Genomic DNA, 43,054 nt, shown 5'->3' with positions numbered 1-43,054 from the left:
TGTAATGATTTGCGAAGTCATCGGAGAGCCTCGTTCAGCCGGTGGTCAGCCCTGGGCTGCGAAAAGTGCGTCCAGGCGGAAACGGGCAATCTTGCCGATTTCCTTCAGGCAGGTGCGGAATTCGGTGTCGCGGTCGTTGGCCAGGCGGGCTTCGACGCCGTCCATGATCTGGTAGCGGGTCAGGCCCTTGACCGCGATCACGAAGGGAAAGCCGAAGCGTTCGCGGTAGGCCTTGTTCAGGTCGCGCAGGCGCTGCAGCTCTTCCTTGCTGCACTGGTCCAGGCCGGCGCCGCGCTGCTCGCCGGTCGAAGCGGTGGTCAGCGTGCCTTCCTCGGCTTCCTTGCCCGCCAGCTCCGGGTGGGCGCAGATCAGGGCGAGCTGTTCGGACGGGGCGGCGGTGTCCACCACCAGGCACATCGCGGCGTGCAGCGCATCGACGCTGGTGAAGGGGCCGGTGCTCCAGGCGCGCTCGGCGATCCAGGGCGAGTGTTCGAAGATGCCGTCGAGGCGGGCGACGAAGGCGTCCTGCGGCAGGCGGGACAGTTCGGCCAGTGCGGTGGCCGGGGCGGTCGCTGGAGAGGCGGCGGTGTGGGTAGTCATTTGTCTCTTCCCTCGTGGGATTCAGTATGGAATGCCGGTCCTGGCGCGCGCGGGCGGCGGCCCGCGGCGCCGGGCGTTCTCAGTCGGTGGTGGAAGCGCCCTGGGCGTGCCAGATGGCGACGGCTTCGCGCTCCTGGTCGGTGATCCCGGTCAGGTTGCCGAGGGGCATGTAGCCGCTGGCGATCGTCTCGGCGATCTTGGCCGCGTGCTGGCGGATCTGCTCCGGTGTCTCCAGCGCGATACCTTTGGGCGCCTGCACGAAACCGTCGTAGGTGGGCTTCTCGGCGTGACAGCTCACGCAGCGCTGGTTCATCACGTCGCGGATGGTGGAAAAGCTCACCCTCTCGCCGCTCGCATCGACCGGCTTCGGTGCCATCAGCACGATCAGCAGCAGGATCAGCGCGGTGCCGGCGGCCGGCAGCCACCACTTGACCTGGCCGCGGTGGCGCAGCACGAAGAACTGGCGGATCAGCACGCCGGCCATCATCAGCACGCCGAGGATCAGCCAGCCGTTCGGGTTGGCATAGGTCATCGGGTAGTGGTTGCTGATCATGATGAACAGCACCGGCAGCGTGAAGTAGGTGTTATGCACCGAGCGCTGCTTGCCGACGATGCCGGGCTTGGGGTCGACCGGTTCGCCGTTGCGGATCTGCTCGACCATCTTCTTCTGTCCCGGAATGATGTGGAAGAAGACGTTGGCCGCCATCATCGTGCCGATCATCGCGCCGACGTGGATGTAGGCACCGCGGGCCGAGAACACCTGGTGCAGCACGTAGTTGGCGACCATCACGAAGACGAACACGATCGCCACCAGCAGGCCGTCCTTGCCGACCATGTTGCGGCACAGGACGTCGTAGAAGACCCAGCCGGCGACGAGGAAGGCGATCGAGATGCCGATGGCGGCAGCAGGAGAAAGCGCCATCACGTTGCTGTCGATCAGGTAGCTGGATGCGCCGATCCAGTACACGATGGCCAGCATGCCCATGCCGGACAGCCAGGTGGAGTAGGCCTCCCACTTCGACCAGTGCAGGTCGTTGCTGAGCGGTTCGTGCTTGGGGCCGGTGAGGTATTTCTGGCTGTGGTAGAAACCACCGCCGTGCACCGCCCAGAGTTCGCCGAACACGCCGCGCTTGGAAGCTTCGGGGTCCTTCGGCGGCTTCAGCGCGTTATCCAGCATGACGAAGTAGAAGGATGCGCCGATCCAGGCGATGCCTGCGATCAGGTGTACCCAGCGGACCAGCAAATTGGCCCAGTCGAGCAGGTAGGCTTCCATGATCTCGTGTCTCTATGTAGTGGTTATGGTCTTCAGGAAGGGCGGCGATGGATCAGGGAAGGTTCAGCTGCCGCGATAGGTGGAGTAGCTCCACGGCGACACCAGCAGCGGCACGTGGTAGTGCGCGCCGGTGTCGGCGATGCCGAAGCGCAGCGCGACTTCGTCGACGAACAGCGGTTCGGGCAGGTTCTGGCCCTGGGCACGGAAATAGTCGCCGGCGCCGAAGACGATTTCGTATTTGCCGGCTTCGAGTGCCGCGCCTTCGAGCAGCGGCTGGTCGCAGCGGCCGTCGTGGTTGGTGACCGTGCGCGCCACTTCGCGGCGCTCGCCGTCGAGGCGATAGACGATGACGGAAATGCCCTGGCCGGGTTTGCCGTTGGCGGTGTCGAGTACGTGGGTGGTGAGGCGTCCCATGCTGTTGCTCCTGCTAGTGTCCGGTGGAGAAGGATGAAATCGGTATGTCTGGCTGCCGGTTTCGGGGGATCGTGTGAGGCGCAGTGTAAGCCCGGCCCTTCTTAACAAAACACATATGCCTTTATAAGTGATATACCCTCTCGCTTATAAACATACGAGGAGACCACACCATGAGCCTGAGACGCGGCGACGACCCGCTCGATACCTACCTGTTGCGCATCTTCGTGCTGCTGATCACCGAGCGCAGCGTGTCGCGCACCGCCTTGCGCATGAACCAGTCGCAGCCCGCCGTCAGTGCGGCGCTGAAGCGCCTGCGCGACATCCTGGGCGACCCGCTGCTGGTGCGCGAGAAAGGCGGCATGGTGCCGACCGAGCGCGCGCTGGCGCTGATGTCGCATGCCAAGGGGGCGCTGGCGGAGATCGACCGCATGGTCGATGCGCCGGAATCCTTCGAGCCGCACAGCACGCGCCACGAGTTCCGCATCGGCTCGCCCGATTATCTGGCGCCGGTGTTCGTCGCCAGCGTGGCCGAGCGCTTCCGCCGCGAGGCGCCGCAGGCGCGGCTGACGCTGCATGCGCTGGGGCCGAACTTCGATTTCGAGCGCTCGCTGGCCGAGGGCGACCTCGACGTCGTGATCGGCAACTGGCCCGAGCCGCCGCACCGCATGCACCTGTCGATGCTGCTCGAGGACGAGATCGTCTGCCTGGTGGCGGCCAGCCATCCGCTGGTGCGCAAGGGCATGACGACCGAGGATTACATGCGCGCCGCCCACGTGGTGCCGATGCCGTACTCGATCAGCCAGCGCGGCGTCATCGACAGCGTGCTGGCGTCGATGCGCATCAACCGCGACGAGCGCGTGGTGGTGCAGTCCTTCACCGCCGCGCCCTATCTGCTGCAGAACACCGACCTGGTATTCACCACCACCCGGCATTTCGCCCAGTTCTACGCCGATCTGCTGAAGCTCGCGATCGTGCCGTCGCCGATTTCCTTTCCGCCGATGCGCTTCTACCAGCTGTGGCACGAGCGCAACCACCATTCGACCGGCCATCGCTGGCTGCGCCGGCTGCTGTCCGACTGCGGCCGGCGCATCGTGCTGCCGTCGGCGTAGACGGCACGCGGGGAGCGGGCCGTGCGGCGCGCTCCCCGTGGAAACGGGCGCAGGACGCTGCGCTCAGCGGTCGATCGGCACCAGGATCACCGGCACGTCCGCCTTCATCGTCACCTTGTGGGCGACCGAGCCCAGCAGCAGCTCGCCGATCGTGCTGTGGCCGCGCGAGCCCATGACGATCATGTCCGCCAGCACGTGCTTGGCGACGTCGAGGATGCGGCGCGAGGCGTCGCCTTCGAGCGCGCGCACGCTGGCCAGCACGCTCTTGACGTCGAGATCCGGGTTGGCTTCGGCGAACACGTCGATGCGGTGGCGCAGCAGCGCCTCGGCCTTCTTGTGCCCGGCCAGCTTGATTTCGTCCATCTTCTCTTCGCTGAGGAATTCCTCGTAGGGCAGGCTGGACGAGGGCAGCGTCACGGTGACGGCATGCAGCTTGGCGTTGAACTTCATCGCCAGGCCGACGGCATGGCGGAAAACCGCAGGCGAACGCGGGGTGAGGTCGGAGGCGTAAAGGATCGAACGGATTTCGTAGCTCATGCGAGTCTCCCGATGAATGTGGTGTGTGCCCTTGGTACTTCACGCTGCGGTTCGCAGACGACGGATTCCGCAGATGACGTGGCCCGTTTTCATGTGGCCGATCATCGTGCCGTGCCGAAGTTTAGTCGCCATGCCGCCGCGCCCATCGCACCGTGCTTGATAGCGCTTATACGGGAAGGCTGATGTCGCGTGCGCTCGAAGGTGCGTGCCTACCGTCCCGGCCAGGGCCGGCAGGCACGGCAGCGGCGCGATCGACGATAATCGGGCATGCCCGAATCCGCCGCGCCACCATCCCCGCAGCCCAGCGCCGCTTCCATTGCCGCCGACACGCCGCCGCGCCGCCGCCTGTCGGCGCTGCGCGGCCTGCTGCCTTTCCTGCGCCCGTACCGCGCGCGCATCGCACAGGCCTTCGTGCTGCTGTGCCTCGGCTCGGCCACCTTGCTGCTGGTGCCGCTGGCCTTTCGCGACCTGGTGGATTTCGGTTTCGGCGGCGCGGCCGGGATGAAGGCAGACACGGCCGGTGCGCTCGACGGCCATTTCCTGCAATTGTTCGTGCTCGCCGCGTTCTGGGGCGTGGTGGTGGCGGCGCGCTACTACACCGTGTCCTGGATCGGCGAGCGGGTCACGGCCGACCTGCGCAGCGCGGTGTATGCGCGCGTGCTCGGGCAGTCGCCGGAGTTCTTCGAAACCCTGCAGACCGGCGAAGTGCTGTCGCGGCTGACCGGCGACGCCACGCTGATCCAGACCGTGGTCGGCAGTTCGGTGTCGATGGGCCTGCGCAGCCTGTTCCAGTTTCTCGGCGGCATGGTGATGCTGGCGGTGACCAGCTTCGGCCTGTTCGCGCTCAATCTCGGGCTGATGCTGGGGCTGGCGGTGCCGATCGTGCTGGTCGGGCGCAGGCTCAGGCGGCTGTCGCGCGAATCGCAGGACCGCATCGCCGACGCCTCGGCACTGGCCGGCGAGATCCTCAACGCCATGCCCACCGTGCAGGCCTTCACCCAGGAGGCCGAAGAGGCCCGCCGCTTCGCCTCCCGCAGCGAAACCGGCTTCCTCGCCGCGATCCGCCGCACCCGGGTGCGGGCGGGCCTGACCGCGCTGATCATCGCCGCGGTGATGGGCAGCATCGTCTTCGTGCTGTGGGTCGGCGCCCAGCAGGTGCGGGGCGGCGAGCTGAGCACCGGCGAGCTTGCCGCCTTCGTGCTGTATGCGGCGCTGGTGGCCGGCGGCGCGGGCACGCTGGCCGAGGTGTGGGGCGACGTCATGCGCGCGGCCGGCGCCGCCGGGCGCCTGCTCGAACTGCTGCAGGCCGAACCGGCGATCCGCGAAGCGGCCGCGCCGGTGGCGCCGCGGCGCCTGCCGCAAATGACGATCCGTTTCGACCACGTCGGCTTCGCCTATCCGGCGCGGCCGCAGGCGCGTGCGCTCGACGACATCTGCCTGGAGATCGCCGCCGGCGAGCGGGTCGCCCTGGTCGGCCCGTCCGGCGCCGGCAAGACCAGCCTGTTCCAGCTGCTGCTGCGCTACTACGAGATTTCGGCCGGCGCCATCCTGATCGACGGCCAGGACATCCGCAGCCTGGCGCTGCGCGAGCTGCGGCGGGACATCGCGATCGTGCCGCAGGACCCGGTGATCTTCTCCGCCAGCGCGCTGGACAACATCCGCTACGGCCGCCCCGGCGCCGACGACGAGGCGGTGCGCGCGGCGGCGCGCGCGGCCGGCGCCGACGACTTCATCGCCCGCCTGCCCGAGGGCTACGACACCTTCCTCGGCGAGCGCGGCACCCGCCTGTCCGGCGGCCAGCGCCAGCGCATCGCGATCGCCCGCGCAATGCTCAAGGATGCCCGGCTGCTGCTGCTCGACGAGGCCACCAGCGCGCTCGACGCCGAATCCGAGATCCTCGTGCAACAGGGCCTGGATGCGGCGATGCACGGGCGCACCACGCTGGTCATCGCCCACCGCCTGGCCACGGTGCAGCGAGTGGACCGCATCGTGGTGCTCGACGGCGGGCGCATCGTCGAAGTCGGCACCCCGGCCGACCTGCGCCGCCAGGGCGGCCTCTATGCCCGGCTCGCCGCGCTGCAACTCGATCACTGACGGACATCCGCATGAGCACCCAGCCCAACAACCCCCTGCACGGCATCACCCTCGAAAACCTGCTCCATGCCCTGGTCGAACACTACGGCTGGGACGGACTCGGCCGCCGGGTGGCGATCCGCTGCTTCACCCACGAGCCCAGCATCGCCTCCAGCCTCAAGTTCCTGCGCCGCACGCCGTGGGCGCGTGCGCAGGTCGAAGCCCTGTACGTCGACATGCTCGACGACGGAGCCGCCGGCCCGCATAGTGCTCAGCGCGGCCGCGGGGGGAGGGCCGGCGGCGCGTTCAGCAGATAGGCCCGGGTGGTGAGGTAGAGCACCAGCCCGTTCAGCAGGTGCCACAGGAAATGGGTGCCGAGCGCAGCGTGCGGGCAGACCTGCTGGTCGATCGAACGGAAAGCGAGCGATAGCACGAGCACGGCGAATGCCGCCAGCACGCCCCAGGCGTCGCGGCGGCCGGCGCGCAGGTGGTGGAGGCCGATGCCGGCGACGAACACCAGCGCGCTGCCGTAGGCCAGCGAACCGTTCAGCCAGGCCCGCGGCAGGCTGGCGAAGGCGAAGGACAGGGCGAGATGGAGCAGCACCAGCCCGGCCACCACGGCCACCGGCTGGCGGCTCACCCGGCGGGCGTAGAGGCCGACGAAGGCGAGCTGGTAGATGAAGATCGGCAATACGTCGGCGACCAGCGTCCAGCGATTGGCCAGGGTGTGGAACAGAAAGCTGCCGATGCCGATCAGGGCCACGTTGGCCACCAGGAAGCCGCCCGCCGGATCGAGCCGCAGCCTTTCGCGCCGGACCAGATGCAGCAGGCCGAAGGCGGCGGCGATGAAGGACAGGTTGGTCAGCGCATTGACCGGCTCGGCCCAGAAGGCCGCCGAGGCGCGTTCGCAGTAGAGGTCCAGTGGAGTGCCGAGGTCGGGGGGCATGGATGCGCGGATGGAACGGTGATGCTGCGCATGATGCCGCGGAACGGCGTGGAATGCGTGATTCGCCGGGCCGCCGGCGGACCCGGATGCCGCCGTGGCTGTGGAAGGATGGGCATCGCACCCGCCTTGCAGCGGCAGGCCGGTGGCACTGCAGGCCTGCGGGCGCCATAATCCACGGTCCGCTTTTCGATGCCCGTCCCCATGTCTTCGCCGCCGTCCGTTGCCGCCGTCCCGCCCCGTCCCGCCACCCGCCGCGAATGGTGGGGGCTCGCGGTGCTGGTGCTGCCCACGCTGCTGCTGGCGCTGGACATGACGGTGCTGCACCTGGCCGCGCCGCACCTGAGCGCCGACCTGCGCCCGAGCAGCAGCGAGCTGCTGTGGATCCTGGACATCTACGGCTTCATGATCGCCGGCTTCCTGGTCACGATGGGCACGCTGGGTGACCGCATCGGCCGGCGCCGCCTGCTGCTGGCCGGCGCCTTCGCCTTCGGCGTGGCCTCGGTGCTGGCGGCGCTGTCGACCAGCGCGGCGATGCTGATCGCCACCCGCGCGCTGCTCGGCATCGCCGGCGCCACGCTGATGCCGTCCACGCTGTCGCTGATCCGCAACATGTTCCATGTCGAGCGCGAGCGCACGGTGGCGATCACGGTGTGGATGACCGGCTTCATTGTCGGCAGCGCGATCGGCCCGCTGGTCGGCGGCGCGCTGCTCGAATATTTCCCCTGGGGCTCGGTGTTCCTGCTCGGCGTGCCGGTGATGCTGGTGCTGCTGGTCGCCGGTCCGCTGCTGCTGCCGGAGTTCCGCGACGACGCGGCCGGCCCGCTCGATCTGCCGAGCGCGCTGCTGTGCGTCGGCATGCTGCTGGCGGTGATCTTCGGCATCAAGTCGGTCGCGCGCGACGGCGTCACGCTGCAGGCGCTGGCGGCCATCGTCCTCGGACTGGCGGTCGGCGTGCTGTTCGTGCGCCGCCAGCGCCGCCTGGCGCAGCCGATGTTCGACCTCGGCCTGTTCGCCAACCGGGGTTTTTCGGTGTCGGTGGTGGCGATGCTGCTGACCATCCTGGCGCTGTCCGGCACCTGGCTGATGGTGTTCCAGTACCTGCAGGGCGTGCTCGGCCTGTCACCGCTCGATGCCGGCATCGTCATGCTGCCGCCCGCGCTGCTGCAGGTGGCAGCGTCGATGTGGGTGCCGCGGCTGGCGCGCGGCTACCCGCCGGAACGGCTGGTCAGTGCCGGCCTGCTGCTGGCGCTGCCGGGCTTCGTCGCGATGATGCTGGTGGGCGGCCCGGCCTCGGTGTGGCTGCTGGTCGGCGGCACCTCGCTGCTGGGCATCGGCGTGATGCCGATGATGATCCTGGGCACCGACCTGGTGGTCGGCGCCGCGCCGCCGACCAAGACCGGCGCCGCCGCGGCCACCTCGGAGACCGCTACCGAACTCGGCATGGCGCTGGGCATCGCGATCATCGGCAGCGTGGGCGCGGCGGTCTACCGCGGCCACATGTTGGCCGAGCTGCCCGAAGGGCTGCCGCCCGAACTCGCCGCATCGGCGGTCGATACCCTGGGCGGCGCGCTCGGCGCGGCGGAACTGCTGCCGGGCGAGGCCGGCGCGGCGCTGCTGCATGCCGCGCGCGAAGCCTTCTCGGCGGCGCTGCACGTCAACTCGGTGATCGGCGCCGCGATCATGCTGGCGACGGCGCTCATCGCCGCGCTGTTCCTGCGCCGCGCGGAGGCGCCAGTGCCTGGAACACCTCCGCCAGCGCCTTGACCGCGCTTTCCATCTCTGCCGGGGTGTAGGCGGCGAAACCCATCAGGAAGCCGGGCTGGCCGCGGTCCGAGGCGTGCAGGCCGCTCAGGCCCAGCAGCTCGATGCCGGCCCGCCGGGCGTGGTCGATCAGCGTGCGTTCGGGGATGTCGCAGCTCAGCGCGCACGGCATCTGCATGCCGCCTGCCGGCACCGTGGGGGTGAGGACATCGCCCAGGCGGCGGTGGATCAGCTCCGCCAGCACGTCGCGTCGTTTCGCATACACGCTGCGCATGGCGCGGACGTGGGCGCCGAAATGCCCATCTTCCATGAAGCGGGCCAGCGTCAGTTGCGGGATGGGGGCGCTGTGGCCGTCCAGCAGGGTGCGCGCCACCGTCATCGGCGCGACGAGCTGCGGCGGCAGCACCATGTAGCCGATGCGCAGGCCGGGAAACAGCGACTTGGTGAAGGTGCCGATGTAGATCGTGCGTTCGTGGGCGTCCAGCCCCTGCACGCAGGCGGTGGGGCGGCCGGCGTAGTGGAATTCGCTGTCGTAGTCGTCCTCGATGATCCAGGCCTGCCGCTGTCGCGCCCATTCGATCAGCGCCAGCCGCCGTTCCAGTGCCAGCGTGGTGCCGGTGGGGAACTGGTGCGAAGGGGTGACGAACACCGCCCGCGCCGGCTCGGCATCGGCGCCCAGCCGCGCCACCTGCATGCCCTGGCCGTCCAGCGGCACCGGCACGCACCGCAGGCCGGCGGCGTCGAAGGCCTTGCGCGCGCCGTGATAAACCGGGTCTTCGATGAAGATGCGCTCGCCGGGGTCGAGCAGGACGTGCGCGCACAGCGTCATGGCCTGCTGCGAGCTGGTCAGCACCAGTACGCGTTCCGCCGTGGCGTGGCCGCCGCGTTCCAGGTTGACGTGGTCCGCGATCGCCCGCCGCAGCGCCTCGACGCCCTGCGGCGGGCCGTGGCGCAGGGCCTGGGTGCCGTGTTCCTTCAGTACCTGGCGCTGCAGGCGTTCCCAGGTGTGCAGCGGAAAGCCGCGCGTTTCCGGCACGCCGGGGGCGAAGGGGCGCGGTGCGGGAAAGTCGCGCACGCCGCCGTCACGGAACAGGGCGGCGCCGCGCTGGCTGAGGTGCGGGCCGGGCTGGGGGGCGGGCGCCGGGCCGGGCCGCGCTCCGGTGCGCGGCGCGCTGCTGCGGCCGGGTGTGCGCTGCAGCTTGCCGGACACGAAGCTGCCGCTGCCGACGCGCCGTTCGATGAAGCCTTCCGCATGTAGCTGGCCGTAGGCCGACTCCACCGTATCGCGGGAAACCCCCAGCGACTTCGCCAGCGCGCGCGACGCGGGCAATGGCCTGCCCGCATCGAGTGCGCCATCGAGGATCAACTGGCGAATGGCGCGCTGGATGCGTGCATGCAGCGGCAGGGCGCCATGCGTCGGGTCGCCGATCCAGGCTTTGACGGATTCGAGTTGGGCGTGCTTGAACAAGTGGTCTGCTCGATATCGATAAAGTGGCAGGGTATGGCAAGCCATTGCCAAGATATAAAGCAGCTTTCCATCCGCGTCAAAACTTCATCGACCAGGGAGCCGCAGACAGGCCATGTCTTCATCCAGATCTTTTTCCGCCCTCCGTTTCGGCGATTTCGCCCACCCGGTGGTGGCCGGTCTGATCTCGGTCATCGTCAATTATGGCGGCACCTTCATCCTGGTGTTCCAGGCCGCCAGGGTGGCCGGACTCAGCCCGGAACTGACGGCCTCGTGGGTGTGGTCGGTTTCGATCGGCGTGGGGGTGACGGGCGTGATGCTGAGCTGGATGATGCGCGTGCCGATCATCACCGCCTGGTCGACGCCGGCCGCCGCCTTCCTGGTCGTGGCCCTGGGCACCACGCCGTATGCGGAGGCGGTCGGCGCCTACATGATTTCGGCCGCCGCTTTCGTGGTGCTCGGGCTGTCGGGCTGGTTCGAGCGCGTCATCCGGCTGATTCCGTCTGGCGTGGCCGCCGGGCTGCTGGCGGGCATCCTGCTGCAGTTCGGCATCAAGGCCTTCGGCGGCATGAGCATCGACCCTTTGCTGGCAGGCCTGCTGATCGTCGCCTATGTGGTGCTCAAGCGCTTCAGCGCGCGCTATGCGGTCGTCGGCATCCTGGTGCTGGGGCTGGCCTTGCTGTTGCTGCAGCACCGCGTCGATCTGTCGGGGCTGGAGCTGAAGCTGGCCGCACCGGTGTTCACGATGCCGGCGTTCTCGCTGAATGCCTTGCTCGGCGTGGCGCTGCCGCTGTTCCTGATCACGCTGACCGGGCAGTACATGCCCGGCATGCTGGTGCTGCGCAACGACGGCTTCAGGACCAGCGCCAATCCCATCGTGACGATCACCGGGCTGGGTTCGCTGCTGATGGCGCCATTCGGTTCGCACGCCTTCAACATCGCCGCCATCACCGCCGCCATCGCTACCGGCCGGGAGGCGCACGAAGACCCGTCCAGGCGCTGGATCGCCGGCATCGCCGCAGGCGTGTGCTACATCCTGGTCGGCGTCTTCGGGGTGACGCTGGCGGCCGTCTTCATGGCCTTCCCGGCAACCTTCATCACCACGCTGGCGGGCCTGGCGCTGCTGGGCACCATCGGCGGCAGCCTGGCCAATGCCCTGGCCGATGCCGGGACGCGCGAAGCCTCGCTGATCACCTTTCTGGCCGCCGCCGCCAACATCACCCTGCTGGGCATCGGCGGCGCCTTCTGGGGGCTGGTGGTCGGCCTGCTGGCGCATGCGGTGCTCAACGGCCGGCTGCCGTGGGCGCCGTGGCGGACCGTGCATGCCGCGGCCGGCAAAGGAGAGTCGAATTGATCCACGATCCATCCGCCACGGGCGGGGCGTCCCCGGCCCCCGCCACCCCCACCCGCCACGACCGGCACGGCCGCTACCCGCAGGCCGCGACGGTCGAAGACCTGCGCCACAACGTCGCCGCCGTGCAGGCGCGCATCGCTGCCGCCTGCCGCCGCGCGGGACGCGACCCGGCCGGCGTACGCCTGCTGCCGGTCAGCAAGACCCGGCCCGAGGCCGACATCCGCCTGGCCCATGCGGCGGGTTGCCGCATGCTGGGCGAGAACAAGGTGCAGGAGGCGCAGCGCAAGTGGGAGGCGATGGCCGACCTGCCGGATCTGCGCTGGTCGGTGATTGGCCACCTGCAGACCAACAAGGCCAGGCTGGTGGCGCGCTTCGCGAGCGAGTTCCAGGCGCTGGACAGCCTGCGCGTGGCCGAGGCGCTGGAGCGCCGGCTGCAGGCCGAGGGGCGCGCGCTGGACGTGTTCGTGCAGGTCAACACTTCGGGCGAACCCAGCAAGTACGGCCTGCCGCCGTCCGAGGTCGCGGCCTTCCTGTGGGCGCTGCCGGCCTTTCCGGCGCTGCGCGTGCGCGGGCTGATGACGCTGGCGCTGTTCTCCAGCGAGGCCGAGCGGGTGCGGCAGTGCTTCGTGCTGCTGCGCACGCTGCGCGACCGGCTGCGCCAGATCGTGCCCGACGGCATCGGCCTGGACGAACTGTCGATGGGCATGTCGGGCGATTTCGAGATCGCCGTCGAGGAAGGCGCCACCGTGGTCCGCGTGGGGCAGGCCATCTTCGGCGCGCGTGCGCTGCCGGACAGCCACTACTGGCCCGGTTCCGACGCGCCCGGCGCGCAGGACGGCGGAGGGCGGGACGCATGACGGATACCTCATCCCATCTGATGCAGGCCTACGCCCGCCAGCCGGTCGCCTTCGTGCGCGGCAGCGGCGCGCGCTTGTGGGACGCGGACGGCGTCGAATACCTGGACGCGATGGCGGGCGTGGCCGTCACCAGCCTCGGCCATGCCCACCCGGACATCGCCGCCGCCATCGCCGAGCAGGCCGGGCTGCTGCTGCACACCTCCAACCTGTTCCGCATCGACTGGCAGGAGCGTCTCGGCGAGCGGCTGTGCGCGCTGGCGGGCATGGAGCGGGCCTTCTTCTGCAACTCGGGGGCGGAGGCCAACGAGGCCGCGCTCAAGCTCGCCCGCCTGCATGCCCATCACGCCCGGGTGGCGCAGCCGCAGGTGCTGGTGATGGACAACGGCTTCCACGGCCGCACGCTCGCCACCCTGGCGGCCAGCGGCAACCCGGCGGCGCAGCGCGGCTTCGAGCCCTTGATGCCCGGTTTCGTGCGCGTGCCGTACGACGACATCGGGGCCGTGCGGCGGGTGGCGGCGGAAGTGCCGGGCATCGTCGCCGTGCTGGTCGAGACGGTGCAGGGCGAAGGCGGCGTGCACGCGGCCGGCACCGCCTGGCTGCGCGAGCTGCGCGCGCTCTGCGACCGCCACGGCTGGCTGCTGATGATCGACGAAGTGCAGACCGGCATGGGGCGCACCGGCGCCTGGTTCGGCTACCGCCATGCGGGCGTCGTGCCCGACGTGGTGACGCTGGCGAAGGGGCTGGGCAACGGCTTTCCGATCGGCGCCTGCCTGGCGCGCGGGCCGGCGGCGGCGCTGTTCTCGCCCGGCGGGCACGGCTCGACCTTCGGCGGCAATCCGCTGGCCTGCCGGGTGGGCTGCGCCGTGATCGACGTGATGGCGCGCGAGCAGCTTCCGCGGCGCGCCGCCGTGCTGGGTCGGCGCCTGCTGGCCGCGCTGCGCGCGGCGCTGCACGGCCATCCCGATGTGCTCGCCATCCGCGGCCAGGGGCTGATGATCGGCATCGAACTGGACCGCCCCTGCGCCGGACTGGTGGGCCGCGCGCTGGAACAACAGCGCCTGCTGATCACCGTGACCCGGGGCAGCACTATCCGCCTGCTGCCGCCGCTGATCTGCAGCGAGGCGCAGATCGACGACATCGCGGCGCGCGTCGCGCGCCTGCTCGACACCGACCAAACATAGGAATCGCGCCATGTACGACGCCTCCACGACGCTTGCCGGCTTCGATCCGGCGCTGGCCGCCGCGCTGCGCGGCGAGGAAAGCCGCCAGGAAGACCATGCCGAGCTGATCGCCTCCGAGAACTACGCCAGCCCGCTGGTGATGGCGGTGCAGAACTCGGTGTTCACCAACAAGTACGCCGAAGGCTATCCCGGCAAGCGCTACTACAGCGGCTGCGAGCATGTGGACGTGGCCGAGCGGCTGGCGATCGAGCGCGCCAAGGCGCTGTTCGGCTGCGACTACGCCAACGTGCAGCCGCATGCCGGCGCCCAGGCCAACGCCGCGGTGTTCCTGGCGCTGGCCGAGCCCGGCGACACCGTGATGGGAATGAACCTGGCCCAGGGCGGCCACCTGACGCACGGCAACCCGTCCAACTTCTCCGGCCGGCACTACAGGATCGTGCCCTACGGGCTCGATCCGGAGACGGGGCTGATCGACTACGATGAGATGGAGCGCATCGCGCTGGAAACCCGGCCGAAACTGCTGATTGGCGGCTTCTCGGCTTATTCGCGGCACAAGGACTGGGCGCGCATGCGCGCCATCGCCGACAAGGCGGGCGCCATCTTCTGGGTGGACATGGCCCACGTCGCCGGCCTGGTGGCGGCGGGCGAGTACCCGAACCCGCTGCCTCATGCCCATGTGGTGACCAGCACCACCCACAAGACCCTGCGCGGCCCGCGCGGCGGCATCATCCTGGCGCAGGGGCAGGGGGCGGATTTCTGCCGGAAGCTCGATTCCGCCGTGTTCCCCGGCATCCAGGGCGGCCCGCTGATGCACGTCATCGCCGCCAAGGCGGTGGCCTTCAAGGAAGCACTGCGGCCCGAGTTCAAGACCTACCAGCGTCAGGTGGTGGCCAATGCCCGCGCCATGGCCGCGGTGCTCCAGCAGCGCGGCTACAAGATCGTGTCCGGCGGTACCGACAACCACCTGATGCTGATCGACCTGTCCGCCAAGCCCTACACCGGCAAGGACGCGGACGCCGCGCTGAGTGACGCCCACATCACCGCGAACAAGAACTCGGTGCCCAACGACCCGCGTTCGCCCTTCGTCACCTCGGGGCTGCGCATCGGCACGCCGGCCGTCACCACGCGCGGCTTCGGCACCGCCGAGTGCGAGCAATTGGCCGGCTGGCTGTGCGACGTGCTGGACGCGCTGGAGGCGGGCGGCGGTGCGCTGGCGATGGTGCGCGACCGGGTGCGGGGACAGGTGACGGAACTGTGCCGCCGGCATCCCGTATACCGATAGCGCTTCACGGATGGAGGTCACGTTTCTCAAGGATTGATCAGACGCAGGTTCAGACCCGCGACATCCTTGGTGTTGCGCGTAGCCAGCGCTAGGTCGTAGTGAAGCGCCGTGGTTGCCAGCAGGCTGTCGATTGTGGGAAGAGTGCGGCCTGCGCTGGCCTGCACCCGCCCCCAGCGATCGGCAGCCTGGGCGTCGACGGCCAGCCGCCTGCCAATGAACCTCGACTTCCAGTCAGTCTGTCAGAACCTGGCTCCGACCTCGCGCGGCAGGCTGCGGTCGCGCTGGAATTCGATCTCGTCCCGGCCTTGCAAGGGTGGGGCGCGCATGAAATCCACAAGGGATTGTCGGTTGCCGCTCAGCGGTCGAGCAGTCCGCGTGACACCACTAACGCTTTGACCGGTCCATGCCGGCTGACGCCAATGCGTGCAGCGTCCGAGGCAAAACAAGATGCCGCAGCCTTTTCCTGCGCCGCGCGGCAAGGCAGATGGGCTCGACGCATGGCGGACAAGACCGGGCCGTGCATTAGATGGTTTGATTTGTGAATTCAATATTTCTTGTATCATGACGGCCTCCGCATGTTTGTTCCTCCAAACGCGTTCAGTTTCGGGTTGGTCGTCATATGAGCACCTTGATTACTCCAAGGGACCTGCCTACCTGGGTGCCAGGGCGGGTTCTGTCCGCCAGTGACGGATTGGGCTGGAAGGGTGTGGCGCACCGCGCATATCTCTACACTGGCCTGGATGTGTATATTCCGCCGCTGGATCATTACATGATCGTCCACTATCGTCGCGGCCAGACGCTGATGGATCGGCAGGTGGAAGGGCAGTGGAGCCGCAAGAAATGCACGCCGGGCGATTTCTCGCTACTGACGCTCTCGGAAATGTCCCATTGGCACTGGACCGAATGCATCAACGTGTCCCACACTTATCTTTCGGAAGCGCTGATGCAGCGGGTGGCGGTGGACATCACCGGGCGCAGCATGGTGGATGTCCGCCTGCAGGACGTGTTGCAGGCGCAGGATCCGGTCGTCACCGGCATCGTCGATGCCATCACCGCGGAAGCGGAGCAGTGCGCGCCTGGCAGCAGTATCTATGTCGAGGGCCTCGCTCTGCAACTGGCGGTCCATCTGTTCCGCAAGTATGCCTGTATCGACATCCGCGACGACACGCCGGTGGGGCCGCTGGCACCCAGGCAGTTGCGTCGCCTGGATGAATATGTGGAAGCCAATCTGCACAAGGGGCTCACTATCGAGCAGATGGCCGAGGCGATCGGGCTCGGCGTATGGACCTTCTCGAAGCACTTTCGCGCCAGCGCCGGCGTTTCGCCGCATGAACATGTCATCCGCCGTCGGCTGGAGCGGGCCGTTCGTCTATTGTCCCGCGACGGGCTGGCGATCAAGCAGGTCGCGGCGATGTGCGGATTTTCGGACCAGGCCCATCTGACGCGCGTGATGCGGAGCAGAATGGGCGTCACGCCGGCCTGCCTCAGAAAGACGGGCGGCATCAGGCTGGAGCAGGAATAGAAAAACCGCAGCCTCGTCGGAGGCTGCGGCCTGCATTTCCCGCCGCGGCTGCGGCAGACTCGTGCTCCTTATGCGCCGGCTTGGGCGTCCAGCAGTTGCCGGAGGTTGGTGTCCAGTTCTGCGATGCAGTTGGCATCGGTGCCGAACAGCGCGAGGTGGCCGTCGATGCTGTTCAGCGGACGGAATTCGCTGTTGGCGATCCGCGTCTGCTCGGCCAGGCAGTCGTTGGGCGGAAAGAACATGTCGTGGCTGATCGGCATCACGAAAGTCTTCGCCTTGATGCGGCCGAGCGCCTGGGCCAGGTTGCCGCCGGTGTGGCGGCTGACGTCGCCGCGCTGCCATTTCCAGATCATGCACAGCAGGTTGTTCGGATCCATCGGCGCAAAGTAGCCGGTCATGAACTGATCGACGAAGCTTTCCATGTTGTCGAAGCCCAGCACCTTGTGGCGCCCGACGCGAAAGAAGTCGGTGCTCCAGCCCATCACCGTCCATAGCTTGGCGTGGCGGCGCAGACCGGCTGCCACTTCGGCGGAATCGGTGTAGTTGCCGTCGCGGAAAGCCGGATCGGTGACGATGGCGTCGATCAGGGTTTCCGCGAACATGAAGTCATGCTCGGTGTTGCGGGCCGTGCCGGCGATGGGCGCGGCGCGTTCGACCATGTCCGGATAACGTACCGCCCATTCGTAGGTTTGCTGGGCGCCCATCGAGCCGCCTAGCACCAGCGCCAGGCGTTCGATGCCGAAGTGCTGGGTAATCAGGCGGTGCTGGGCCTGGACGTCGTCGCCGATGCGTACGCGGGGGAATTTCGGCCCGGCGATCTCGGCCGGTGCGTTGCTTGGCGACAGTGACAGGCCGCTGCCGATCTGATTGACGACGATGATGAAGTAGCGGTCCGGGTTCAGCGCATGCTCGGGACCGATATAGATTTGTTCCATGATCTTGCTCGTGCCCGAATACCAGGTCGGGACGAGGATCGCGTTGTCGCGTGCGGCGTTGAGCTGGCCATGGGTGGCGACGGCCAGTGTGCATTCTTCGAGCACGCCGCCTTCTTCGAGTTCGAGTCGGCCGATGTTGATGAGCTTGTAGGGGCCGTGGTTTTCCTGGGTGTAATAGGTGTTCATGTGGGTGTCCTCGTGGGGGGGCTGGGCCGCGGACGGCCCGAGCGCCGCAGGGCATACGGATGAGGCCGGTGTTCTGGCCGTGTTGGCAGGAAGGGGATATCAGCGGGCCCAGCCCGCCGGCATGCCGCCATCCCTGCAGTGGCGCCCGGCCGAGGGCATGGCTTTCATGAATGTCTCCTCCGCTCATGGCCGGCCGCGCGAAGGCGGCCGGCCCCGGGATCAGCGTGCGGTGTAGCCGCCGTCGATGACGAGTTCGGCGCCGGTGACCCAGCGCGACTCGTCCGAGGCGAGGTAGACCGCGCCCCATGCGATGTCGTCCGGCGTGCCGGTTCCACCCAGCGGATGCAGAGCGTCCAGATGGGTCTTGGCCGCATCGTGCGTCAGGCCGTTGTCCTGGACGTAGCGGTCGACCAACGGCGTGAACACGAAGCCCGGATGAATAGAATTGACCCGGATGCGCTCGGGCGCGTAGAGCAGGGCATCGTTCTTGCTCATCGTCCGCACCGCGCCCTTGGCGGCGTGGTAGGGCGGAATGTCGCCGCCGCCGACGATGCCGTAGATCGACGAAATGTTGATGATCGAGCCCCCGCCCGATTGGCGCAGATACGGGACGGCGTGCTTGGTGCATAGGAATACCGCCGTCACATTCACAGCCATCACCCGGTTCCATTCGGACAGCGTCAGCTTGTCCGTCGGCGTGTTCTCGCCTTCGATGCCGGCGTTGTTCACCAGCACGTCGATGCCACCGAGCTGCGTGGCGGTAGCCTGCATGGCTGCGCGGACGCGGTCTTCGTCGGTTACGTCCAACTGCGCGAACAGTGCCTTGCCGCCTGTGCTGCGGATGGCTTCCGCCACCGCCTCGCCCTGCGCATCGAGGTCGAGGATGGCGACAGCAGCACCTTCCTCGGCCATGCGCCGGACGATGGCCAGGCCGAGGCCGCTGCTACCGCCGGTGACGACCGCCACCTTTCCAGCAAGTCGATTCATGTCGTTCTCTCCTATCCTGATCAGTTCATGGCGAAGCCGGGATAACCCTGGCTGGCCAGTTCGTCGCACTTGCTGTGGTAAGCGCCTGCGCCACCCACATAGGACAGCAGCCGGCGCGGCTTGCCTTCGACGTTGGAGCCCATGTACCACGAGTCGGTCTTGGTCAGCAGTGTGGCGTTGGCCACTTCATCGTGGTGTCTGACCCATTCGTCCTCGAATTCCTGTGTGGCCTCCACCACCTTCTTGCCGTTCTTGCGCGCATAAGCGATGCAGTCGGTGATCCAGTCGACCTGCTGCTGCAGGCAGGTGGTCATGTTGCACAGCGCGGCGGACGGCGCGAGTGGCGCGCCGGTGGTGAACAGGTTGGGATAGCCGTGGACCTGCAGGCCCATCGAGGTGCGGATCTCCTTGCTCCATTCTTCCTGCAGCGAGCGCTTGCCGCGGCCGCGGATGTCGATGCGGGTCAGTGCGCCCGAACCAGCATCGAAGCCGACCGCCAGGATGATCACATCCACTTCGTGCACCTTGCCATCGGAAGTCTGGAGGCCCTCCGGCACGACTCGCTCGATCGGTGCCTTGCGGCAATCCACTGCTTCGACATTGGGCTGGAGATAGACCTCGAGGTATTTGTTTTCCAGCGGCACGCGGTGGGTGCCGAAGCCGTAATCCTGCGGGATCAGCAGGTCCCAAAGGTCGGGGCGGCTCTTCAGGCGCTCGCGCATCTTGTTGCGGACGAACTCCGACACCACTTCGCTGACTTCCTCGTCGACGAACATTTCCGGGAAGCCGGCCAGCCACGGCGCCAGCGAACCATCCTCATATAGCGCCTCCATGACCGTAGCGCGCTGTTCCGGCGTGTTGTCCGCCCATGCGCCCTTGTCGAAGTCATAGTCGAAGCCGGCAAAAGTGGTTCGCACCCGTTGCTTGAGCTCGTGGAAGCGGGTGCCCCATTTTTCCCAGTCTGATGCCGTATATCTGGGGTTCTTCATCGGTACGACGTATTGCGGCGTGCGCACAAAGATCTTCATCGAGCCGACCTCGGGTGCGATCGTCTGGATCACCTGGATGCCGGTGGCGCCGGTGCCGACCACTGCCACTCGCTTGCCTTTCAGGTCCACCGGCTCCTTGGGCCACAGGCCGGTGATGTAGAGCTCGCCCTTGAAAGTGGATTGCCCGGGGAAGCGCTCGGTGATCGGTGCGGACAGCATGCCGCAGCAGGCGATCAGGTATTGGGTCGTCACCTGTTCGCCGTTCGCGGTGGTGAGCCGCCAGATGTCCTGCGCTTCATCGTAATGGGCCGATGCGATCCGGGTATTGAACCGGATGTCCTTCTTCAGATCGAGCTTGTCGGCGACGTAATTGAGCCAGCGCTCGGTTTCTTCCTGGGCGGGGAAGCGCTCGGAGGGCTGCCACGATTTGTACAGTTCTTCGGAGAACCAATATTGGTAAATCTCTGCCTGGGAATCGAAGCGGGCGCCTGGATAGCGGTTCCAGTACCAGGTTCCGCCGACATTGCTGCCAGTTTCATAGGCGCGCACATTCATGCCCATTTCCCGCAGGCGATGCAGCTGATATAGCCCGGCTACACCCGCGCCGATGACGATTGCGTCGAAATGCCTGGCTGTCGCCTGTTTTCCGGCGCCGCTGCCCTGTACCTGTACAACACTCATTTTAGTCTCCTTCACTGCTGTTTATAAGGGTTTTCCCGATGATCGGAGATCATGCGGCGGCATGCTGTCGCGCTTCGCTGAACGCATTTCGTTTCATGCCGGAGGAGAATCTATAGGTGTATTGCGCCGGGCATCTTGTTTGTTCTTGGCAATGTTTTGAACAAACCGGTGAAACCGACCTGAACTTGCGGCGGGGTGTCTTTGATGCAAGTTAAAGTTTTTCCCGCCACGTTCCGTGGTTGTCGAAAGCAAAAAGAAACCCGCTTCGAGAAAGAGCACCTCCTGGAAATGGAGCGCTTGCCTGCGGCCATTTCCGGAGGATTCGCCATCGGGCGCGACAGTGCATCGAATCGAATGCGCGGCCCCACCGAAGGAGGCAAACAGATGATCGAAAGAGACGCATCCGGGTTCATGCCCGGTATTTCAGCCGGGACGGAGAACTGTGTCGGGCAAGGTTTTGCCGGGCGGAAGCGCAGCAGGCACCGCGGCCGCGTGACGGCCTGGCTCGGCGCCACGCTGCTCGCGGCGGCAGCGCAGCAGGTTTCGGCGATAAGCGTCGATCCGGGCGATTGGGACCATGCACCGCCGGGCACCAACCTGGGACTGGTGTATTACCAGTACAGCAAAGGGGGCGAACTGTATGCCGGCGGCGACAAGATCTCGAGCGACGCCAGCCTGCGTGCCGAGGTGGGCATGCTGAGGTTGGTCAGGTTCGTGGAGGTCGCCGGTTTCACGATGACGCCGCAGATCATCTTGCCGCTCGGCTCGGTCCATACTGGCGGCGATCTCGGCGGGGCGAGCGTGCGTAATGGCGTGGGCGATGTGATCCTGGCCAGTGCCGTCTATCTGTACAGGGACGATCAGCGCCGCGTGCTTGGCATCATGCCCTACCTGACGCTACCCACCGGGCAGTACGATCGCCGCCGCACGCTGAACCCCTTCGGCGAAAACCGCTGGAAGTTAACGCTGCAGGCGGCGGGGGTGCTGCCGCTGAGCGACAAGTTCACGCTGGACGTGGTCGGCGACGTGCAGTTCCACGGCGACAACAAGCGCTTCGGCGAAAGCAGGCAGACCATGAGCCAGAAGCAGGTTTGGGAACTGCAGACCCATCTGCGCTACCACCTGTCTCCGGCCACCACGCTCAGCGCCAGCCTGTTCCGGGCCGAGGGCGGCGAAACGGAAATCGATCGTGTGGATCAGGACGATCGCCAGCGCCGCACGCGGATGATGATCGGAGCATCCCGCTTCCTGGCGCCGAACTGGCAGCTGATGGGCCACATAGGGCGGGACCTGTCGGTGGATCAGGGTGTCCGCGAAAACCTGCGCGTCAATCTGCGGCTGATGACGATTTTCTGAGCCTCGGCTGGCCTGTGGCGCGCTGCCCGATTCCGGCAGCGCGCCACAGGCCGGTGCTTACAGCACCCGGAAGGCGAGGATCGCGACCAGGGTCGGCGGCAGGGCGGAGACCAGCAGGCCGAGCGGGTTGACCACGCCCTGATTGAAGTCGCGGCGCAGGATGGACATGCCGGCGGGGTTGGGGGCGTTGGCGATCACCGTGAGGCCGCCGCCGGTGACTGCGCCGGCGACGATGGCGTGCTTGAATTCGTCGGTCAGACCATCGACCAGCGACGCCAGATAGGTCAGCGCGGCGTTGTCGGTGACGGCGGTCAGCGCGGTGGCGCCGAAATAGACCGTGGTTGCGTCCATCTTCGTCAGCAGCGGCTGCAGCCACCACGCCTGCTGGCCGCCGAGCACCACCAGGCCGGCGAGGAAGAAGGCCACCATCAGGCCTTCGCGCAGGATCAGGCGTTCCTGGAAGCTCGGGTAGGCGGTCGCCAGGCCCATGAACAGCAGGAAGACGCCGAGGAAGATCGGCGGATGGTGGGCGAAGGCGACGATCAGGAACAGCAGGAAGAGGTGGATGCCGACCATCGTCATCGGCACTTCGTCCTTGCGCTCCTCGGTCTCCACCGGCAGTGCATTCAGTTCCCGGTAGAAGATCGCTGTCGCCGCGGCGGCGTTGATGCTCACCGCCAGGGCCGACTTCCAGCCGAAGTGCGACAGCATGTAGAGCGAGTCCCAGCCCCAGGTCGAGGCCACCATCAGCACCGGCGGCGCGGCGAAATTGGTCAGCGTACCGCCGATCGATATGTTGACGAACAGTGTGCCGATGGTCACGTACATCAGGTGGCGGGAGATGCCCCGGCTGTAATAGCGTTCGCGCAGCATCATCGCCGCCAGCGTCATCGCCGCCGGTTCGGTGATGAAGGAGCCGAGCAGCGGCACGGCGGCGAGGATGGTGAAGTAGGTCGCGACCGATTCCGGCAGCGGCACGGTGCGGGCGACCATGCGCACCGTGGCCGAGGCGAACTGCATCACCGGCTTGCTCGCCGCCACCACCATGATGGCGAACACGAACATCGGTTCGGTGTAGTTGCGCGTGTCCAGGTACTCGACCGCATCGTCCAGGCTCACGGTGAAGCCCATGAACACGATCAGCACGATGGCCCAGAAACCGAACACCGCTTCGACCTCGCCCAGCAGGTGCCATAGCCCCGCATGGGTCGGCCGGGTATGCGCCAGGTGCTCGAAGAACTTGGTGGAAAAGGTGTGGATGATGGCGATCGCGAACAGGGTCGCGCCGATCAGCTGGATTGTCGTTGGAGTCATGCGGCTTTACAGGAAAAGTATGAGGAAGGGGCGTGGCAGGGCCGGGATGGGCAGAGGGCCGCCATCGGTGCCGGCGGCGCGCGCGGCGGGCAGTGGCCGACACGGATGCGCGAGGCGCAGCGGAGAAGGGCTGGCGCGGGGGAGCGCGGGCGGGAGCCGGGACGGGCGGCCTGCGATTGCGCAGGCAACGGGGCCTGGAGGACAAGGTGTCGGTTCATGGGCGCACGGGTACACCGTGAGGCGGCCCGACCATCACGAAAACCTGCCCGACAGCGGATCTGCAGCACGGACACCCGGCGGCAAGCTTACACACATCGGGGGTGAATCAACAAATCAAATAGCTTGATCAAGCGCGGCCGACGGCTTGCAAGCCACGGATCAGGGCTTGCGGAAAAAATGCCCATCAACCAATGGGCATTTTCGTTGCCGCCGACCTACCATCCATCGCAGGCCCGGGCATGGCCTGCAACCGGAGTGCGGCGTGAAACGCTACGAGAAGCTGGCAGGGCTGGGGCTGCGGCTGGCGAAACGGCGCCGGAGTTCGCTGGCGGATGAATGCGCAGCGTCAGCCGCGCCGGGCGGCTTCGATCGCGGCGACGTCGATTTTCAGCATCTCAACGGCGCATCCTGCGTGCGGGAAAGCGGGCTGTCCGGCGGGGCCTTCAGTCCTGTGCAACCTTCTTCGGCAGCACGATGGCATGCTCTTCTTCTGTGGCCAGTGAGGCTGCCTGGGCGGATTTCAGTTCTTCCGGGCTCAGCTTCAGCGCGATGCCGTCGCGCTCGCGTGCGCCGTCTATGTTCATCGCCGCGGCAGCGCGGTTGAACCATACGTAGGCCTGAACCGGGTCGACGCCGACGCCGAGTCCGCCGCGGTAGAGGCGGCCGAGTTCGACCATGGCGTCGCTGTCGCCCGCTTCGGCTGCACTGCGAATCCACTTTCCGGCATATTCGTAGTTCTGCGGCATGCCCACGCCGCTGCGGTAGAGCTTGCCCAACTGCAGCATGGCGCCGGTGTGGCCGCCGGTGGCCGCCTGACGCAGCCAGGCGACCGCTTCGGCGGCACCTTCCTTGCCGCGCGTGGTGTCGAGCAGGGCCGCGCGGCCCAGGCGGAACTGTGCCTCCGCATCGCCGTTGCGCGCGGCTTCTTCGAGCGCGGACTTGACGGCGATCGCTGCCTGAGGGGAATTGACTGCGGCTTCGCCGTGCTCCGCCGCGTCGGGCCACAGCAGAACGATGCTGGCCACCACGCCGGCGACGACGGCTGCGGCGCCGATGGTCAGGGAAGGCGCGCCCGTCCGGCTTTGCCTTGCAGTATCCGCCGAGGCGATGAAGCGATGCGAGCAGGTTTCGCAGCGATAGGGGCGCTTGTCCGGGTTCTCGATTTTTTCCGCATGCGAGCGCCAGCGCGACACGCGGCAGCGTGTCGATGCACATTTGGGGCAGGAGATGCTGGCGCTTACGTCCATCAAGAGGCCTTTCGGAATGGCAGGTTGTGCAGTGCGGTCGGACCGGGCGCCCGGACGCAGGGACGCGGTACAACATGGGCACACGCATGAACCGGGTGCATGAAACGCGAACTGCGGCGGCGATTCTCGGGCAATGTGGAGCAGATTTCAATATCGCCAGAACTGCGAATGACAACAAGATCACGAGGATATGTTTGCCGGATGCATCGGGCGGCAGGCGGAAAGGCCCCGGGTCTGCTGCGCTGCGGAGGTGCTGTCCCGGCGGGGGAGAAAGGCGGCGCCCAGGCGCTCATGGGCGACCGGGCCGGGGATGCCGGCCGCTGGCGGTGGCCCCGCCGGGCGGGGCCATTCCGGGTTGCGCCCCATTGCCTCGATTGCACGGGGCAGTGGGGCGTGCGCGACGTGCAGTCTTTTCGCTACGCGCGCAGGGAAGCGGTCACGGATACAGCCCGCGCAGTTCGCGCGCCTGCAGGATGCGCGAGCAGGCGACGATGAAGGTGGCGGTGCGCAGCGTAACCTTGTGGTGCTGGGCCACTTCCCAGACGCCGTGGAAGGCGTCCTGCATGATCTTGACCAGGCGCTGGTTGATCTCTTCCTCGGTCCAGAAGAAGCTCGAGAAATCCTGCACCCACTCGAAGTAGCTCACCGTCACGCCGCCGGCGTTGGCGATCACGTCGGGCAGCACCAGCACGCCGCGGTCGCGCAGGATGTCGTCGGCGGTCGGCGTGGTCGGGCCGTTGGCGCCTTCGATCACCAGGCTGGCGCGGATGCGGGGTGCGGTGTCCTTGTTGATCTGGCCTTCGAGCGCGGCGGGGATGAGGATGTCGCAATCGACCGCCCAGAACTCGTCGTCGCCCATCGCATCGGCCTCGCCGAAGTCCTTCACGCCGCCGGTCTGCTGTACGTGCGCCAGCAGCGCATCCACGTCCAGGCCGATGTCGCGGTAGACCGTGCCGGTGTGATCCTGCACCGCGACGACCTTGGCGCCTGCCTCGGCGAACAGCTTGCCGGCGGTGCCGCCGACGTTGCCGAAGCCCTGCACCGCGACGCGCGCGCCTTCGATGGTCAGGCCGGTCAGCTTGGCCGCTTCCACGCCCACCGTGAACACGCCGCGCCCGGTCGCTTCGCGCCGGCCCAGCGAGCCGCCCAGGTCGATCGGCTTGCCGGTGACCACGCCGGTGGCGGTGGCGCCGGTGTTCATCGAGTAGGTGTCCATCATCCAGGCCATGACCTTCTCGTTGGTGTTCACGTCCGGCGCCGGGATGTCCTTGGTCGGCCCGATGATCAGGCCGATCTCGCTGGTGTAGCGGCGCGCCACCTTCTCCAGTTCGTTCTGCGAGTACTGGCGCGGGTCGATGCGGATGCCGCCCTTGGCGCCGCCGTAGGGGACGTTGACCGCGGCGTTCTTGATCGACATCCACGCCGCCAGCGCCATCACTTCGGACAGGGTCACGTCCTGGTGGAAGCGCACGCCGCCCTTGCCGGGGCCGCGCGAGAGGTTGTGCTGGACGCGGTAGCCCTCGAAGTGGGCGATGGTACCGTTGTCGAGCTCGATCGGAACGTCGACGATCAGCGAGCGCTTGGGCCGCTTCAGCGTCTCCACCCACTTGGCCAGATGGCCGAGATAGGGCGTGACGCGATCGACCTGCTGCAGGTAGATTCCCCACGGGCCGAGGTGCTCGGGGTCCAGGTAGGACGGCAGGGCATGCGTGGCGTGCTTGGGCGCGATGCGCTTGCCGGCGTGGGGCGAATGGTCGGGTGTGGCTGACTCGGTCATGTCTTGAACCTCCTCCTTTGGGTGGGGAACCTCGGACAGGTCGGATGCAGCGAAATCACTGCATCGTCATCAATGATGCGTTACCACCGGCTGCGGCGGTGTTGACGCTGGTCACACGTTCGATGACGAGCCGTTCCAGCGGGATCGTGTTGTCGCCGGGCTGGTGCGCGGTGACGCCGACGATCTGCCCCGGGCGCACCGCCAGGTCGGCCAGCACGCGGCGCAGCTCCGCCTCGCCGCCGTGGTGCAGCACCGCATCGAACTGGGCAGCGGCGAACGTCCCCGCCAGCACGACGTGCTGCTGCACGGCGGGCGGCAGGCGGCGATGCAGGGCGGTGGCGGAGGCCTTGTCCTCGAGCCAGACTGCACGGCTGCCGACGGCCAGCACCGCGGCCAGCTGCGCCAGCAGCCCGGCCTCGTCCTCGGCCAGACACAGCACGGCTTCGCGCGGCAGCACGCGGTAGACGTTGCGCTCGCCGGTGGGGCCGGGCAGTTCGTAGTGCGCGCCGCTGAAGAAGGGCATGGGGGCGGCGAAGGGCAGGTTCTGGCTGCGGCACCATGCCGAGAGCTCCTGAAGTGCCGGCGTGGCCGTGGCGGCCTGGAGGGTCGAGGCCGTGCCGAAAGGCGCGGCCAGGGCCGCATCGGGCCGCGCCGACAGCAGCCGGTAGAGGTAGAGCGGGCCGCCCGCCTTGGGGCCGGTGCCCGACAGGCCTTCGCCGCCGAAAGGCTGGACGCCGACCACGGCACCGACGATGTTCCGATTGACGTAGAGGTTGCCGACGTGGGCCGTCGCCGTGACCTGGGCGATGGTCTCGTCGATGCGGGTGTGCAGGCCCATGGTCAGGCCGTAGCCCAGGCCGTTGAGCCGGTTCAGCAGCTTCGGCAGGTCTTCGCGGCGGTAGCGCACCACGTGCAGCACCGGCCCGAACACTTCGCGGGTGAGATCGGCCAGATCGGGCAGTTCGATCAGCGTCGGCGGGATGAAAGTGCCTTCGTCGGCGCTGGCATCGCGCTGGCACAGCTGGTGCACCGCACGTCCCTTGCTCCGCAGGCCATCGATGTGGCGCTGGATGCCTTGCTGCGCCTCGGCATCGATGACCGGGCCGATGTCGTTGAACAGTTGTTCGGGGTTGCCCAGGCGCAGTTCGGCCATTGCGCCCTTGAGCATGGTCAGCAGCCGCTCGGCGGCTTCCTCCTGCACGCACAGCACGCGCAGCGCCGAGCAGCGCTGGCCGGCGCTGTCGAAGGCGGAGGAGAGCACATCGACGACGACCTGCTCGGTCAGCGCCGAGGAGTCCACGATCATCGCGTTCTGGCCGCCGGTTTCGGCGATCAGCGGAATCGGCTGGCCGTCGGGCGACAGGCGCTGGGACAGCGTGCGCTGCAGCAGCCGCGCGACTTCGGTCGAGCCGGTGAACATCACGCCCTGCACGCGGGCGTCGCCGGTCAGCCGGGCGCCCACCGTTTCGCCGCGTCCGGGCAGTAGCTGCAGCGCGGCGCGTGGAACGCCGGCCTCGTGCAGCAACTGCACCGCGCGCGCCGCCACCAGCGGCGTCTGCTCGGCCGGCTTGGCCAGCACGGTGTTGCCTGCGGCGAGCGCGGCGGAGACCTGGCCGGTGAAGATCGCCAGCGGGAAGTTCCACGGGCTGATGCACACCACGGGGCCGAGCGGGCGGTGCGTCGCGTTGTCGAACCGGGCCTGGACCTGGGCGGCGTAGTAGCGCAGGAAGTCCACCGCCTCGCGGACTTCGGCAATCGCGTTGGCGTAGGTCTTGCCCGCTTCGCGCACCAGCACGCCCATCAGCGGCTGCAACTGCGTTTCCATCAGGTCGGCGGCGCGCTGCAGCGCAGCGGCGCGTTCGATCGCGGGTACGGCTGCCCACTGCGGAGCGTATTCGAGTGCGCTCTGCAAGGCGGCGTCGACTTCCGCGGAACTGGCTTCGCGCACCGTGCCGACCTGGTCGGCATGGCAGGAGGGGTTGATCACGGGCTCGACCGGGACGTCCCCGGATGCGGCGGCGTCGGCGGCAATCAGCGCTTCGGCGCGCAGGCTGCCGGCAGCCGTGGCCTGCAGGGTCCGGGCCAGTTTCAGCAGCACCTGGTCGTTGGCGAGGTCCAGGCCGGCGGAGTTGGCACGTGCGGGGCCGTAGAGCTTGCGCGGTGCGGCGATGCCCGGATGCGGCAGGCCGGCCGTGCCTTCCAGCCTGGCCATCGTTTCGACTTGCTCGATCGGGTTCGTCACCAGGTTCTCGAGCGGGATGCTGTCGTCGGAAATCTGGTTGACGAAGGAGGTGTTGGCACCGTTCTCCAGCAGGCGGCGCACCAGGTAGGCGAGCAGCGTCTCGTGCGTGCCGACCGGCGCATAGATGCGGCAGGGGCGGCCGAGCTTGCCTTCGGACACCGGGCCGACGACCTGTTCATACAGGGGCTCGCCCATGCCGTGCAGGCACTGGAATTCGTACTGGCCCGGCTGCCAGGCGCTCGGCTCGGCCAGCTCATAGACGGCGGCTAGCGTCTGGGCGTTGTGGGTGGCGAACTGCGGGTAGATCGCATCGGGTGCGGCCAGCAGCTTGCGCGCGCAGGCGATGTAGGACACGTCGGTGTAGGGCTTGCGGGTATAGACCGGGTAGTCCTCCATGCCCGCTTCCTGGGCGCGCTTGATCTCGCTGTCCCAGTAGGCGCCCTTGACCAGGCGGATCATCAGCCGGTGGCCGCTGCGGCGGGCGAGATCGATCAGCCAGTCGATGACGTAGGGGCAGCGCTTCTGGTAGGACTGGATGACGAAGCCGATACCCTTCCAGCCTTGCAGCCCGGGTTCGGCGCAGAGCTTTTCGAGCAGGTCGAGCGACAGTTCCAGGCGGTCGGTCTCCTCGGCGTCGATGTTCAGGCCGATGTCGTACTGCCTGGCCAGCAGTGCCAGCTTCAGCACCACCGGATAGAGCTCGTCCATCACGCGTTCCATCTGCGCGCGGGCGTAGCGGGGGTGCAGCGCCGACAGCTTGATCGAGATGCCGGGGCCTTCGTAGACGCCGCGGCCGTTCGAGGCCTTGCCGATGGCGTGGATGGCCTGCTCGTAGTCGTTCAGGTAGCGCCTGGCGTCTTCGGCCGTCAGCGCGGCTTCGCCCAGCATGTCGTAGGAGTAGCGGAAGCCCTTGGCTTCGAGCGCCTGGGCATGGGCCAGCGCTTCGGCCATGGTTTCGCCGGTGACGAACTGTTCGCCCATCATCCGCATCGCCATGTCCACGCCCTTGCGGATCAGCGGCTCGCCGCCGCGCGCGATCAGCCGGCCGAGCGCATTGGACATGCCGCTCTCGCTGTGCGTGGCGACGAGCTTGCCGGTCAGCATCAGTCCCCAGGCGGCGGCATTGACGAACATCGACGGGCTCTGGCCGACGTGGCCTTTCCAGTTGCCGTGGCTGATCTTGTCGCGGATCAGCGCATCGCGGGTGCCGACGTCGGGGATGCGCAGCAGCGCTTCGGCCAGGCACATCAGCGCGATGCCTTCCTGCGAGGACAGCGAGAATTCCTGCAGCAGCCCCTGCACCAGGCCGGACTTGCCGCCGCTGGCCTTGCGGCTGCGCAGCGCGCCGGCGATGCGCAGCGCCAGCTGCTGGCTGCGCGTGGCCAGCGCCGGCGGCAGCCGGGCCTGTTCCAGCAGCCACGGCACGGCGCGCGTTTCAGGCGTGCGCCAGGCCGCGGTGATGGCAGCGCGCAGCGGCGAGCGTTCGGGATGCGGCGTGATGGCGGTGAATGGCGCTGCGCTGGCGATGGAGGGATTGGGCTGCATGCGAAACCTCGATTCAAGGCGAAGTAATGTTCAATGGGCTCGGGCGATCGGCTGGTTCAGGAAGCGTGCCCCGGATCGGCCGTTTCCGTCGCCACGATGTGGCGCCCCCGGCATGCCGGGGGCGCAGGTGTGCTGTCAGGCCTGGTGGCCGGCGGTCGCACCCACCGCCTGGCAGGTTCGGATGAATTCCCGCTCGATCTCCTCGTTGCGCCGGTAGGTGGCGCGGCTGACGAGCGCCGTCACCACCATGCTGGTGATGAAGGCCGGCAGCAGTTCGTAGAGGCCGGTGTCCAGCGACTTCCACACGAACACCATGATCGAGCCGGACACCATGCCGGCGATCGCGCCGACGTTGGTGAGCTTGCGCCAGTACAGGCTCAGCAGCACCAGCGGGCCGAAGGCGGCGCCGAAGCCGGCCCAGGCGAAAGCCACCAACCCCAGGATGGTGTCGCTGGGATCGACCGCCAGCACTGCGGCGATGATGGCCACTGCCAGCACGCCGCTGCGGCCGAGCACGATCAGCGTCTGCTGGCTGGGGGCGGGTTTCTTGATGGCGCGGTAGATGTCCTCGACCAGCGCCGAAGAGCAGACGATGAGCTGGCTCGACAGCGTGCTCATGATCGCGGCCAGCACCGCGGCCAGCACGAAGCCTGCGACCAGCGGATGCAGCAGCACCTGCGACAGCAGCAGCACCACGGTTTCGGCATCGGCCGGCGCATTGCCGAACTTGCTGAAATAGGCGATGCCGACCAGGCCGCTGCAAACCGCGCCGCAGAGCGAGAGGAATTGCCAGCTGGTGCCGATGATCCGCGCGCTGCGGGCTTCCTGCGGCGTGCGCAGCGCCATGAAGCGCACGACGATGTGCGGCTGGCCGAAATAGCCAAGCCCCCAGGCCAGGCCTGAAGCGATCACCAGCGCGGCGGCACCGGCGGTCATCTGGCCCGCGCCGATGAACGAAAGATTGCCGGCACCGACGGTCGTCACCAGGCTGGCGGTCTCGCCCATGCTGCCGACGGCCATGATGGCCACCGCCGGTACCACGATCAGCGCCACCACCATCATCAGGCCCTGCACCACGTCGGTCAGCGAGGCGCCGAGGAAACCGCCGAACAGCGTGTAGGTGAGCGTCACCGCCGTCACCAGCATCATGCCGGTCACGTAGTCGCCACCGAAGGCGCTCTCGAAGAACTTGCCGCCGGCGACCATCCCCGACGAGGCGTACAGCGTGAAGAACACCAGGATGACGATGCTGGAGATGCTGCGCAGCAGGCGAGAGTTGTCGCGCAGGCGGTTCTCGAAGAAGCTCGGCAGGGTGATCGAGTTCCGCGAGATTTCGGTGTAGGCGCGCAAGCGGGGGGCGACCAGGCGCCAGTTCAGGTAGGCGCCGATGAGCAGGCCCACGGCGATCCAGCCTTCGATCAGGCCGGTCGTGTAGATTGCGCCGGGCAGACCCATGATGAGCCAGCCGGACATGTCCGAAGCGCCCGCGCTGAGCGCCGCCACCCAGGGCGGCAGGCCGCGCCCGGCCAGCATGTAGCTCTCGTGATCGCTGGTCTTGAGGTAGGCCAGATAGCCGATCAGCAGCATTGCGCCGAAGTACACCGCCAGTGCGATGTATGTGTAGAGATTGCCGGACATCGTTGTCGTCCTCCTGGAGTGAACGGAACTGGAGTGCTTGCGCAGAAAGCGGTGCGGTTCAGACAGAAGAGGAGTGAGGGCAGGAGTCACGCCATGCAGCTTGCGCACCGTGATGCATCATGAACATGGTTCTTGGCCGCATATGCCCCGTCTATCCCAGTCTGCGCCTCCGCGCGGGACTCGTAAAGCAGTCGGCATGCAGGGCCTCGGATACGGGTGGAATCATGTGGATGCCGCAATGAGGTGGCTGTCGAAGGCCAGCGAGGCGGCAGCGATGTCTTCCAGCGCCGTGCCGACCGCCTTGTAGACGGTGATCTCGCCGGCGCCGGTCCTGCCCGGGTGCCGGCCGCGGCACAGATCCTGCAGCGTGGCGGCGATGCGGTCGGTGGTGAAGCCGCCTTCCTTCACGGCTTCAAGGATGTCGCCGGACTTCATCGGCGCTTCCTCGGTATCGACGAAGACCGTGCCGATGCGGAAGCACTCGCCATCGCTCTCGCGCATCGCCGGGGTGAAGCTGCCGATCAGGTCGAGGTGCGTACCGGGCCGCAGCCACTGTCCCCGGATCAGCGGTTCGGTGGCCAGCGTCGCGCAACTGATGATGTCGGCCCGGCGCACGGCCTGTTCCAGATCGTCGGCGCGATGGGCGTCGAAGCCTGCTTCGCGCAGGGATTGCACCAGTTTTGTGCTGTTTGCGAGGTGGATGTCCCAGACATGCACCGTCTCGATCGGCCGTACCGTGCGGTAGGCCTGCGCCAGCAGGCCGGCGACGCGGCCGGCGCCGACGACCAGCAAGCTGCTGGACTCGGGCCGGCTGAGCCAGCGCGCGGCCAGCGCCGATGCCGCGGCGGTGCGGCGCGAGGTGATGACGTCGCCGTCCAGCAAGGCCAGCGGCTTGCCGGTGCCGGCGTCGTAAAGGATGAAGACCGAATGCAGGCCGGGCAGGCCCAGTTCCTGGTTGCCGGGGAAAATCGACACCGTCTTGACGCCCAGCCGCTTGCCGGGCTGCCAGGCAGGCATCAGCAGCAGCGTGCCGGCCTGCTCGCCCGCGGCGTTCTCGATCGCGTGGTTGTGACGCAGCGGAACCCTGCAGCCTTCCACGAACATCTGTTCCAGGGCGGGAATGAGCCGATCGAAAGGAAGGTGCTCATTGGTCTGGGCTTGATTCAGGATATCCATGTACCCTTCAGGGGCGCTTTGGCGCATCATCAAAAATCTTCGTTTTATGAAATAATTTTCTTATACGAGAATTTATTCGTGTTCTCGAGAGCTTTACATTAGGGATAACCCTGGGTGTGTCAGGGCATCATGCAGGCAGATCAATGAACGAGAAGACAAGGGCACTCCCTCCCGCCACCGAAGTCAGCGTGCTGGGGAACAAATTGCGTGTTCTGCGGGGGACGGCGAGGCTGACGCTGCAACAGCTCAGCAAGCGCACCGGGATTTCGGTTTCGACCCTGTCGAAGATCGAGAACGGCCAACTGTCGCCCACCTACGAGAAGATTGCCGCGCTGGCCTCGGGCCTGGATGTGGAAGTCGGCGAGCTGTTCCGAGGGCCGGAACGACCCGCCGTGCATGCGCGGCGCAGCGTCACCTATCGTGACCAGGGGGTGTTTCACCGAACCCGGCAGTACATTTACGAGGTACTGCACAGCGATCTCGTGGACAAGCGCTTCATCCCGCTGGTCACCACCATCAAGGCGCACGAAACCTCCGATTTTTCGGAGCTTCTGCGCCATGACGGCGAGGAGTTCATCTACGTGCTGAGCGGCACGGTCGTGGTGCATACCGACTGCTACGCGCCGCTGCAGTTGTCGGCAGGGGATTCCTGCTACTTCGACAGCACCATGGGCCATGTCTGCGTGTCCGGCGGCCCGGACGACGCCAAGGTGCTGTGGGTGTGCTCGCATATCGAGCTCTGACCCTGCAGCGACGAGGTGTGAATGAGCTGGTCCTGGAAAAGACCGCCGGGGGCCGTGGCAATGCCGTGGATGGCGTGCCCCTCTGGCATCTCGGCCTTTCCTCCGTCGGATCAGGACGAGATTTGCTCCACGCCTGACAGCAGCAACACGCACAGCGCCAGCATGATGATGGCAATACCGCCGTCGAGCACGCGCCAGGCCTGCGGATTGCGGAAGATGGGCTGCAGCAGGCGGGCACCGAAACCCAGGGTCGCAAACCACGTCACGCTGGCGGCGCAGGCACCCAGGCCGAAGGCCCACTGCGCGATGCCCGGATAGCCCGTGGATACGCTGCCGACCAGCACCATCGTGTCGAGATACACGTGCGGATTGAGGAAGGTGAACGCCAGCGCGGCCAGCAGCACACGACGCCTGCTGTTGCCGTCTTCCGTGCTCGGCATGAGGGCGCTGGTGCCGAGCCAAGCCCGCCGCGCTGCCATCAGGCCATACCAGCCGATGAAGGCCGCGGCACCGAAGCGCAGTGCCTGCAGGAGTTCCGGCCATGTGTGCACCAAAGCGCCAATGCCGGCGACGCCGCACAGGATCAGGGCGATGTCGCTGAGCGCGCAAACGGCGACCACCAGGCCAACGTGCCTGCGCTGCAGCCCTTGACGCAGAACGAAGGCGTTCTGTGCGCCGATGACGATCAGGAGGCCCGCGCCGGTCAGGAATCCGGCAGCGGATGCGGCAAGAAGCATTCGATGATCCATGGCCGGGGATGGCAAGGGGCAGGCCTCGGATCGCCGCGCCTCCTCGGACCGGAGGGGGCCGTGCTGCCCGAGGAGCGCCTGTTCGACACTGACGGCATGAGTGGAAAGGCCCAACTCCATCTCCGGAGTCGGGCCTTTGAGCCTTCGTACTGCCCGGTCGCAGCCTATGCGTGAATCAGCACAGCCTGCGCCAGGCGAAACCTCGCCTCAGCCGCAGGTGCCGACCGCCCCGCAAGCCGTGCAGAAATCGCAGCCATCCTTGCGGATCACCGTGTGGTTGCCGCACTCGGTGCACAGTGCGCCCTGCATCAGCTTGGGCTCGCTGTCGTCGCGCGGCGACTCGAGGATGCCCATTTCGCGCGTCGGGTAGCCGCGCTCGTCGAGCACGCCGAGCATGGCGTAGCGGTGGATGATGAGCTGGGCGAGGTAGGCCACCGTGCTGGGGTAGTTGGTCTGCCGCTTGGTGCCCGGGATGAAGGCCATGAAGTCGCCCAGCGGCTCGGGGTAGTCGAGCAGCTTGCGCAGCTTCATGCCGATCCAGGCCGGGTCCATGACGCGCATGTCGAGCGACAGGATGCGGGTCAGGCCGTCCAGGGCGCGCGGGTAGTTGCCCGACAGCCACACCGAGTAGGGGCGGGTGACGCCGTCCGGCAGGGTGATTTCCTTCAGGCCGAGCACGAAGTCTTCGCCGGTGGCCGGGTTGTAGAGGTCCACCGTCCACGACAGCGTGCCGTCGGTGCCGGTCTTGGGCTCTTCGAGGCTGAACAGGGTGTCGAGCACCGGGTTGGCTTCGTCTTCCTTGTCGAAGACGTGCAGCGCTTCGCAGCGGTAGCGCACGACCTGGGCGAAGGCCGACACCGTGCCGGGGAAGAGCTTCTTCTCGCCGTGCGGCGGGAAGGGCATCTCGAAGGACTTTTCGCCGACGGTACGGGCCAGGGTTTCGAGCTTGAGCTTGAGCCAGCCGCGGTCGTTGGCGCGCATGTCCATCGACAGGGTCTTGGCCACCGCGCCCAGGCCGCGCGGCTGATCGGCGCCGTTGACCCACACTTCGAACGGGAAGCTGCCGCCGTTGTTGCCGATCTGACCGACGAACAGGGCGAAGTCGCCGGTCGGGGTGTTCAGCATGTAGGTCCAGGCCATGTTGCCGTCCGGCATGTCGGGGCGGCCGGGCCAGCGCAGGCTGGACAGCACCGGCGCCGGCAGGCTCTTGATCGACAGCCGGCGGTTGGCGTCGGACAGTTCGACGTCGTGCGGCTGCTTCTGCTCGCTGGTCGGCGTGACCGACAGCACCGAACCCAGCACGCTGTTGGGGCGGTAGGTGGCGAGCCCCTTCAGGCCGGCTTTCCAGGCGGTGAGGTAGAGGTCCTCGAACTCGGTGTAGGGGTAGTCCTCGGGCACGTTCACCGTCTTGGAGATGGACGTGTCGATGTAGGGGGCGACCACCGCGACCATGTCCTTGTGCGCCTGCGCGGAGATTTCCAGCGCGGTGACGAAGGACGGTGGCAGGGCCTCGACGTTGCCGCCGAGGTGGCGGTACAGGCGCCAGGCGTAGTCCTCGACCGCGTACTCCTTGAAAGTGCCGTCGGCCATGCGCTTGCGCCGGGTGTAGGTGTAGGAGAAGGGCGGTTCGATGCCGTTGGAGGCGTTGTCGGCGAAGGCCAGGCTGATCGTGCCGGTGGGTGCGATCGACAGCAGGTGCGAGTTGCGGATGCCGTGCTTGCGGATCTTGTCCTTGACCTCGGCCGGCAGGCGCGAGGCGAAGTTGCCGCCCGACAGATAGAGGTCGGCGTTGAACAGCGGGAAGGCGCCGCGTTCGCGTGCCAGCTCGGACGAAGCCAGATAGGCGCGGTTGCGCATGTATTCGGAGATCTTGCGTGCTTCCTCGCAGGCCTCGGGGGTGTCGTAGCGCTTGCCGAGCATGATCAGCGCGTCGCCCAGGCCGGTGAAGCCGAGGCCGACGCGGCGCTTGGAAGCGGCTTCGGCACGCTGCTGCTCGAGCGGCCAGTGGGTGCTGTCGAGCACGTTGTCGAGCATGCGGATGGAGACGTCGACCACCTTGCCGAAGCCGGCGTAGTCGAATTCGGCCTTGCCGCTGAACGGGTTCTTGACGAAGGGCGTCAGGTTGATCGAGCCCAGGCAGCAGCAGCCGTAGGGCGGCAGCGGCTGTTCGGCGCAGGGGTTGGTGGCCTCGATGGTCTCGCAATAGTAGAGGTTGTTGTCCTGGTTCATGCGGTCCAGGAACAGGATGCCCGGCTCGGCGTGGTCGTAGGTGGACCGCATGATCTGGTCCCACAGCGCGCGGGCGCGCACCTTGCGATAGACCCACAGGCCGTCGTCGCGCTGGTAGGCGCCGGCTTCCTTGAGTTCGGCGGTGGGTTCGGCCTTGTGCGCCAGCTCGACGTCGTCGTCGGCTTCGACCGCCTGCATGAAGGGATCGGTGACGCCGACCGAGATGTTGAAGTTGGTGAGGTCGCCGTGGTCCTTGGCGTGGATGAATTCCTCGATGTCCGGATGGTCGCAGCGCAGCACGCCCATCTGCGCGCCGCGGCGCGCGCCGGCCGATTCGACGGTCTCGCACGAGCGGTCGAACACCCGCATGTAGGACACCGGTCCCGAGGCGTTGGAGGCCGTGCCCTTGACCAGCGCGCCCTTCGGGCGGATCGACGAGAAGTCGTAGCCGACGCCGCCGCCGCGGCGCATGGTTTCGGCGGCCTGGGCCAGCGCGGTGTAGATGCCGGGGCGGCCGTCGACCGCTTCGGTGACCGAGTCGCCCACCGGCTGGACGAAGCAGTTGATCAGCGTGGCGGCCAGCGTGGTGCCGGCGGCGCTGTTGATGCGGCCGGCGGGAACGAAGCCTTTCTCCTGCGCTTCGAGGAACTTGGCTTCCCAATGGGCGCGCTTGTCCTCGGTTTCGACCGCGGCCAGTGCGCGGGCGACGCGCTGGCGCACTTCGGCAATGGATCGTTCGTCGCCCTTGGCGTACTTCTCGACGAGCACTTCGCCGGAGATTTCCTGCATCGGCAGGTTGGCGGCACTGGGCTTGGCGGCGCTGTGGATGGCTGCGCTGGTGGTCTCGCTCATGGTGTTTTTCTTCATCCGTGGGTGGGTCTGACGGTGGATCTGGATTCGGACTGAAGAATAGCGCGGAAACGGGGTAAGATCAAAAAAATTTTATTCAATTAAATCAATAATTTAAAGTTTTTGTTTGTGTTGAATTGAAAAATGAAACACTACATATAGTAGTGATTTTTGGACTGGTTTTGCCCTGAATGCCGCGTGAACAGTGGCTTTCGGGAGAGTCAGGCGTCCGTTGGGCCGGTGAACAGGCCGTAGCTGCGCAGTTTGCGATACAGCGTTGCGCGGGCGATCCCCAAGGCTCGTGCGGTGGCCGATACGTTGCCGTTGTGGTGCAGGAAGGCCGCGAGCACGGCGTCGGCTTCGGTCTGCTGCAGCGTTGAACTGCCGTCGGCGTGACGGGCCGGTTCGTGCAGGGCTGCGGCCTGCGGGATGGCGCAGGTGCCGGTCAGCTCGGACGGAAGGTGGACGAGGTCGATGCAGCCGGCTTCGGCCAGCGCGGCGCCGAGACGGAGCACCTGCTGCAGCTCGCGGATGTTGCCCGGCCAGTCGTGGCGGCGCAGGCAGTCGCGCGCGGCGGGGCTCAGCGTCAGCGTCGCGGGTGCGGCTTCGCGCGCCAGGAGGTGGTCGATGAGCGCGTCCAGGTCGCTGCGCTCCCGCAGCGCGGGCAGGGTGACGCGCAGGCCGTTGACGCGGTAGTACAGGTCTTCGCGGAATTCGCCGCTGGCGACGCGTCGGGCGAGGTCGCGGTGGGTGGCGCAGATCACCGAGCAGTCCAGCGCGATGCTGCGGGTGCTGCCCAGCCGGGTCAGCGTGCGTTCCTGCAGCACGCGCAGCAGGCGGGCCTGGAGTTCGAGCGGCATGTCGCCGATTTCGTCGAGGAACAGGGTGCCGCCGTTGGCCTGCTCGAAGCGCCCGGCCATGCCGCCGCGCCGCGCGCCGGTGAAGGCGCCGTCGTCGTAGCCGAACAGTTCGGATTCGATCAGGCCGGATGGAATCGCCGAGCAGTTGATGGCGACGAAGGGGCCGGAGGCACGCGGGCCGCCGTCGTGCAGGTGGTGCGCCAGTACTTCCTTGCCGGTACCGGTTTCGCCGCCGATCAGTACCGGGATGCCGCGGGCGAAGGCGCGTTCGGCCTGGTGGATGCGCAGGCTCAGCTTCGGGTCGGCCAGCATCGATGGCGTGGAGGCGCGGGCCGCAGGCGCTGCGCCGGCTGCCATGCCCGCCGCTGCCGGGCGCGGCGATGGGGTGGTGAAGGTGCGCGGGGGTGCATCGCCGGCCAGGCACACGTGGAGGCGTACGCCGTTGTGGCAGTGCAGCGGGGATGGCGTGCGGCCATGCTTGCGCAGCATGTCGAGCAGCGGGCCCAGGCCGCACTGGAACACCGTCTGTGCGCACTGCTCGATTCCCGGCAGCAAGTCCAGTTCCAGCAACTGGCGCGCCAGGGGATTGGCGCCGAGCAGGCGGCCGTCGCGGGAGATGGCGAGCAGGCCGCACATCGGCGTGCCGACCAGTTCCGCGCTGTAGTGCAGGCGCAGGTGAAGCGCATCCGGCAAGGCATCGACCATGCGGTTCTCGATCGCGCGCGCGGTGAGGGCGAGCGGCTCGAGAATGCCGATGGAAGGGGCGTGGTGGTGGCGCGAGGCGTTCAGGACGCCGGCCAGATCGCCGGAGGGGTTGAAGATCGGCACCGCGGCGCAGGCGCACATGTGTATTTCTTCGAGAAAGTGCTCGCTGCCGCGCACGATCACGGGCCGCCGTTCTTCCAGCGCGCAGCCGGGGGCGCTGGTGCCGGCCACGTTTTCGCTCAGGTTGCGGCCGGGGTGCAGCACGGTGGCGATGTCGCGCAACTCCTGATCCTGTCCGCCCAGGGTCTTGATCACGGTGCCGCGGGCTTCCAGGCAGGCAAGCATCCAGCGGGCGTTGCCCAGCGCGGTGAACAGGCGCTGCATTTCGGGTTCGACATGGGTGAGCAGCACGCGGTGGGTTTCGTCCAGGCGGCGCAGTTGTGCTGCCGAAACCGGGTTGAACAGTATCCGGTCGTGTTCCCTGAGGCCGTGCTCGAGCGAGCGTGACCAGGAGCGCTGCACCTCGTCCGCGACCAGGCCGGTGGGAATATCGCGGCCTTCGCGCAGCAGACGGCGCGCGTGCAGCACCTTGGTATCGAAGTCCGTATGGACAGGTCCCATGTCTCCTCCTGTGCCGGGGCTGGCATGTATCGGTCCAGTGGCCGGAGGCAGTCTGATTCGAAACGATACAGTGACCGGAGACAGCCTGGCTTGAAACGATACAGCGTGTGCCCTCTTTATTGTCGGGGTTTGCTCAGAAATTGGTTCAACTGGTTGTTTTGAATGTTTTTTGTTTTTCTGGCATGGCTTCTGCATTGCTTGATCCGCCAGCCCGGAGCAGTGGGCGGGGCCGGTTCCGCAATGCTGAGAGGCGGCCGCCGAATATTACTACTATCGGAGACAAGGGAATGAAGCGACTCAAGGAGGCGGCGCAAGCGCGTCGAAACCGCAGGTGTGGTCTTGGCGGCGTTGTGCGCGATGCTGGCGGCACCGCAGGCGCACGCAGTCGATGTGGATGCGGGCGACTACACGGCGCTGCCGGCCGGCACCAATCTGCTGATGGGGTACTACCAGTACGCGACCCGTGATGCGGCCTATGTGCGGGGACACAAGCAGGCCGGCGATCCGCGGCTGGATTCGCACATCGGCATCCTGCGCGGCGTGCATTTCACCGAGATCGGCGGCTTCATCGTCGACCCGCAGTTCCTGCTGCCGTTCGGCCAGCTCAAGGGCAAGGACGACCTGTCGGCGGCCGGCAGCGCCAGCGGCGTGGGCGACCTGATCCTGGCGGCGACGGTGTGGCTGGTGAACCGGCCGGAGACCGGCACCTATTTCGGCATCACGCCCTTCCTGTACGTTCCGACCGGCAAGTACGACAACGACGATGCGCTGAATATCGGCGAGAACCGGTGGAAGTTTGCGCTGCAGGCCGGCTTCATCACCAAGCTGACCGACAAGGTCTCGCTCGACCTGGCGGGCGACGTCATGGTGTACGGCAAGAACGACAAGTTCGGCCCGAGCCGGGAGACGATGAAGCAGAAGGCGTCGATGCAGTTCCAGGGCTTCCTGCGCTACCACATGTCGGATGCCTGGGATCTGCGCCTGGGCGTGTCGCACACCATCGGCGGCGAGACCGAGGTTGCCGGCATGGACCAGGGCGATCGCCTGCGCACGACCAAGGTCAGCGTCGGCACCGGCTGGTTCATCAGGCCGGACGTGCAACTGCTGGCCAGCTACGGCCGCGACGTGTCGGTGCGCAGCGGCCTGCGCGAGGACGACCGCCTGAACCTGCGCGTGTTGAAGGTTTTCTGAGCCATTACGAGCAGACAAGGGCGGCGCTCGTCCAGGGCGCTGCTGCAGAGTGCTGCACCAGGGAAATAAAAAAGGAAGGAGATACAACATGTTGACGACGACATTTGCGCGCAAACGGGAGGAGAGCGTCCCGCTGCGCAAGGGCATTCAACGGGCGCTGCTCGGCCTGAGCTGCCTGGTTCTGAGTACCACGTCCTTCGCTGCCGGTGGCGAATGGCGCACGCATGGTTATGACGACGCCGGCACGCGCTACAGCCCCCTGGCCCAGATCACGCCGGACAATGCCAAGGAACTCGGGCTGGTCTGGTCCTACGACCTGGAGTCGTCGCGCGGCGTCGAAGCCACGCCGATCGTGGTCGATGGCGTGATGTACGTGACCGCGCCGTGGAGCGTCGTGCATGCGCTGGACGTGCGCAGCGGCAAGCGGTTGTGGACCTACGACCCGGAAGTTCCGCGCGAGAAGGGCAAGAATGCTTGTTGCGACGTGGTGAACCGCGGCGTGGCCGTGCATGAGGGCAAGGTCTTCGTCGGCTCGCTCGACGGCCGGCTGGTCGCCATCGACGCCAGGACCGGCAAGCGGGTGTGGGAGCGGAACACGCTGATCGACGACGACAAGCCCTACACCATCACCGGTGCGCCGCGCGTCATCAAGGGCAAGGTCGTCATCGGCAACGGCGGTGCGGAGTTCGGCGTGCGCGGCTACATCACCGCCTACGACGCCGACAGCGGCGAGCAGGCCTGGCGCTGGTTCGCGGTGCCGGGTGATCCGTCGCTGCCGTTCGAGGATGCCTCGATGGAGGCAGCGGCCAAGACCTGGGACCCGGCCGGCAAGTACTGGGAAGCGGGCGGCGGCGGCACGGTGTGGAACTCGATGGTTTATGACGCAGAGCTGGATCTGATGTACATCGGCACCGGCAACCCCTCGCCGTGGTCGCACCGCAAGCGTAGCCCGGCCGGCGGCGACAACCTGTACACCGCGTCCATCGTCGCGCTGCGCCCGGACACCGGCGAATACGTCTGGCACTACCAGCAGACGCCGGCGGACAACTGGGACTACACCTCGACGCAGGACCTGATCCTGGCCGACATCGAACTGGGGGGCAAGCCGCGCAAGGTCATCCTGCATGCGCCCAAGAACGGCTTCTTCTTCGTCATCGACCGTACCGACGGCAAGTTCATCTCGGCGCAGAACTTCGTGCCGGTGAATTGGGCGACCGGCTACGACGAGAACGGCCGCCCCATCGAGAACCCGGAGGCGCGTGACCCGGACAAGCCCTTCGATGCGATTCCCGGCCCCTTCGGCGCGCACAACTGGCATTCGATGTCCTACAGCCCGCAGACCGGGCTGGCCTACTTCCCGGCGCAGAACATCCCGCTGGTGCTGCAGGAGGACAAGAACTGGTCCTACAACCAGGCGCAGCCCGGCCAGGCGATGGCCGGCATCGGCTGGAACCTGGGCATGCTGGTCAATCCCCGTCCGCCAGCCAGCCAGCCTTTCGGCCGCCTGATCGCGTGGGACCCGGTGCAGCAGAAAGAGGTCTGGCGCAAGGAGCATGTTTCGCCGTGGAACGGCGGCACGCTGGTGACGGCCGGCAACGTGGTGTTCCAGGGTACGGCGGACGCGCGCCTGCTGGCCTTCGACGCGCGCGACGGCAAGGAGCTGTGGTCGGCGCCGATGGGCACCGGGGTGATCGCCGCGCCGGTGACTTACGAGGTGGATGGCAAGCAGTACGTGTCCATCGCGGTCGGCTGGGGCGGGGTGTACGGCAACTTTACCCGGGCTTCGGAGCGGCGCACGCCGGGCACGGTGTACACCTTCGCCTTGGGTGGCAAGGCGGAGATGCCGGCTTTCACCGAGTATCAGCTCAACAACCTGGTGTCGGGCGTCGACTACAACCCCGACGACGTGGCCGAAGGTACCGGGCTGTACGTGACGAATTGCGTCTTCTGCCACGGCGTACCGGGTGTGGACAAAGGCGGCGGCATTCCCAACCTCGGCTACTCGACAGCGGAAACCATCGCCCACCTCGATCAGTTCGTGTTCAAGGGGCCGTTCATGCCGCGCGGCATGCCGGATTTCACCGGCAAGCTGACGCCCGAACAGGTGGAGAAGATCAAGGCCTTCATTCTCGGCACGGCCGACGCAGTGCGGCCGAAAAAGTAAGGATGCGGCCGAGGAGGCGAATGTGGCGGGCGGCGGCGGGCGCAAGCCTGTCGCCGCCGGCGCGCATCCCGTGGCATGAATTCGAAGCAGGAGACAAGCAATGCAGGACTATGCAAGCACATTGAAGGCCCCGATCACCGACGCCACCCGCCGTTTCCTTGCCCAGCCCAAGCGCCTGCTGATCGGCGGGGCCTGGGTGGAGGCCAGCGACGGCGCCACGCTGGACGTGTTCGACCCGGCCACCGGCCAGGCCTTCGCCAAGGTGCCGGCCGGCGGC

Annotated in this window: 31 protein-coding genes; 13 read left to right on the top strand and 18 right to left on the bottom strand. The window is 67.2% G+C overall.

The genetic code is table 11. The annotated features are described in order from the left end of the window. Nucleotides 1-45: 45 nt before the first annotated feature. From uraD to uraH, 3 genes are all read right to left on the bottom strand, one after another. Nucleotides 46-600, bottom strand: a complete 555-nt coding sequence (gene uraD / locus TBU01S_RS18055) for a 2-oxo-4-hydroxy-4-carboxy-5-ureidoimidazoline decarboxylase (RefSeq protein WP_068638677.1) — start codon at nucleotides 598-600, stop codon at nucleotides 46-48. A 79-nt stretch (nucleotides 601-679) separates the two neighbouring features. Next, nucleotides 680-1,873 (bottom strand): urate hydroxylase PuuD, encoded by a 1,194-nt coding sequence (locus TBU01S_RS18050; RefSeq protein ID WP_068638676.1) that lies wholly within the window; start codon nucleotides 1,871-1,873, stop codon nucleotides 680-682. A 63-nt stretch (nucleotides 1,874-1,936) separates the two neighbouring features. Further along, nucleotides 1,937-2,287, bottom strand: a complete 351-nt coding sequence (uraH, locus tag TBU01S_RS18045; protein ID WP_068638674.1) for a hydroxyisourate hydrolase — start codon at nucleotides 2,285-2,287, stop codon at nucleotides 1,937-1,939. A 170-nt stretch (nucleotides 2,288-2,457) separates the two neighbouring features. Between uraH and TBU01S_RS18040 the strand changes: the two genes are divergently transcribed. Beyond that, nucleotides 2,458-3,396 (top strand): LysR family transcriptional regulator, encoded by a 939-nt coding sequence (locus TBU01S_RS18040; protein ID WP_068638672.1) that lies wholly within the window; start codon nucleotides 2,458-2,460, stop codon nucleotides 3,394-3,396. Nucleotides 3,397-3,459: 63 nt separating this feature from the next. Here the strand turns inward: TBU01S_RS18040 and TBU01S_RS18035 are convergent, their stop codons facing one another. Continuing rightward, nucleotides 3,460-3,933, bottom strand: coding sequence for a universal stress protein (locus TBU01S_RS18035; RefSeq protein ID WP_068638670.1), 474 nt, complete (start codon nucleotides 3,931-3,933; stop codon nucleotides 3,460-3,462). A 267-nt stretch (nucleotides 3,934-4,200) separates the two neighbouring features. Between TBU01S_RS18035 and TBU01S_RS18030 the strand changes: the two genes are divergently transcribed. Next, nucleotides 4,201-6,027 carry an ABC transporter transmembrane domain-containing protein gene (locus tag TBU01S_RS18030; RefSeq protein ID WP_068638668.1) on the top strand — a complete coding sequence of 609 codons (1,827 nt, stop codon included), beginning with the start codon at nucleotides 4,201-4,203 and terminating at the stop codon, nucleotides 6,025-6,027. An 11-nt stretch (nucleotides 6,028-6,038) separates the two neighbouring features. Next, nucleotides 6,039-6,323, top strand: a complete 285-nt coding sequence (locus TBU01S_RS18025; protein ID WP_068638666.1) for a VF530 family protein — start codon at nucleotides 6,039-6,041, stop codon at nucleotides 6,321-6,323. On the opposite strand, the gene TBU01S_RS18020 is transcribed toward TBU01S_RS18025, so the two are convergent. Then, complete coding sequence (locus TBU01S_RS18020; protein WP_068638664.1) at nucleotides 6,278-6,952, bottom strand: ceramidase domain-containing protein; 675 nt, start codon at nucleotides 6,950-6,952, stop codon at nucleotides 6,278-6,280. The two genes, TBU01S_RS18025 and TBU01S_RS18020, sit on opposite strands and share 46 nt — an antisense overlap. A gap of 201 nt (nucleotides 6,953-7,153) precedes the next feature. Between TBU01S_RS18020 and TBU01S_RS18015 the strand changes: the two genes are divergently transcribed. Continuing rightward, nucleotides 7,154-8,716: an MFS transporter gene (locus TBU01S_RS18015; protein ID WP_068638684.1), complete on the top strand. Its 1,563-nt coding sequence runs from the start codon at nucleotides 7,154-7,156 to the stop codon at nucleotides 8,714-8,716. Here TBU01S_RS18015 and pdxR read toward each other — a convergent pair. Next, nucleotides 8,649-10,181, bottom strand: coding sequence for a MocR-like pyridoxine biosynthesis transcription factor PdxR (gene pdxR / locus TBU01S_RS18010; protein ID WP_068638662.1), 1,533 nt, complete (start codon nucleotides 10,179-10,181; stop codon nucleotides 8,649-8,651). The genes TBU01S_RS18015 and pdxR overlap by 68 nt on opposite strands. Nucleotides 10,182-10,293: 112 nt before the next feature. Here pdxR and TBU01S_RS18005 point away from each other — a divergent pair, with 112 nt between their 5' ends. The 5 genes from TBU01S_RS18005 (at nucleotide 10,294) to TBU01S_RS17985 (ending at nucleotide 16,374) form a co-directional block, all read left to right on the top strand. After that, the gene (locus TBU01S_RS18005; protein ID WP_068638660.1) at nucleotides 10,294-11,532 is read left to right on the top strand and encodes a benzoate/H(+) symporter BenE family transporter; all 1,239 of its coding nucleotides are present in this window, start codon (nucleotides 10,294-10,296) and stop codon (nucleotides 11,530-11,532) included. Then, a complete protein-coding gene (locus TBU01S_RS18000) occupies nucleotides 11,532-12,389 on the top strand; it encodes a YggS family pyridoxal phosphate-dependent enzyme (protein ID WP_068638682.1) in 858 nt (285 codons plus the stop codon). The genes TBU01S_RS18005 and TBU01S_RS18000 overlap by 1 nt, the downstream gene beginning before the upstream one ends. Then, a complete protein-coding gene (locus TBU01S_RS17995) occupies nucleotides 12,386-13,570 on the top strand; it encodes an aspartate aminotransferase family protein (protein WP_068638658.1) in 1,185 nt (394 codons plus the stop codon). Before TBU01S_RS18000 ends, TBU01S_RS17995 begins: the two co-directional genes overlap by 4 nt. Before the next feature lie 10 nt (nucleotides 13,571-13,580). Further along, nucleotides 13,581-14,852 carry a serine hydroxymethyltransferase gene (gene glyA / locus TBU01S_RS17990; RefSeq protein ID WP_068638656.1) on the top strand — a complete coding sequence of 424 codons (1,272 nt, stop codon included), beginning with the start codon at nucleotides 13,581-13,583 and terminating at the stop codon, nucleotides 14,850-14,852. Between the two features lie 619 nt (nucleotides 14,853-15,471). After that, a complete protein-coding gene (locus tag TBU01S_RS17985) occupies nucleotides 15,472-16,374 on the top strand; it encodes an AraC family transcriptional regulator (RefSeq protein ID WP_068638654.1) in 903 nt (300 codons plus the stop codon). A 68-nt stretch (nucleotides 16,375-16,442) separates the two neighbouring features. Here the strand turns inward: TBU01S_RS17985 and TBU01S_RS17980 are convergent, their stop codons facing one another. The 3 genes from TBU01S_RS17980 to TBU01S_RS17970 form a co-directional block, all read right to left on the bottom strand. Then, the gene (locus tag TBU01S_RS17980) at nucleotides 16,443-17,495 is read right to left on the bottom strand and encodes an alpha/beta fold hydrolase (protein ID WP_068638652.1); all 1,053 of its coding nucleotides are present in this window, start codon (nucleotides 17,493-17,495) and stop codon (nucleotides 16,443-16,445) included. A gap of 219 nt (nucleotides 17,496-17,714) precedes the next feature. Further along, entirely contained in the window at nucleotides 17,715-18,482 is a 768-nt protein-coding gene (locus tag TBU01S_RS17975) for an SDR family NAD(P)-dependent oxidoreductase (RefSeq protein WP_068638650.1), read from the bottom strand. 20 nt (nucleotides 18,483-18,502) lie between these two features. Further along, nucleotides 18,503-20,152 (bottom strand): flavin-containing monooxygenase, encoded by a 1,650-nt coding sequence (locus TBU01S_RS17970; RefSeq protein WP_068638648.1) that lies wholly within the window; start codon nucleotides 20,150-20,152, stop codon nucleotides 18,503-18,505. A 204-nt stretch (nucleotides 20,153-20,356) separates the two neighbouring features. Between TBU01S_RS17970 and TBU01S_RS17965 the strand changes: the two genes are divergently transcribed. Further along, nucleotides 20,357-21,508: a transporter gene (locus TBU01S_RS17965; RefSeq protein ID WP_083953702.1), complete on the top strand. Its 1,152-nt coding sequence runs from the start codon at nucleotides 20,357-20,359 to the stop codon at nucleotides 21,506-21,508. A gap of 57 nt (nucleotides 21,509-21,565) precedes the next feature. Here TBU01S_RS17965 and TBU01S_RS17960 read toward each other — a convergent pair whose 3' ends face one another. The 6 genes from TBU01S_RS17960 to lhpI all read right to left on the bottom strand — a co-directional run bounded on the left by TBU01S_RS17960 (nucleotide 21,566) and on the right by lhpI (nucleotide 32,666). Next, nucleotides 21,566-22,822, bottom strand: coding sequence for a putative Na+/H+ antiporter (locus tag TBU01S_RS17960; RefSeq protein ID WP_068638645.1), 1,257 nt, complete (start codon nucleotides 22,820-22,822; stop codon nucleotides 21,566-21,568). Between the two features lie 662 nt (nucleotides 22,823-23,484). Then, the gene (locus TBU01S_RS17955; RefSeq protein ID WP_068638643.1) at nucleotides 23,485-24,288 is read right to left on the bottom strand and encodes a tetratricopeptide repeat protein; all 804 of its coding nucleotides are present in this window, start codon (nucleotides 24,286-24,288) and stop codon (nucleotides 23,485-23,487) included. 436 nt (nucleotides 24,289-24,724) lie between these two features. Then, the gene (locus TBU01S_RS17950; RefSeq protein WP_083953701.1) at nucleotides 24,725-26,065 is read right to left on the bottom strand and encodes a Glu/Leu/Phe/Val family dehydrogenase; all 1,341 of its coding nucleotides are present in this window, start codon (nucleotides 26,063-26,065) and stop codon (nucleotides 24,725-24,727) included. A gap of 55 nt (nucleotides 26,066-26,120) precedes the next feature. Continuing rightward, nucleotides 26,121-29,852 carry a trifunctional transcriptional regulator/proline dehydrogenase/L-glutamate gamma-semialdehyde dehydrogenase gene (gene putA, locus TBU01S_RS17945; protein WP_068638641.1) on the bottom strand — a complete coding sequence of 1,244 codons (3,732 nt, stop codon included), beginning with the start codon at nucleotides 29,850-29,852 and terminating at the stop codon, nucleotides 26,121-26,123. 135 nt (nucleotides 29,853-29,987) lie between these two features. Continuing rightward, nucleotides 29,988-31,490, bottom strand: coding sequence for a sodium/proline symporter PutP (gene putP / locus TBU01S_RS17940; protein ID WP_068638639.1), 1,503 nt, complete (start codon nucleotides 31,488-31,490; stop codon nucleotides 29,988-29,990). Between the two features lie 222 nt (nucleotides 31,491-31,712). Further along, nucleotides 31,713-32,666, bottom strand: coding sequence for a bifunctional Delta(1)-pyrroline-2-carboxylate/Delta(1)-piperideine-2-carboxylate reductase (gene lhpI / locus TBU01S_RS17935; RefSeq protein ID WP_068638637.1), 954 nt, complete (start codon nucleotides 32,664-32,666; stop codon nucleotides 31,713-31,715). Between the two features lie 143 nt (nucleotides 32,667-32,809). On the opposite strand from lhpI, the gene TBU01S_RS17930 reads away from it, so the two are divergent. Continuing rightward, nucleotides 32,810-33,409, top strand: coding sequence for a helix-turn-helix domain-containing protein (locus TBU01S_RS17930; RefSeq protein WP_217999658.1), 600 nt, complete (start codon nucleotides 32,810-32,812; stop codon nucleotides 33,407-33,409). 110 nt (nucleotides 33,410-33,519) lie between these two features. On the opposite strand, the gene TBU01S_RS17925 is transcribed toward TBU01S_RS17930, so the two are convergent. The 3 genes from TBU01S_RS17925 to TBU01S_RS17910 all read right to left on the bottom strand — a co-directional run bounded on the left by TBU01S_RS17925 (nucleotide 33,520) and on the right by TBU01S_RS17910 (nucleotide 39,422). Further along, entirely contained in the window at nucleotides 33,520-34,146 is a 627-nt protein-coding gene (locus TBU01S_RS17925; protein WP_068638635.1) for a LysE/ArgO family amino acid transporter, read from the bottom strand. Between the two features lie 219 nt (nucleotides 34,147-34,365). Next, a complete protein-coding gene (locus tag TBU01S_RS17915; protein ID WP_068638631.1) occupies nucleotides 34,366-37,239 on the bottom strand; it encodes an adenosylcobalamin-dependent ribonucleoside-diphosphate reductase in 2,874 nt (957 codons plus the stop codon). A 218-nt stretch (nucleotides 37,240-37,457) separates the two neighbouring features. Next, complete coding sequence (locus tag TBU01S_RS17910; protein ID WP_068638629.1) at nucleotides 37,458-39,422, bottom strand: sigma-54-dependent Fis family transcriptional regulator; 1,965 nt, start codon at nucleotides 39,420-39,422, stop codon at nucleotides 37,458-37,460. A 357-nt stretch (nucleotides 39,423-39,779) separates the two neighbouring features. On the opposite strand from TBU01S_RS17910, the gene TBU01S_RS17905 reads away from it, so the two are divergent. Continuing rightward, nucleotides 39,780-40,613, top strand: a complete 834-nt coding sequence (locus TBU01S_RS17905; RefSeq protein ID WP_088178896.1) for a transporter — start codon at nucleotides 39,780-39,782, stop codon at nucleotides 40,611-40,613. A gap of 88 nt (nucleotides 40,614-40,701) precedes the next feature. Beyond that, the gene (locus TBU01S_RS17900; protein WP_068638627.1) at nucleotides 40,702-42,777 is read left to right on the top strand and encodes a PQQ-dependent dehydrogenase, methanol/ethanol family; all 2,076 of its coding nucleotides are present in this window, start codon (nucleotides 40,702-40,704) and stop codon (nucleotides 42,775-42,777) included. Nucleotides 42,778-43,054 lie beyond the last annotated feature (277 nt).

The organism is Thauera butanivorans NBRC 103042 (genome assembly GCF_001591165.1).
In the GTDB taxonomy this organism is placed as follows: domain Bacteria; phylum Pseudomonadota; class Gammaproteobacteria; order Burkholderiales; family Rhodocyclaceae; genus Thauera; species Thauera butanivorans.
This window is presented reverse-complemented; position numbering and strand designations above follow the sequence as displayed.

Bases quoted from the DNA above. Each gene is read 5' to 3' on its own strand.
- TBU01S_RS18050 (WP_068638676.1), bottom strand. From the start codon at position 1,873: ATGGAAGCCTACCTGCTCGACTGGGCCAATTTGCTGGTCCGCTGGGTA.
- TBU01S_RS17905 (WP_088178896.1), top strand. From the start codon at position 39,780: ATGCTGGCGGCACCGCAGGCGCACGCAGTCGATGTGGATGCGGGCGAC.
- TBU01S_RS17910 (WP_068638629.1), bottom strand. From the start codon at position 39,422: ATGGGACCTGTCCATACGGACTTCGATACCAAGGTGCTGCACGCGCGC.
- TBU01S_RS17995 (WP_068638658.1), top strand. From the start codon at position 12,386: ATGACGGATACCTCATCCCATCTGATGCAGGCCTACGCCCGCCAGCCG.
- TBU01S_RS18005 (WP_068638660.1), top strand. From the start codon at position 10,294: ATGTCTTCATCCAGATCTTTTTCCGCCCTCCGTTTCGGCGATTTCGCC.
- TBU01S_RS17960 (WP_068638645.1), bottom strand. From the start codon at position 22,822: ATGACTCCAACGACAATCCAGCTGATCGGCGCGACCCTGTTCGCGATC.
- TBU01S_RS18030 (WP_068638668.1), top strand. From the start codon at position 4,201: ATGCCCGAATCCGCCGCGCCACCATCCCCGCAGCCCAGCGCCGCTTCC.
- putP (WP_068638639.1), bottom strand. From the start codon at position 31,490: ATGTCCGGCAATCTCTACACATACATCGCACTGGCGGTGTACTTCGGC.
- TBU01S_RS18025 (WP_068638666.1), top strand. From the start codon at position 6,039: ATGAGCACCCAGCCCAACAACCCCCTGCACGGCATCACCCTCGAAAAC.
- TBU01S_RS17955 (WP_068638643.1), bottom strand. From the start codon at position 24,288: ATGGACGTAAGCGCCAGCATCTCCTGCCCCAAATGTGCATCGACACGC.
- TBU01S_RS18020 (WP_068638664.1), bottom strand. From the start codon at position 6,952: ATGCCCCCCGACCTCGGCACTCCACTGGACCTCTACTGCGAACGCGCC.
- TBU01S_RS17915 (WP_068638631.1), bottom strand. From the start codon at position 37,239: ATGAGCGAGACCACCAGCGCAGCCATCCACAGCGCCGCCAAGCCCAGT.
- TBU01S_RS17980 (WP_068638652.1), bottom strand. From the start codon at position 17,495: ATGAACACCTATTACACCCAGGAAAACCACGGCCCCTACAAGCTCATC.
- TBU01S_RS17930 (WP_217999658.1), top strand. From the start codon at position 32,810: ATGAACGAGAAGACAAGGGCACTCCCTCCCGCCACCGAAGTCAGCGTG.
- TBU01S_RS17965 (WP_083953702.1), top strand. From the start codon at position 20,357: ATGCAAGTTAAAGTTTTTCCCGCCACGTTCCGTGGTTGTCGAAAGCAA.
- TBU01S_RS18015 (WP_068638684.1), top strand. From the start codon at position 7,154: ATGTCTTCGCCGCCGTCCGTTGCCGCCGTCCCGCCCCGTCCCGCCACC.
- TBU01S_RS17900 (WP_068638627.1), top strand. From the start codon at position 40,702: ATGTTGACGACGACATTTGCGCGCAAACGGGAGGAGAGCGTCCCGCTG.
- TBU01S_RS18035 (WP_068638670.1), bottom strand. From the start codon at position 3,933: ATGAGCTACGAAATCCGTTCGATCCTTTACGCCTCCGACCTCACCCCG.
- TBU01S_RS17985 (WP_068638654.1), top strand. From the start codon at position 15,472: ATGAGCACCTTGATTACTCCAAGGGACCTGCCTACCTGGGTGCCAGGG.
- glyA (WP_068638656.1), top strand. From the start codon at position 13,581: ATGTACGACGCCTCCACGACGCTTGCCGGCTTCGATCCGGCGCTGGCC.
- putA (WP_068638641.1), bottom strand. From the start codon at position 29,852: ATGCAGCCCAATCCCTCCATCGCCAGCGCAGCGCCATTCACCGCCATC.
- TBU01S_RS17925 (WP_068638635.1), bottom strand. From the start codon at position 34,146: ATGCTTCTTGCCGCATCCGCTGCCGGATTCCTGACCGGCGCGGGCCTC.
- TBU01S_RS17975 (WP_068638650.1), bottom strand. From the start codon at position 18,482: ATGAATCGACTTGCTGGAAAGGTGGCGGTCGTCACCGGCGGTAGCAGC.
- TBU01S_RS17970 (WP_068638648.1), bottom strand. From the start codon at position 20,152: ATGAGTGTTGTACAGGTACAGGGCAGCGGCGCCGGAAAACAGGCGACA.
- uraD (WP_068638677.1), bottom strand. From the start codon at position 600: ATGACTACCCACACCGCCGCCTCTCCAGCGACCGCCCCGGCCACCGCA.
- lhpI (WP_068638637.1), bottom strand. From the start codon at position 32,666: ATGGATATCCTGAATCAAGCCCAGACCAATGAGCACCTTCCTTTCGAT.
- uraH (WP_068638674.1), bottom strand. From the start codon at position 2,287: ATGGGACGCCTCACCACCCACGTACTCGACACCGCCAACGGCAAACCC.
- TBU01S_RS17950 (WP_083953701.1), bottom strand. From the start codon at position 26,065: ATGACCGAGTCAGCCACACCCGACCATTCGCCCCACGCCGGCAAGCGC.
- TBU01S_RS18040 (WP_068638672.1), top strand. From the start codon at position 2,458: ATGAGCCTGAGACGCGGCGACGACCCGCTCGATACCTACCTGTTGCGC.